This is a genomic window from Reyranella sp. (assembly GCF_052439685.1).
Taxonomy (GTDB): Bacteria; Pseudomonadota; Alphaproteobacteria; order Reyranellales; family Reyranellaceae; genus Reyranella.
On the sequence record NZ_JBQVQG010000025.1, the window covers coordinates 1 to 54741 of the forward strand.

A 54741-nucleotide genomic window follows, 5' to 3' on the forward strand; every position below is an offset into this window, starting at 1 on the left:
CCGACGAGGTGATCGCCGGCTTCTGCCGCACCGGCAACATGTGGGGCTGCGAGACCTACGGCATCCAGCCCGACATGATCTCCTGCGCCAAGGCGCTGTCGGCGGCCTACCAGCCGATTTCGGCGCTGATGATTTCCGACAAGGTCTACGATGCGGTCGAGAGCCTCAGCGCCACCAACGGCACGTTCGGCCACGGCTTCACCTACGGCGCCCATCCGGTGGCCTGTGCCGTGGCGCTGGAGACGCTGAAGATCTACGAGGAGCGTGACATCGTGGGCCAGGTACGCAAGGTCGGGCCGGTGATGCAGGCCGGCCTGGAGAAGTTCCGCGACCATCCGCTGGTCGGCGACGTGCGCGGCGTCGGCCTGTTTACCGGCGTCGAGCTGATGAAGGACGCCAAGGCGCGCACGCCGTGGGCGCCCGAGCAGAAGGTCGGCACGATGGTGATGGACCATGCGCTGCGCCACGGGCTGATCGTTCGCGCGATCGGCGACCGCATCGCCTTCACCCCGCCGCTCATCATCACCGAGGAGCAGATCGGCGAGATGTGCAAGCGCTTCAAGCTCGCGCTCGACGACGCGAAGAAGGACCTCAATCTGTAGGTCGCGAAACGGCTGTAACGTTTGGAGCGGTCCACCCGTACACAGGGGGAGGGACGGTAACGGCGACCTCTCGATATCTTCAATTGGATATCGGGATGGTCGGGCCCAGGTCAGGGTGGTCCCTTGCCGTACGGTCAGAGGAGGCCCTCTATGTCGAAGTCTGTCCTGTCGAACCGAAGGAACGTCCTTAAACTGGGAGCTGGCGTCGGACTCGGCGCCGCGGCGCTGTTCGCCGCCATGCCCTGGCGCGTGCGGCCGGCCGCTGCCGAGGCGGCGTTCAAGGTCGCGCGCACGGATGCTGAATGGAAGCAGCTCCTAACGCCGGCGCAATACTCCGTTTTGCGAAAAGACGGCACCGAGCGAGCCTATTCGAGCCCGCTCAACGACGAGCACCGCAAAGGCACCTTTGCCTGCGCCGGCTGCCAGCTCGCCTTGTTTTCGTCGGCGACGAAGTTCGACAGCCATACCGGCTGGCCGAGCTTCTGGGCGCCGCTCGACAAGGCGGTCGGCACCGAGACCGACACCACGCTGTTCATGAAGCGCGTCTCGGTGCACTGCGCCCAGTGTGGCGGCCATCTCGGCCATGTCTTCGACGACGGGCCCAGGCCGACCGGCCTGCGCTACTGCATGAACGGCGTGGCCATGACCTTCGCGGTTGCCGCCGCCTAGCTTCGAAGCCGAAAGTTCAGGAGGGATCGATGACCCAGATTCGCGTTGATCGAGGCCGGCGCGGTGCGCTTCTTCTTTCGGGAGCCGCGCTGGCGGGCGCGGCCCTATACGGCATTCTCCCGGCCGGGGCGCAGGAGGCGATGGTCGTGGTGCCCGCGCCGGCGCTCGACGAGCGCAAGTCCGACGCTACGACCGAAACGGCTGTATTGGCCGGCGGCTGCTTCTGGGGCGTGCAGGCCGTGTACCAGCACGTGAAGGGCGTCAGCCGCGCCGTTTCCGGCTATGCCGGCGGCCCCAAGGACAAGGCCGTCTACGACATGGTGACGTCGGGTCGCACCGGTCATGCCGAGGCGGTCGAGGTGACGTTCGATCCGCGGATCGTCAGCTACGGCCAGATCCTGCAGATCTTCTTCTCGGTGGCCCATAATCCAACGCAGCTTAATCGCCAGGGGCCGGATGTCGGCACGCAGTATCGTTCGGCGCTGTTCTTCACCGATCCGGCGCAGCGCCGCATTGCCGAGGCCTATATCGCCCAGCTCGACCAGGCCCGCATCTTCCCCAAGAAGATCGTGACGCAGCTCAACGATGCCACGCCGTTCTACGCCGCCGAGGCCTATCACCAGGACTACGCCACGCTCAATCCGACCAGCCCGTACATCTATCACCACGATCTTCCCAAGATCGAAGGGCTGAAGCGCCTGTTCCCGGCGGCGTGGCGCGCCGATCCGGTGCTGTTGCGCGTGGCAGGCGGCAAAGTCAGCCGGTGAGTCCGGCGTGCTCATCGCGGGGCGGTGAAACCCGCCGCGCGGTGAGCCATAGTGCGTCGAAATCCTCGAAGGGAGACGACGCATGGTGAAGCCGGTCCGCCGGATCGTGACGGGACACGACAAGGAAGGGCGCTCCGTATTTCTTGAGGACGGACCTGCGCCCAACCGCTTCTCCCCCTCACATTCGCCCAATGTCGGCCTGACCAACCTCTGGCTGCTCGACGCGGTGCCGACGACCAACGAGGCGGGGCAGCCCGATCCGACGGCGCGGTCGTTCAAGCTCGAGCCGCCGGCTGCCGGCAATGTCCTGCGCATCGTCGAGTTCCCGCCGGACAACGAGCGCAATTACGGCAACCAGGCAGAGGTGTTCCACCAGTACGGCGCGACGCAAGCGCACGACAACGCCGCACGCCATCCCGGCTTCCACAAGACCCACAGCGTCGACTACGCCATTGTCATCGAGGGCGAGATTTGGGCGCTGATGGATGTCGGCGAGACGCTGATGCAGGTCGGCGACGTGCTGATCCAGCGTGGCACCAACCATGCCTGGGCCAACCGCACCGACCGCATCGCCCGCGTCCTGTTCGTCCTGAACGGCGCCGTGCCGGTCTGAGGATCGCGCCGCCCGTGATCGCCTAGGACATGGCCTCTTTCGAACACGCTCTCAGCGCAGCCGTGGCGATGGCCGTCGTCTGGACCTGGGTCGGCGTGCCGTTGGCAGCACGGCTGTTTGCCGGACCCGGCATGCTGCTGCTGGCGCCGGGACTGGGCTTTGCCGTTCATACGGTCGTAGCGCTGCCGGTTTTCAGGCTGGTCGGCATGGGTCGGGGTGCCATCGTCACCGTGACGGTGGCATGCCTGGTCGCGGCGCTTGTGGCGATGCGCCGGCACAAGCAGACACTGCGGATGCCGGTTTCGCTCGCCGTCGCCGTCGGTCTCGCCGCGCTGCTCGCCTGGGTGCCGGCGGCGTCGGTGCTGCCCAAGGCGACGAGCGAGGGCGTGACTTTGGCGGCCTCGATCTTCGATCATTCCAAGATCGCAATGATCGACGAGATGGCGCGCAGCGGCGTGCCGGCGCTCAACCCGTTCATCTCCGAGTCGGGCGCGCCCGATCGTCTCGCCTACTACTATCTCTGGCATTTCGGCGCCTCGGTGTTCGCGGTGCTGACCGGCGCCAGCGGCTGGGAAGCCGATGCCGCGCTCACCTGGTTCACCGCCTTCGCCTCGCTGCTGCTGATGATCGGCCTGGCGCTGCGCCTCGGCGCCGGGAAGGCCACGCCGTTCCTCGTCCTCGGGCTGGCGGCCAGTGCTTCGGTGCGGGCGGTGGTCGAGGCGCTGCCGTTGAAGGCGGCCTCCGGCCTCGGCGGCTGGCTGTTCCAGACGGCCTGGGCGCCGCAGCATCTCGCCTCAGCCGTGTGCGTCGTGCTGGCCTGCCTCGCCTTGGTACGATTGGCCGAGGGCGGCGGCTGGTTTGCCGCGCTGGTCTTCGGGCTGCTCGCGGCGGCGGGCTACCAGACCTCGATCTGGGTCGGTGGTGTCACCTTCGCGGTGGCGGTGCTGGCGATCGCGCTGTTTCTGATGGTTCGCCTCGAACCGCACCGCCGCGCCGGCTTCGCGGTGAAGGTCGGCACGGCGGGCGCCCTGGCGCTGGCGCTCAGCCTGCCGTTCCTGCTCGACCAGGCGTCAGTCGCGGCAGCGCGCGGCGGCGGCTTTCCGGTCGCCGTCTCACCCGTCGACGTGCTGGACCCCACCGTGCCCGCGACGCTACGCGCGTGGCTCGACGTTCCGGCCTACTGGCTGGTCTATCTGCCGGTCGAGTTCGCCTCCTTTTACGTCGCCGGGCTGATCGGCCTGTTCGTGCTGCTGAAGGAGCGCCACGCTGGCGTGACGCCACTGGCGCTGCTGGTGGCGGCGAGCCTCATCGTCGGCGGACTGCTGCGCAGCACCGTCGCCTGGAATAACGACCTCGGCTGGCGCGCGGTGCTGCCGGCGCTGCTGGTGCTGGTCGCCTTCGCCGCGACGGCGATCTCGCGCTGGCCCGCCGTCTCGGCGCGCATTGCTTCAGTGGTGGCCGCCGTCGGCGTGGTCCTGGCGATGCCCTACACTTTGGAACTGATGCGCGAAGACCTGTTTGCCTCGCCGTCGCCATCGGAGCGCGACCTCGCTCGCGTACCCGCGCTGTGGCGGACGGTGCAGCGCCTTGCTTCGATTGACGAGCGCGTGGCCAACAGCCCTTCGTTCCTCGGCGACGCGACGCCGTGGCCGGTCAACATCTCCTGGGCGCTGCTCGGCAATCGGCGCTCCTGCTATGCCGGCGACGATCTCGCCATCGCTTTCGCCGCGGCGCCAGCCGCGTCGCGCGCCGCGACCAAGGATCTGTTCGACCGTGTCTTTGCCGGCACGGCGCGGCCCGAGGATGTGCGGGCGCTGACGGACCGCTATGGCTGCGACGTGATCGTGCTGACGCCGCAGGATGGCGCCTGGACCAGGGATCCGTTCGCGTCGGGCGACGTGTACAAGCCCGTCGAAGCAGGCAACGATTGGCGCATCTACCGCCGGGTTCAGATGCCCGCGAACCAGTTGAAGCCGCGATCCTCCCAGTAGCCGCCGGGATAGGTGTTGGTCACCTCAATGGCGGTGATCCACTTGGGGTTCTTGAAGCCGAGCTTGGTCGCGGTCCGCAGGCGCAGCGGGAACCCATAGGGATCGGTGATCGGCTGGCGGGCATACTTCGTCGCCAGGATGGTTTGCGCGTGCAGCGCCGTCGCCATGTCGATGCTGCCGCTATAGTCGTCGGCGCACTTGAAGGCGACGTACTTCGCCTTGAGGTCGGCGCCGACCATCTCGAGGAAGGTGCGCAGGTTCACGCCGGACCACTGCCCGATATAGTCCCAGCCCTCGACGCAGATGTGGCGGATGATCCATTCCTGCTCAGGCAGCTGCATGAAGCGTTGTACGTTCCAGGGCGTCTTGTCGGTGATGCGTCCGGCCAGCTCGAGCTTCCAGGTCGTGCCATCGACCGGCGCCACGTCGTTGGCGTCATAATAGGCGTTGAAGCGCGGCGGCTTCACCACCTCGGCCTCGCTGTAGGTCGGCGCGAGGTGATTCGGCCGGAACATGAACTCCTGGAAGCGGTCGTTGAAAGAGGACACGCGGCGCAGCACCGACTGCACCGCGCTGTCGTTGGTGACGTCACAGCCGGTCAGCATGACGAGCGCGCCGAGGCTCAGCGACCCGCGCAGGATGTTGCGCCGGCCGATATCGGCCAGCAGTTCGCGGTTGTTTTCGAGCACGCTCTGGTCGATGCCGGCCTTGGGACGAAAGGAAGAGGGCGAGGGGATGCGAACGGGCATGGGTGGCTCCGGAGTCAGTGGGTTGTTGTCGAGTTGGCGATGACCGGCGCTTCCGCCTCGGGCTCGGCCGGGGGATCCACTTTCGGGCCGCCGGTGATCATGGCGCCGATGGTCCTGGGCACGATCAGCGCCAGCGCGACATGGATGACGAGAAATCCGACGATCGCCGCCATGCCGAGGAAATGGACCAGCCGTCCGCCCTGGAAGCCGCCGAACAGGCTCACCAGCTCCGAAAGCTGCACCGGCTTCCAGATCGCCCAGCCCGACAGGACTTGCACCACGATCACCAGGATGATGCCGGTGTAGAGCAGCTTCTGCACGGCGTTGTAGCGCGTGATGTCGGCGTGGGAGAGGCGCAGCGCCAGGGCGTCGCGAACGTCGCCGACGAATTCGGCGACGCGGATCGGCAGGAACTTGGTTCGGAAGCGGCCGGTCGCGAAGCCGTAGGCAAGATAGGCGAGCCCATTCAGCATCAGCACCCACATGGCGAAGAAGTGCCATTGCAGCGCGCCCTGCGCCTCTCCGCCGATCGTGATCCAATCGGGAAAATGCAGCCAGCCGAACAGGACTTCGTCGTTGTAGATCTTCCAGCCGCTACCGATCATCAACACCATTGCGAGCGCATTGATCCAGTGCATGACACGCAATGGCCAGGGATGAAGCGGTTTCGATCTCTTGCGCATGAGGGCGTCTCTTCGGATGGTGGTTCTCGAGTGAGTTGTTCGCGCAGAACGGGCGAATCCTTACAGCCGCTCACGGGTTTGTGACCCGGCCTTTTGGCCAAATTATTCGAGTGCCCTGTAACGAAGTGCGTGCCGTCGCGAATACCTCTTCAAGCGTAGCGTTTTTGAGGAGAGATCGATGCGGTGGGCAGTCGCTGCAGTGCTTCTGCTATCCCAGGGCCTGTGGCTGCCGGCGATGGCGCAGGCGGATTTTGCCTTGCTGTCCCAGGACGAGAAGATGGCGCGGCGTTTTCCGCAGCCCGTGCGGGTGGGCGACCTGATCGGCTTGCCGGTGCTCGACGACCAGGATTCGACGATCGGTTGCGTCAGCGATGTCGTTCGCACGCCCGACGGAAGAGTGAAGCTCATCGTGCCGTACCGCCGCTGGTTCGCCGGTGAAAGCCAGCCCGTCGCTGTGCCGATCGAGACGGTGGTGATCCTCGGCCGCCACCTCAATGCGCTCGAATTTCCGCCAGCGTCGTTCGACAAGGCGCCGACGTTCGTCAGCACGCAGGCGACGCCGATCGGCCGTGACGAGATCATCAAGATCGCGATCGGCCGGCGATGACCCGGACTTCGGCGACTTCGACGCGACCAGCCAGTTTCCTGGCTGGGTATTGCATCACCGGGAGGGAGATTTCCCTTGGATCATGAATCGCGCTCTCCGCTGAAGACGCGGACGATCGTTGCGCAGGGCTTCGGGGCTGTCGAGCCGGTGACGCGGGGGCTGGTTTCGCCGATCTACATGTCGACGACCTATCTGCGCGACGCTGATAACGGCTACAGCAATGGCCGCATCTATGGCGGCTCGGACAATCCTTCGGTCCAGCAGGCGGGCGCGCTGTTGGCGGCGCTCGAAGGCGCGGAGGACGCGCTGATGTTCGGCTCGGGCATGGCCGCGGCCAACGCCGTGTTGCAGGCGCTCGACCGGCCGATGCATATCCTCGCGTCGCAGGGCATCTATTACGGGCTGCGCGTCTGGCTGGAGGACGTGGCGAAGCGTACCGGCCATGCCGTTACCTTCGTCGATACGTCGAACCTCGATCTGGTGCGCGGCGCGATGCGCCCGGGCGAGACCGGGCTGGTCTGGATCGAGACGCCCAGCAATCCGCTGTGGAGCATCACCGACATCGCCGCCGTCGCCGACATAGCGCACGCGGCCGGCGCGCTCCTGTGCGTCGACTCGACGGTCTCGACGCCGATCTTCACGCGGCCGCTGGCCCTGGGCGCCGATCTCGTGGTCCATTCCGCCACCAAGTACCTCAACGGTCATTCCGACGTGGTCGCCGGCGGGTTGGCGACGGCGGAGCGCAACGAGATGTGGGAGCGCATCGGCCGTGCGCGCGCGCAGATCGGCGCCATCCTGGGGCCGTTCGACGCCTGGCTGCTGATGCGCGGCATGCGGACCCTGCATGTACGCGTGGCGGCGCAGGCGCGTACGGCTGCCAAGCTCGCCAGTCGGCTGGTCGGTCATCCCGCGCTCAGCGCCGTCCTCTATCCCGGCCTGCGCAGCCATCCCGGCCACGACATTGCGCTGCGTCAGATGGTCGGCGGCTTCGGCGGCATGCTGTCGATCCGCGTCAAGGGAGGCGAATCGGCGGCGGTCGCCGTTGCGGCCCAGGTCGAACTGTGGAAGCGCGCCACGTCTTTGGGCGGCGTCGAGAGCCTGATCGAGCATCGCGCCTCGATCGAGGGCGCCGGCACACCCTGTCCGTCGGACCTGCTGCGCCTCTCGGTTGGACTGGAGGATGTCGACGACCTCTTCATGGACCTGGTTCAGGCGCTGGGTGTCACGACCGGGTCATTCGGCCGACTCTGAGAGGGAGAAGAATCAGGTGGGCAAGGTTACGATCGGCATCATGTGCAAGACCCCCACGCCGGGGAAATCCAAGACGCGTCTGTCGCCACCCCTGCAGCCCGATGAGTGCGCAGGCATTTCGGCCTGCTTCATTCGTGACTTGTCGCGCACCATCGCCTGGCTCGCCCAAGCCGATGAGGGCGTGGCCGGTTGTGCGGTCTACACGCCCGTTGGCTCAGAGACGGCGCTGTTGTCGTTGCTGCCGGAGGATTTCGTCCTGTTGCCGCAGGTCGAGGGCAATTTCGGCGAGCGCCTGTTCCACGGCATCGATGCGTTGTTGCAAACCCATGACGGCGTGCTGCTGGTAAACTCCGACAGCCCGACCCTTCCGCCGGAGATTCTCCGCGCCGCCGTCGAGGCGGTGCGAAAGGGCGACAGCGTGGTACTCAGTCCCGCGGAAGATGGCGGCTACACGCTGATCGGCCTGTCGCGGCCGCACCGTCGCCTGTTCGAGGAGATCGAATGGAGCACCGAGACGGTCTATCGCCGGACCTGCGAGCGTGCGGCAGAGATCGGCCTGCCGGTCGTCGACGTGCCGCCGTGGTACGATGTCGACGACGCGGCCTCGCTGCGGGTGCTCGAGGACGAACTTCTGGGTGTCGCGCCCATGTCGCTGCCGATGAAGGGCGCCGATGCCCCCGCGACGCGGCGGTTTCTGCTGGAGCGCAATCGCGCTTCCGTCCTCGCAGCCGACTGACCGGAGATACAGGATGCAATTGGCCTCCGGCACGCGACGGGTCGTCGTCGTCATTCCCTGTCTCAACGAGGGCAAGCCGATCGCCGCCGTCGTGCAGGAGGTCCGCGCCGTCGGCGCCGACGAGATCATCGTCGTCGACAATGGCTCGACCGACGACACGGCGGCGCAAGCCGCGGCGGCCGGCGCGCGCGTCGTCAGCGAACCGCGCCGGGGCTACGGCCAGGCCTGCGCCGCCGGTGTCGCCGCCGTTAGATCCGATACCGAGATCGTCTGCTTCATGGATGGCGATGGCAGCGACGTACCGTCATTCCTGCCCGCCGTCGTGACGCCCCTCGCGATGGGCGAGGCCGATTTCGTGATGGGCTCACGGCTGCGTGGCGTACGCGAACCGGGCAGCATGACACCGCAGCAGATCGTGGCGGGCAAAGTGGCCGAGATGCTGTTGCGCCTCACCTACGGCGTGCGCTTCACCGACATGTCGCCGTTCCGCGCGATGCGGCTCGCCGACCTGCGCGCGCTTGGCATGAGCGAGCGCACCTTCGGCTGGAATCTCGAAATGCAGATGCGGGTCGCCGCCCTGGGCCTGCGCGTCGTCGAGGTCCCGGTCGACCATCGCTGCCGTCGCGGCGGTGTTTCCAAGGTGTCGGGCGATCTCGTGGCCGGTCTCAAGGCCGCCTGGGTGATCACGCGCACTTTCCTGCGGCTCGCCGCCACGCTGCGGGGCACCCGACGGCCGATAGAAGCGGGGGAACCGGTGCGATGAGGACGCTTCTGACCGGCGGCGCCGGCTTTATCGGCCAGCATGTGCTCCGCGAGCTGTTGGCTCGCGGCCACCAAGTGTGTGTTCTCGACTCGCTCCGCGAGGATGTCCATGGCGACCGCCCCTGGACACCCCCCGAAGGCGTCGCTTTCGTGCACGGCGACGTGCGCGATGCCGCCATGGTCGATCGCGCGCTGCAGGGCGTAGATGCCGTCCTGCACCTCGCGGCCAAGGTGGGGCTCGGCGTCGATGTCGGCGATCTCCCCGATTATGCGTCGAGCAACGATGTCGGCACGGCGGTGCTGCTGGCCGGCATGGCGCGCGCCAAGGTCGCTCGCCTCACGCTGGCCAGTTCCATGGTGGTCTACGGTGAGGGCGTCGGTGTCTGCGGCGAGCATGGCGCCGTGGCGCCGGCGCCGCGCCGCGCGGAGGCGCTGGCGGCCGGCCAGTTCGAGCCGCCGTGTCCGATGTGCGGCACACCGCTCGCCACCGGTTTGGTCAGCGAGAGCGCCGCGCTCGATCCGCGCAATGCCTATGCCAGCAGCAAGGTGGCGCAGGAATTCTACGCCGCCAACTGGGCACGCACGACCGGCGGCACGGTCGCGGCGATGCGCTATCACAACGTCTATGGACCGGGTATGCCGCGCAACACGCCCTATGCCGGGGTCGCGGCCATCTTCACGTCGGCGCTGCGCCAGGGAAAGCCGCCACAGGTCTTCGAGGATGGTGGCCAGCGGCGCGATTTCGTTCACGTCCGCGACGTTGCCGCGGCCACGATCGCAGCCTGCGAGAAACACGACACGGGCGTCCGCGCCTTCAATGTAGGCTCCGGCACACCGCGCACCGTTGGCGAGATGGCCGCCGCGCTGGCGACCGCGATGAAGGGCCCGGCGCCGCAGCTCACCGGCCATTTTCGCCTGGGCGACGTCCGACACATCACCGCCGATTCGTCGCGCCTGTGCGCCGAACTCGACTGGCAGCCCCGGGTCGAGTTTGCGGCCGGCATGCAGGAGCTGGCGGCAAACGCATAGCGTCGGCCACCTCCTGTCAACGCGGTGACCAGACTCAGGCGGCCTTGCGTCGCGCCGACCGCTTCTTCTTGTCGGCACGCGCGGCGGCGGCGTATCGCTCGGCGCGCTCGCGCGCGGGCCCGTTGCCCTGGAGGCTTTTCTTCAGGGCGGCCATCAGGTCGACGACGCCGGAATCCGCTTCCTCACGCACTGGCTTGGTCCTCACGGGTTTGCCCTTTTTCTTTTCCTCGATGAGCGCGCGCAGCGCGTCCTCGTATCGATCCGTGAAGTCGGCAGGGTCGAACTCGCCGGACTGCTGCGCCACGATCTTCTCGGCGATCTCCAGCATCTGCGCGTTGGGTTTGGGCAGGTCAGGATGGCCGATCTCGTCGAGGGTGCGCACCTCCTCCGCCGTGCGCAGGGTCGTCAGCACCAGTCCGTCCTCCTCGATCTCGATGGCGCAGACCCGCTCGCGCGTGCTCATGACCAGGCGGCCGATCGCCACCATGCCCTTGCGCTTCATGGCCTCTCGGATCACCGCGAAGGCTTCGATCCCGGTCTTGCCGGAGGGCACGAGATGATAGGGCGTATCCCAGTAGAGGCGGTCGATCGTCTCGCGCGCCACGAACTTCTCGATGTCGACGATGCGCGTCGATTCGAGCTTCACGCTCTCGAAGTCTTCCTTGTCGAGCAGCACATATTCGTCCTTGGCGATCGCGAATCCCTTCACGAGATCCGCGCGCGACAGTTCCTCACCCGTGCCGCCGTCCACCGTCTTCATGCGGATGCGATTGTTGGTCTTCGGATTGATCAGGTTGAAGCGTACCGTCTCCGCCTCGGTCGTCGCCGACCACAGGGAGACAGGACAAGTCACCAGGGAAAGGCGGAGATGCCCTTCCCAGCTCGGTCTTGCAGCCATTTTGGTTCCCCTCACGTAGGCCGATTCAACTGTGGGCGGCGTTTATTGTTGCGGCACGCCGTAGCCGATCGGAGGATTTCGATCTGTGGTGGTCGTTCTGATTTTGATCTCACCACGGGTTGGGTGAGGTGTTATTCGGCAAGGAATTCTGCCGCGCCCACCTCGATCGCTGCGGTCGTTTCCTGCCCCGGTCGAACTTTGGAAATCCCGATCATTGTTTGAGGGCATGTTCAGGCGCAATTCTGAAGCGTCGAAAGACCGCGGGATTTGAGGAGCAGCTTGCGCCGCGACACCAAGTGCTAAAGCGTCACGACACGACCGTGGGCTCCGCTACATGGATGAGGCAGCGATGACCCAGGCCCCTATTTCGAACCGCCACCAGCCTTGTCGACGCGGCATGTGCCGCTGAACAGTCGGCTCGCCTGAGCCACCGACACCCACGCCAAATTCCCGTGAGAATAGCCGGCCTACAGGCCGGCGGAGCGGAGCCATGTCCGACCCCTTCATCGTCGAAATCTGGGGCGAGCCTGCTGGCATCGTCCTGCGCGAAGGTAACGCCTTTCGCTTCCATGCAACGGCGCGTCCGTTCTTCGAACTCGACGGCATCCAGTTCAGCACGCCCGGCCAGGCCCGGCTTGCCGCCGCCCGACTGTCGCGGCGGTCGGGTCGCGGCCCCATCCACCCTTGATCGACAAGGTATAATCATCATGACAACTCGACAGAGTTTACTGGTGGCCTTCGCCATCGCGGCAGGCCTCATGTCCATCATCGTCGCCGTGCGTGCGCAGACGCCTGCGGACGTTGTGCTGACCGATGTTTCCTACGATCCGACGCGTGAGCTCCCCAAGGGGTCCGACGCAGCCTTCGGCAAGGCGGCGGCGCGATGAACGTCCCGGCGATCCAGGCCAGGGCCAGGTCATCGAACAGGGGAGGCAGTCTCATGAGACTATTGCCGCTTCTGACGGCGCTCCCGGGCACGCACCTGCCTCTGCTGGCGGAATGGGCAAGGCAATTCTCCAGCGTTCCAGATCCACTGGATCGCCTCGATGCGTTGCGACGCGCCCAGCGTCGTGCCGAAGTCGACATTCGCGCTGTCTTGAGCCGGCTTGCCGCGGAGTTCGAAGTACCCAGCAGTGACGTTGCCTGTGCGATGGGCAGCGTCCGCGACACGCTCGATGAGCTCACAAGCGAGGTCGAGCGCGACCTGACCTGCGAGCTTGAGCAGGCTGACCAGTACTAGGTGCCACGTGAAGACTTCCAAGAAGGACGATGTCGGCAGGGGCCGGCCGGTGTCCGCCGAAACTGTCGCCACGCTGAGCTGGCGCCTGGACGCGGCCGAACCGCCCTCTATCCTGCAGACCGTTATCGGCGAGATCTTTGCCGGCCGCATCGCCGTCGTCTCTTCCTTCGGCGCGGACTCGGCAGTCCTGCTGCACATGGTGGCGGAAGTCGATCCCTCCACCCCGGTGATATTCGTCGACACAGGCCGGCACTTCGCGGAGACGATCGCGCATCGCGACAATCTCGTGCGCCAGCTCGGGCTGCGCGACCTGCGCAGTGTGGGACCGTCGCCAGAGGAAGCCGCGCGTCACGATGCCGATTTGAGCCGGGCAACCTGGGATCCGGACGGCTGCTGTGCCTTCCGCAAGGTCGCGCCACTCGAGCGGGCCCTTGGGGGATTCGACGCCTGGATCACCGGTCGCAAGCGATTTCAGGCCGCGACGCGCCAAGCGATGCCCGTGTTCGAGAGGGATGGGAAACACGTCAAGATCAACCCGCTGGCCAAGTGGAGCCAGACGGAGATCGAGGCCCATGCGAGCCGCCATCTGCTGCCGCCGCATCCTTTGGCCGGCCGCGGTTACCCGTCGATCGGGTGTATGCCCTGCACGTCGCCGGTCCACCTTGGCGAGGACCCGCGGGCCGGGCGGTGGCGCGGTCTGGCGAAGACCGAGTGCGGCATCCATCGCCCCGCGGGAGGCCTCGCGGTTCTGCCATCGACGTGAAGGTCGCCCCGATACGCACTCGGGGCGGAACTATGATCCTCGAAAAGCATTGCATTGTTTGTGCAATGCAACCCGAGGAGTCCGAGATGCGATCGATGTTCACCGTTCCCGCTTTGCTTTTCGTCTCGGCTGTCCTGGCCGGCCCGGCAATGGCCAAGGACCGCCCCGTGACGGATCAGGAGCGGACGAAACTCGAGGAGGCGGTGAAGGCGGCGGGCTGCACGGGCGGCAAGATGGAGTTCGACGACGACAAGGCGACGGCGCACCCCGCCGGCAAGTTCGAGGTCGACGATGCCATGTGCGGCAACCAGAAGCACGACCTCGCCTTCGATCCGGACTTCAAGATGCTCTCGAAGAAGCCCGACTGACCGTGACTGCCTCAGCCAGGCAGGCCCTGCGGCCGCCAGGCTGAGGCGGCCTCACGGGCGATACGGGTGAAGTTGCGCACCAGAACGGAAGCATTCCCGGTGCGCCACACTGCCACCACGGGCAAAGCCGCGGGCTTGTCAGAGATCGCCAGGCAGTGGAGGCCGGGCATGTTGAAGCTCGTCACCGTCGACGGCGACAGGGCCACTCCCAGGCCCGCGCCCACGAAGCTCGCGACGGTGTGAATCTGGTCGGCATACTGCGCGATACGGGGCTCGAATCCCGCGCGCCGGCACATCTCCATGACGCGAGCATGGATGAGCGGGGAGCCAGCACGGGAGTACATGACGAAAGGCTCAGCGACGAGTTGCCGGATGCTGATCGTCGAGTGATCGGCGAGCGAATGGTTCGCAGGAACCAGCGCAAGGAACGGCTCGCGGATCAAAGTGACCATTTGCAGGGCGCGACTGCTGATCGGCGGCCGTAGCAGACCAATGTCGATGATGCCGTTCTCGAGGCATTTCACTTGGTCTGGATTGCGCATCTCCCGCAATTCGAGTTCGACGTCGGGATAAGTTGCGCGAAACCGGACCACGATGCCGGGGAGAATGGTGAAAGGCGTGGAGCGCACGAATCCGATGACGAGACGTCCGGTTTCGCCGATCCCCAGGCGCCGTACGTCTGCTTCGGCCTGTTCGACGCCGTCCAGGAGCCGCCTGGCCCGCTCGTAGAGCAGCAGTCCCGCCTGTGTCACCTCGAATCTCTTCTGGCTGCGATGGAGCAGAACGACGCCCAGTTCGCGTTCGAGCTTCTGGATCTGGCGGGTGAGGGGAGGCTGGGCAATGCCCAGCGAAGCGGCAGCGCGCCCGAAATGTCCTTCGCGCACGACGGCACTGAAGTAGCGGAGCGTTCTCAAGTCCATGATTGATACCATAGAGGTATCAATGGGAAGCGCCAACGATATTGGACGCATCGACCGATTGAGAGCAACGTCGGGTTGCAGATCGGAAGATTTCGCCGAATGTGGTCTGCCGCCTGTTCGGGCGCGGCGGTGGTCGACTGGGCGATGTCTTCAGCGTGGTCCGGCACGCGTCGCAAGCGTATCAAGAAAGCGGACAAGACTTGGCCAGCGGCACGCCAGCCAGGTTCACAGTGCCGTGAACATTGTGGAAGAGAGATAGATGGCCAAATCACATCCCGTCGACGCGCATGTCGGCGTTCGCATGCGCCAGCGGCGCACCCTGCTCGGCATGAGTCAGACCAAGCTCGGAGACGCCGTCGGTCTCACCTTCCAGCAGGTCCAGAAGTACGAACGCGGCTCCAATCGCGTGGGCTCGAGCCGCCTCTTCGAGTTCGCCAAGGCACTGGATGTGCCGGTTTCGTACTTCTTCGACGAGATGCCGGGGAACGTGTTGTCCGGCCGCCCGATGGCGACCAAGATCAAGAAGGGCGGCGGTTTCGGCGAGGCCGGGACCCCCTTCGCAATCGAGAAGGATCCTCTCATCAAGCGCGAGACCCTCGAGTTGGTGCGCGCCTACTACAAGATTCGCGACGAGCCGTTGCGCCGCCGCATCTACGAACTGGTCAAGACCATGGGCGAGGCCAGCCATGTCGCCGGCCGCGCGGCAAAGAAGAAGTAGTCACCGCCGAAGAGTCCTCTCCTCCAGGTGGAGGAAAGGAACTGCGTATGATCTCAGGCCGCCAGGAGGTGCTCCGCGATCTGCACGGCGTTGAGAGCGGCGCCCTTCAGCAGCTGGTCGCCGGCGACGAACAGCGAGATCGAATGACCGGTCGGATCGCCCAGATCCTGACGGATGCGGCCGACCAGGATGTCGTCCTGCTGGCTGGCATCGCGCGGCATCGGGAAGAGGTTGCGTTCGCGGTCATCGACGATGCGCACTCCGGGCGCGTTGGCGAGCAGCGCACGAACGCGGGCCTCGTCGATCGGACGCTCGCACTCGAAGGTGACGGCGGCGGCGTGAGCCCGCAGCACTGGTACCCGCACACAGGTCGCCGACAGCCGCAGCTCCTCGTCGCCATAGATCTTGCGGGTCTCGCGCATCACCTTGGTCTCTTCGTCGTTGTAGCCGGTCGCGGGATCGATCGCGGTATTGTGACTGAACAGATTGAAGGCGTAGGGATGCGGGAGCACTTTCGGCTCGAACGCGCGGCCGTCGAGATAGGCGCGGGTCGATAAGGCCAGTTCGTCCATGGCTGCCGCGCCGGCACCCGAGGCAGCCTGATACGTGGCGATGTTCATGCGCCGGATGCGATTGTGCTGATGGATCGGCCAGAGCGGCGTGATGGCGATGATCGCTGCGCAATTGGGATTGGCGACGATACCCTTGTGGTTGGCGATCGCGCCGGCATTGATCTCGGGAATCACCAGCGGCACTTCGGGGTCCATGCGGAAGGCGGAGGAATTGTCGACCACGACAGCGCCGGCCGCGACGGCGATGGGGGCATAGCGCTTCGAGATGCCGCCGCCGGCCGAGAACAGCGCGATGTCGACGCCCTCGAAACTTCGCTCGGTCAGCTCGTGGATCACCAGGGCCTTCCCGTCGAACGACAGCTCGCGGCCCACCGAACGGGCGGAGGCCAGCAGGCGCAGCTCCTTCACCGGAAAGCGGCGCTCGGCCAGGCAGCGCAGGAACTCGACGCCAACGGCGCCGGTCGCGCCGACGATGGCGACTGTCAGGGGGCTCGAACTCATGTCTGTCTCCTTCGTTGAAACCGGGAGACGGACGCCTGGAAAGACAAAGGCCCCGTCCGAACCGGCGGGGCCTTGAGAGGTTGTCCTATGTCACGTTCGACTCTACGCGCACGTCCTCGCCGGCCCACCGAAGGTGGTCGTTTTGGTAGTCGTGGTCGTTTTGGTCGTGAAACGCAGCATGGTGGCAGGGATATAGGGCGAAGGCCGGGCGGCTGTAAAGGCCGCCCGGTCAAGGGTCAGTTCAGGCGCAGGAACGGCTTGTCGCCGCAGACCGTTATGCGATGGCCGTACCGCCGGTGCGGGAAGTAGTCGAACATGGCGTGATGCTGGACGCAGCGATTGTCCCAGAAGGCCACCGAGTTGGGCTGCCACTTGAAGCGGCACTGGAATTCCGGCGTCTCGATGTGACGGTAGAGCATCTCGAGCAGCGCGTCGCTTTCGTGGCGCTTGAGCTGCGGGATGCGGAGCGTGAAGCCGCGATTGACATAGAGGCCCTGCTTGCCGGTCACCGGATGGGTGCGAACGATCGGATGCTCGGCATTGGGGAACTTGATGTCGTCGCGGTCCGTCGCCTTCGTGCGATAGTAATGCGCCTTGGAGCTGTCGTGCAGGGCGGTCAGCCCCCGCAGCATCTGCCTGATCGGTTCGGAGAGCGTGTCGTAGGCGCGGTACATGTTGGCGAACAGCGTGTCGCCGCCGCCGTCGGGCGGGACCTCGGTGAGATGGAGGATCGAGCCCATCGGCGGCTCGAGGTCGCACGATACGTCGCTGTGCCATTCCTCGCCCGCGACATGCTTCGAGTTCTCGTCGGCCTTGATCACCAGTATCTCGGGATGCTCGGGGAAGGTGATGGGTGCGTTCGGATGCACGTGCAGCGGTCCGAAGCGCCGGCCGAACTCCTTGTGCTGCTCGATCGACATCTTCTGGTCGCGGAAGAAGATCACCAGGTTCTCCATCAGGGCATCGTGCACTTCCTGGAATTGCTGGTTGCCGAGCGGCTTGCCGAGATCGACACCGAATATCTCCGCCCCGATGAACGGCGTCAGCTTGCGGACTTCGATCGACTGATAGGCCATTTGGGTTTCCTCCGGGATTTGGCTTCGTTGAGAAGCAGGATACGCCCGTCTAGAGCGGGATGAGATAGGAAGGAATCGAAAGGGGATTCCCAACGGTCGGTTGATCTGATTCAACGTACCGGCTGGGCAGGAGGCCAGCTTGGATGGCAGCACCCTATTCGATGGACCTTCGACAACGCGTCATAGAAGCAGTGGCAGGCGGCCTGTCATGCAACCAGGCGGCGGCACGGTTCGATGTTGCGGTCAGCACAGCGATCGGCTGGGTAAACCGCTACCGAGAGACCGGCAGCTTTGCCCCTGACCGCATGGGGGGTCATCGGCCGAAGAAGCTGGTCGGTGAGTATCGGGAGTGGCTGCTGCAGCGGTGCCGGGAGAAGGCGTTCACCCTGCGCGGCCTGGTCGACGAGCTGGCCGAGCGCGGCCTCAGCGTCGACTATCGCGTGGTCTGGCAGTTCGTTCACGACGAGAAGCTGAGTTATAAAAAAAGACGTTGGTCGCCAGCGAGCGGGATCGCCCGGACGTAGCACGGCAGCGCCATCAGTGGACGACCTACCAGGGCCGTATCGATCCGACCCGCCTGGTCTTTATCGACGAGACCTGGACCAAGACCAACATGGCTCCTTTGCGCGGCTGGGGCCCGCTTGGTCAGCGCCTGCCTGCCAAGGTGCCGCATGGCCGCTGGACGACCATGACCTTCCTCGCTGCCTTGCGACACGATCGGGTCGACGCGCCATGGCTGCTCGAGGGGCCGATCAACGGCGAGAGCTTCCGCCTCTACGTCGAGCAAGTCCTCGTCCCGACCCTGCGGCCTGGCGACATCGTCATCATGGACAATCTCGGCTCGCATAAGAGCAGCGCCGTCCGGCGCGCTCTCAGGGCCGTGGGAGCAAAGCTCTTCTTCCTGCCCAAGTACTCGCCAGACCTGAACCCCATCGAGATGCTCTTCTCGAAGCTCAAACACGGCCTGCGCAAGGCCGCACGACGCACCCACGACGCAATCTACAGCGCTATCGCCGCCCTATTGCCTACCGTCCAGCCCGCAGAGTGCGCCAACTATTTCGCAAAAGCAGGATACACTCGAACCTAGAGTCATCCCGCTTTAGGATGCGGACGCGATGAAGATCGATGTCGATCACTATCTGGTGCTGGGCGTGCCCTGGACCGCCGACGCGGCGACGGTCCGTGCCGCCTATGTGGCACTAGCCAAACGCTATCATCCCGACGTCGCGACGGGGAATCCAGAGCTGGCCGCCTTCAATTTCCGCCAGATCGCGGATGCTTATCAGACGCTTTCCGATCCAGACAGCCGCGCGGGCTACGATGTGAAGGTGCGGGCGGCGCTCGACGCCGCGCGGGTCGCCCGATCGCGTGTCCCGCGACGTGCCGCACCGATGCCCGTTTACCTGCCGCATGCGCACGCGGCGGCGCGGCGTCGATCGCTCACGGTCGTTGCGGTGGTGGTGCTGGCCTTCCTCGGCCTTGGAAGCTATCTCGCCACGCGCGCAGCGAAGGATGGCGGATCCGGCTCGATGCTGGCCGCGTCCTCACTGGAGCGCCAAGGGAGTGCGCCTGCCGAGCAGAGCCTGAAACCGCTGCCGCCGGTCGACCAGCCGAGCCAGTTCGGCCCTGCGTCCCTCCCGATGTCGGTGCCGATCGGCGGTGTGGTCGCAGGTCGCTCCTTCGCCCTGCGGTCCACGCCGGCCGCAGTCGCAGACGGTCAGTCTTTCTGCGTGGCCGACGATGGCGTCAGATTTGCCCTCATCAATCGCGATGGCGAATCCACCGTGATCTACGATGGCGTTCAGCCCGTGCGCGCGTCCGTGCAGTTCGCCGACCGCAATCTGGTGGTGCTGACGGGAATCGTGCCGGGCGACACGATCACGATCGTCGTCCAGCGCGGGCAGGAGCACGGCACGTATTTGTATTATGCCAATCCAGCCGGCGCGATCGTGCAGACCCTCGCCGCGCGCTGCGAAGGTCTGGCTTACTGAGCGACGAAGGTCGGGTCGCTCTACTTCTTCTTCAGACCTTCGAGGGTCGGCAGGCGGTAGCGGTCCTCGGGGTCGTTCCAGCCCTGGAAGCTGGGCTTGCGCTTCTCGGCGAACGCGGCGCGCGATTCCATCAGGTCGCTCTTGGCGCCGTGCTCGTGCAGGGCCTCGGCGAGGCGCTGCATCTCGGGACCGGGGGCGGGACGCATCTGTCGCATCATGTGCACCGTGTTCACCCGCGACGCGGGCGGCAGGGTGAGCAGGTGCTCGGCCATCGACATCGCCGTCGGCATGAGATCGGCGGCATCGACCAGGCGGTTCACGAAGCCAATCTCGTAGAAGCGTTGCGCAGTGAAGCGGAAGCCGAGCGCCATCTCCATCGCCACCGGATAGGGCAGGTTGGCGATGTGGCCGTGATTGTAGCCGCCGAGCAGCCAGCGCTTTGCCTCGGAGACCTCGAACACCGCCTCGCGGACGGCGACGCGCAGGTCGGTGCGTTCCACCAGCATGAAGCCGCCGCCCATGGCGAAGCCGTTGATCGCGGCGATCACCGGCTTCTCGAGCTTGCCGGACATGAACGGGTCCTCGATCTCGGGACGGCGGCCGCCCGGCGCCCCGTCCTTCAGCGATTCCTTCATGTCCTCGCCGGCGCAGAAGCCGCGGCCGGCGCCGGTGAAGATTGCGACTTCGAGGTCCTTGGCCGTGCGGAACTCGTTCCACGCGGCCGACAACTCGGTCCGCATCTCGTGATTGAGGGCGTTCAGCCGATCGGGCCGGTTCATCCGCACGACGAAGATCTGCCCGTGCTTCTCGGTTTCGACGACAGCCATGTGTTGCTCCTATCCGTTCAGAAAGGCGGCCAGGTCAGCGGCGTTCGAAGTCGATTCGCTCGTCGAACGGCAGGCCCAGCAGGTGGCGGCGCAGGCAGTCGAGCGCGAGTTCGGTCGTGCCCACGCGCACCCAGTCGCGGCCGCCGACCAGACGCGCCTGGCGCGTCACCGCGCCGCCGGCGTCGGCAAGGCCGATGCAGATCGTGCCGCCCATGTCGGGCCGGTCGGCCCCCTGGTCGAGTTCCAGCAGGACGACCAGCGCGTGGCTGGCGCCGCTTGAGGCGCGTAGCGCCTTGGCGACGACCGCGGCCTGATCGGGGGAGACCGCGGTGGCGCCCAGTTCGGCGAGATCGCGTGCGATGGTGGCGCGCCGGAACGCCCGTTCCGCGCCGGGGAGCGGGGCAATGCGGGCGGCGAGATGGCCTCCGGTCACCGTCTCGGCGATGGCGAGGGTCGATCCGCTCGCGAGTAGCCTGCCCAGGATCACGCCCTCGATCGTCTGGTCGTCCTCGGCGACGATGAAGTTACCCAGTCGGCGGCGCACTTCGGCCTCGGCCGGCGCGAGCAAGGCGGTCAATGCGGCCTCGTCGTCGGCCCGCAGGGCAAGCTTCGTCTCGAGTTGCGGATAGTGCGCCTGGAAGCCGAGCTTGATGCCGCCGTCGGCCTTGAACACGTCCATGTCGCCCAGCATCTGGTCGGCACGCGACTCGCCGATGCCGAATGTGTGGAAGCGCTTCAGCCGGGTGACGCCCGCGATTCCGCTCATCGCCAGGAGGCGCGGCAGCACCTCCTCGTCGAGCATGCGCCGCATCTCCCGCGGCACGCCGGGGGTGAAGAAGAAGCGTGCCTTGCCGATGGTGACGGCAAAGCCGCAGGCGGTGCCGATCGGATTGTCGATCAGCTCGGCATTGGCCGGCAGCATGGCCTGCTTCCTGTTGTTGGGCGGCATGACCCGGCCGCGCCGCGCATAGGATTCTTCCATGCGGGCCATCCAGGGGTCGCTCAGCACCAGTTCGACGCCACAGGCCTCGGCGGCGACCTCCTGTGAAAGATCGTCGACCGTGGGCCCCAGCCCGCCGTTCACGATCACCGCATCGGCGCGCTCGCCGGCCTGGTGGAAGGCCTTCAGCAGGCTCTCGCGGTCGTCGCCGACCGTGGTACCCCAGTGCACGCCCAGCCCGAGCTCGACGAGGCGGCGGGCGATGTGGCTGTAATTGGTGTTGATGGTCTTGCCGGTTAGGATCTCGTCACCGGTACAGAGGATTTCGACTCGCATTCGCGGGAGTATCGGCGAACGCCGCCTCTCACGCCAGCGACGTTCTGATCTCCAGCCCGTTCTTCAGTGTCAACGTCACGGGTGTGCGCTCCGCGATGTCGGCCATGCGCTTCTTCTGCTCGTCGTCGACGGCGCCCTCGATCTTGAGAACACGGTCGATGCGCTGCTTGTCGCCATCGCGGCTGAAATGGATGTCGGCATGAACCGCCGTCACCGGCCACTGCTTGCGCTCGGCATACATGCGGAGCGTGATGACGGTGCAGGCGCCCAGCGCCGAAGTGAGGAGATCGTAGGGGGCGGGGCCGGCATCGGTGCCGCCAAGTTCAGGCCCTTCGTCGGCCGTGAGCTTGTGATGTCCGCCATGGCCGGTCGCGATGGTGGTCGCGTAGTTCTTCGTGCCGATGCTTGCCTTTGCGTGCGCCATGTTACCGTCGTCGCCTCCCGATGCTGGAGGGCCCGTTGCCGGGCCCTCGCATCAGTCTAGCGACGCTTGCGGCTGGAAGCTGCCTTCTTGGCGGCCTTCTTCACAGCCTTCTTGGCGGCGGTCTTGGTCTTCGTCTTTGCCTTCGCCTTCGCGACGACCTTCTTCACCGCCTTCTTCTTCGCAACCTTCTTCTTCGCAGCCATGTATATCTCCCTGTCAGTCATGGAGCGACACACGACGCACCGCTCCTGAGTTGCATCTAGATCACGATTCTTATCCCTGTCACGCATTCTTCGCGTGATTTTATCGTGCCGATGTGAGTCATGTGGTCGCTGAGCGACGCTTCGGCGGGCAGTGCTGCAAGCAAACCCCCCGCGGTTTGCGGATCAAACAGCAGCGGAATCTTCGCATGATCGGACACGCGATCGAGACCTTCGATGAGATGTCTTGCACGCAGATTCGCGGGCTGCAGCGAGCTTGCAAAGCCTTGAGCGAATAGTTCGATCGAGCCCGCAAGCACCGGCAGCGAATCGAGATGCAGCTCGATGCTGACGTTGCCGCTGGCGCGAAGCATCTCGGCGAGATGACCGGCGAGGCCGAAGCCCGTCACGTCGGTGCAGGCATGCGCGCCTGCAGCCACCAACGCACGTGCAGCATCGTTCGATGGCATGCGCATCGAAGCGAGAGCGCTCTCGATCCAGCGTGCCTTCGCCATGCCACGCATTGCCGCCGCGAAGATGACGCCGGTGCCGAGGGGCTTCGTGAGCACCAGCTTGTCGCCCGGCTGCATCCCGCCCTTGCGCAACGCTTGCGAGGAAACGACGAGGCCGTTCACCGAGAAGCCCAGCGCCGCCTCGGGCCCTTCGCCGGAATGGCCGCCGATCAACGCGCAGCCCGCGCCGTCGAGGATGCGGCGCGCACCCGACAGCATCTGGAAGAGGTCTTCCTCCATCAGCCGTTCGGCGGCCGCCGGCACGACCGCCAGTGCGAGCGCGCTGTGCGGCTGCGCGCCCATCGCCCAGACGTCGCCCAGCGCATGCACGGCGGCGACTTCGCCGAAGGTGAAGGGATCGTCGATGAAGGTACGGAAGAAATCGATCGATTGCACCAGCGCCTGGCCCGGAGGCACCTCGATCAGTGCCGCGTCGTCGGGAGATTCGAGGCCGATGGGGATGTCGGCGGCGGGCGAGGGACCGAGCCGCGCCAGCACGCGATCGAGTACGCCGGCGCCCACCTTGGCGCCACAGCCGCCGCAGCGCATGCCGATGTCGGCCAGCAGGCGCTTGCCCTCGGCATCGGCCAGCGCCGGATCGGGCGGGGCGGCGCGTGCGGCGGGGTTCATCGGCGTCGCCGGCGGCTCGCGGTACATGCGCATCCACTTGCGGTCGATATGGTCCTTCCAGCGCCAAACCCACGGGCCCTCAAAGGCCCACGAGCCACGCGTCGCCACAGCGTTGCCGTCGCCGGTGCCGAGGATCGAGAGGTAGCGTCGCTGCGGCGTGAAGGGCTCTGGTGTCTGCCCAACCAAGGCGCGGCGCAGGTTGGCGGCAAGCGGTGGGCCGTGGCGCACCGCAAAGACACCAGCCTTGGGACGCGGATGGGCGGTCACGCTGGCACAGTCGCCGGCGGCGAACACCAGGGGATCGCCGCTGGAGACCAGCGTCGGCCCGACCTCGAAGAAGCCGCGCCCGTCGAGCGGCAGGCCGGTGCCTTCGAACCAGGCGGCAGCGCTGGCCTGGGTGACCACGAACACGTCGTCGATCGGTAGACGCTCGCCGGTCTCGAGATGCACCGCGTCGGCGTCGATGCGTATCGTCGCCGCGTTCTCGAGCAAGCGCACGCCCCGGCGCGCGAAGATCGCGCGCATGCGGCGTCGCGCCGCCACCGCCTGGCCCGACAGGATCTCGCCCTTGGTCGCGAGCGTCACCGACACCTCGGCGTTGCGCGCGACGGTGCGCAGGCGATGGTCGATGGCCAGCGCCAGCTCGACGCCGCCCGCGCCGCCGCCGATCACCGCGATGCGCAATGCGCCCTGCCAGTCCTTCACCCGTTCGAGGAAGCCCAGCCAGCGACGGCCGAGCTCGGCGATGGGCTTTACCGGCGTCGCATGCTCGGCCGCGCCGGCGATCGCGTCCATGCTGGGCGAGGAGCCGACATCGAGGGAGACGAGATCGTAGGAGACCGGCGGACGATCCTTCAGCAGCACCTGCCGGTTCGCGCGGTCGAGCCCGATCGCTTCGGCGTGGATCAGGCGCGCGCCGGTCCAGGCGCAGAGTCGCGCGAGGTCGATATGGCATTCGTCGAAGGAGTAGGTTCCGGCCACGAAGCCCGGGATCATGCCGGAATAGGGTGTCTCGATGTCTCGCCCGATCAGGGTGAGCCGCACGCCGGGCATTGGTTTCATGCCGAAGCTCTTCACCACATGGACATGCGAATGGCCGCCGCCCACGAGCACGAGATCCTTGAGGAGGGGCGCGGGTTGCATCGTCTTTCCTTTCGCGCATTCGCCGGAGGCACGATCCCGCCGTCACCCGCGCACTTCAATCTATTAGTGGTGTTTTCAAAAATTGTAATGTATATCAATTGATTAGGGGTGATTGTTCCCCTGATTTCGGAGCCACCCCCGCATGGCCGTCACTTCCGGCCTCACGGTTTCCCCTGATTTTCCCGAGGACGACTCGGCGCGCGCCGCACAACCGCGTTCGGCATGGTCGCTGTCCTGGCCGTTGGTGCTGGGGCTGCTCCTCTTCATCTGTCTTGCCAACGGCAGCGGCCTGCCGCTGCTCGCCGATCCCGACACGCATTGGCACATCGCGGTCGGCAACTGGATGTTGGCCAAGGGCGCGGTGCCCACGGTCGATCCGTTTTCCTTCTCCTTCGCGGGCCAGCCGTGGATTGCCAAGGAATGGCTGTCGCAGCTCCTGATGGCGGTCGCGTTCAAGCTCGGCGGCTGGGGCGGCGTCACCGTGCTGGCCGCGGGCGCGCTCGCCGTCTCCTTCGCCCTGATGTTGCGGCTCCTGCTGCGCGATCTGCGACCCTTGCCGGCTGCGGTGTTCGTGCTGGCCGCCATCGCGATGACCCTGCCGCACTTCCTCGCGCGGCCGGCCGTACTCGCCTTTCCATTCATGCTGGTCTGGATGGCGGGCCTCGTACGCGCCGTCGAGGAGAGGCGCTCGCCGCAGCCGCTGCTGCTGCTCGTCATGGTGCTGTGGGCCAACCTGCACGGCAGTTTCATCATGGGCCTGCTGCTGGGCTGCGCCTTCGCGGTCGAGGCAGCGGTCGGCGCGCGCGACACCGTGGAGCGCAAGGCCTTGTTGTCCGGTTGGGCCAAGTTCGGCGCAGCGTCGCTCCTCGCGGCCTGCATCACGCCCTACGGACCCGAATCGATCTGGGTGACGCTGCGCATCTTCGCCCTCGACGACACGCTGGCCTTCATCGCGGAATGGAAGTCGCCCGACTTCCAGAAGGCGCCCCTGCAGGAGCTGGTTCTGCTGATTGCGCTCTATGCCGCTCTGTCGCGCGGGCTGAAGCTGCCGCTGCTGCGTCTGCTGATCGTGCTCGGCCTGCTGCACCTCTATCTGCGCTACGCCTTCAATGCCGAGCTTCTGGCCATGCTTGCCCCGCTGGCGCTGGCGCCCCTGCTCACGCGTCAGTGGCCGGCGCTCCGACCGGCTCCTGCCGCCAGCCAAAGCGGCTCGCTCTATGGGCAGGCCGCGGCGCTGGCGCTGCCGGCCGGCCGCGCCGCCGTCGTCGTCGGTGTCGCCTGCTGCGCGCTGATCGCGCTCGGCCTGGTGCGCTACGCCGGCATCGTGCCGCCGCTCTCGACCATGCCCTCGACCGCGATGGCCTATGTGAAGCAGGCCGGGATCGGCGGTCGCGTGCTCAACCACTATGTCTTCGGTGGCTATCTCATCCATGCCGGCGTCCCGACCTTCATCGACGGCCGCGGCGAGCTCTACGGCCGCGATTTCATCAAGCGCTACGCCGACACGATCGGCCTGCGCGGCGGCGAACCGCTGGAACAGCTGCTCGAGCGCAACCGCATCGACTGGACCTTCATGCCCCCCGATCAGCCCGCAAATCGCCTGCTGGCCCGCCTGCCGGGCTGGCGCCAGGCTTATGCCGACGAGGCGGCGGTGATCTTCGTACGGCAGCGCTGAGCGATTCAGCGCCAGTCGATCGGATTGACGTCGAGATAGACCAGAAACCCGTAGACGAAGATCGTCGGCAAGGCCGTGACCCCCGACAGGATGCCAGCGGTCTTCTTCCTGCCACGACGCTCGAGCGCGAGGGCGCCGGCGGTGGTCCCGGCCAGGAGCGACATCGCGACGACACAGCTCAGGATCTCCAGGACCATCACACCGTCATGGATGAGCATCTCGACCACGAACCATCCTAGGCCAAGGACGCCGGCGATGTTCACCGCGGCGAGCCCGGCAACGAGGATGTCCGTCGCGTTCCGTCGTGGGTCCGGGCCGAATTTCAGCAGGAGGGCGAACGCCGCGATGCCGGCGGCGAGGACGGTGAGGAGAGATGACATTTTTCCACGCTACTCTCCGAGCATGATCCGGGTAAGTCGCGACACCGGGCGTGCTGCCGCTTGTGTGGAGATCGCGCGCACCCTATAGAATCAGCTAATGCGAACCATTCGCAATGTGGGCCTCGATGCTGCCGGCTGATTCGGTCCTGGCCATCTATATCGAGCACCGGACCGACCTGCTGAACTATGCCAGCGGGATCGTTCGCGATCGGGCGAGCGCCGAGGACGTCGTCCAGGAGGCGTGGCTGCGCTTCGCGGCGCGGGTGCGTGCGGGTGACGATATCGTCCAGCCAACCAACTATCTCTACGCGATCGTCCGCAACTTGGCGCTCGACTGGCTGAGCCGGGCCTCGCGCAACGCCCCGCAGGCGGTCTCGGAGAGCATTCTCGAAAACGTGCCCTCCGACGCTCCCTCCGCCGAGAGCGTCCTCTACTATCGCGACGAGCTACGCGTGCTGGAGACGCTGGTCCGCGAGCTTCCCGAGCGCACGCAGATCGCGTTCAGGATGTACCGGGTGGAGCGGCGGCCCCTGAAGGAAGTCGCCGAACGGCTCGGGGTTTCGATCCCGCGTGCCCACAAGATGGTGCAGGACGCGGTCCTTCACTGCACGCTCCGGATCAATGGACCGGAAGAGTGAATGGGCATTTCGAGGGTGGCGCATTAAAACGCCGGGATGCCGACCGTCTAGTGAGGGAGCCACGCGCCTGTCGCGTGCGGCTATCGAGGAGCCACGGGTCTTGAACTCAGCGCCAGGCAAGAGCCAGCCTCTAAGGGCCGAGGTCGTGGAGTGGCTGATGCGGCTCGACGCGGCACCGCAGGATGAGACCCTGCGCGCGCAGTTCGAAGCATGGCTTGCAGAGAGTGACAGGCACCGTGCGGCCTATGCCGTCGTGGAGCCGGTCTGGCGGCTGTCGTCGGACATCGCACCGCCGGTCGCGTCTGACATCGTCGTATCCATCGCGGACGCCCGCCGCCCGAGGCGCCCATGGCGTCGGACCGTCACCGTCGTGATGGGGGCTATCGCGGCAGGCGTTGCGCTCGTCTTCCTGCCGGCGCTCCAGATTCAGCTGCGTGCCGATCATCTCACGGGAGTCGCCGAGCAACGCGATATCACCCTCGACGATGGCAGCAAGGTTGCCCTCGATGCCGGCAGCGCCATTGCCGTGCGGTACGTCGCATCCCGGCGCGAGGTCGAGTTGCTCTCCGGTCAGGCCTTCTTCGAGGTCACCCCGAACCGGGAACGCCCCTTCGTCGTGGTGGCCGCCGGCGTCACGGTGACCGTCACCGGCACGGCGTTCAGCGTCGGCAGATCCGACAACGGCGTCACCATCGCCGTCCAGGCGGGCAGCGTCGACGTGGCGGACGGCGCAGGCGTGGCCAGTGGCCTGCACCGTGGCGATCGGCTCCAGATCAGCCAGGGCGGCAAGATCGCAAGAGGGCAGGTGGCGGCCGAAGATGTCGCCTCATGGCGTGATCGTCGTCTCGTCGTCTACGACATGCCCGTCCGGGAAGTCGTCGAGCAAATTGGGCGTTATCGCCGTGGCGCCATCGTATTCCGCGACGCCGCCATCGCCGATCGTCTCGTCACCGGCATGATCGACCTGCGCCGGCCCAATGAGGCTTTGCAGGCGCTGGTCGACCTGCAACAGGGGGCAATGATCGAAATCACGCCGTATCTGTCGGTCATCTCGTCGCGGTGATCTCCATCACCGCCGGCGTCCGCGAACTTTTTTAGGCGCGTTCGTTAATTCGCATGGCGCCCCGCCGTCGTTCCGTCGGGAGGCCGAATTCGACGGTCTCCAGAGTCATCCGTGATCCCGCCGGCACGGTCTTCGGGGGAGTGTGCCTTGCGTTCGTGTATCGGTGCGCCGCGCGTTGCGGTCTTGTCGTTCGCCACCATGCTTTCGTTTGCCGCGGCGGGGAGCGGCTCGGCAATTGCCCAGAACGAGCTAATGCCACCAAGCCCGTTGCTGGCCCAGAACGCCGCGATCAACTTCAACATTCCTGCCCAGCCGCTGGGAACGGCGCTGACCTCCTTTGGTCGGCAGTCCGGTATCCAGGTCCTGGTCGATTCCGCCTCGGTGTCGGGCAGGACGAGCACGGCTATCACCGGTGCGATGACGGCATCCGAAGCGCTTCGCCAGTTGCTCGCGGGCACTGGCATCCCTTACCGCTTCACGTCGCCGACGGCCGTCACGGTGGGAAGCGGCGGACCCGCGGGCGCCGGAGCGCTACAGCTCGATCCCGTGCAGGTGCAGGGCCTCTTCCCGGTACCATCGCAGGCGATGATCGATAACATTCCGCCCCCTTACGCCGGCGGGCAGGTGGCGACCGGTGGCCAGCTCGGACTGCTCGGCAATCGCGGCGTCATGGACACGCCGTTCAACCAGACCAACTACACGGCAAAGAAGGCGCAGGACCAGCAGGCGAAGACGGTCAGGGACGTATTGATCGACGATCCGTCCGTGCGGTTCTGGGTGCCGGATGGCGGGTCGGGCGCAGACACGATGTATATCCGGGGCTTCTCGGTCCAGAACACGAGTGCGACCTACGGCGGCCTCTATGGAATGCTTCCGAACGTGACCATCATGCAGGAGCTCGCGGAGCGAACCGAGGTGCTGAAGGGACCGAGCGCCATGCTGAACGGCATGCCTCCGCTGAACTCGATCGGCGGCACGGTCAACGTGGTTCCCAAGCGAGCGCCGGACGAAGGCCTGACTCAGCTTACGGCGAACTATGCGTCTGCCGGGCAGTTCGGAGGCCATGCCGACGTCGCGCGGCGGTTCGGGCCGGACAAGCAGTTCGGCGTGCGCTTCAACGGCGTCTTCCGGGCTGGCCAGACGGAGACCGAGTGGAATAGCGATCAGAGGGCGCTGGCCGTTCTGGGACTGGACTATCGCGGTGAGCGCGTGCGGCTCAGCGCAGATCTCGGCTTTCAGAATCAGTATATCGGCGGCATGATTCCCTATCTGGGCGTGGCCAACAATCTGCCATTGCCGTGGGCCCCCAACGCACGCAAGAACTTCGGACAGCCTTGGAACTACCAGACCAACAAGGACATCTTCGGCGTCGTCCGAGCCGAAGTTGATATCACGGAGCGCGTCACAGCCTATGCCGCGTTCGGGGCGCATGACTATCGTGGCGCGCAGATGAATGCCGGCACGGCGGTGACCATCACGGACGCGAATGGGACGGCGATCGCAACGCCTCTCAACTTCAGCACCTACGCCACATTCCTGACGGCGGAAGCCGGCCTGCGGGCGCTTGTTGATACGGGGCCCGTCGGGCATGAATTCTCGGTGATCGCCACGACCTACGATCGGACGCTCGGCACGGGCGCGGCGCGGTTGCCGAACGTCGTGACCAATGTCTACAACACGACGGTCACGGCGCGACCCAACATTCCAACCCCTGCCGCCAACAAGGCGGGCACCGCCACCTTCTCGACCCTGGGGCTGGCCGACACCATCTCCTCGGCGGAGAAGCGTGTTCAGTTGACGGTCGGCGCGCGGCTGCAGCAGGTCAAGACCGCCAACTTCAACAACATCAGCGGGATACAGACCGCGGCTTACGATCAGAGCGCTCTCAGCCCGTCCGTGGCGCTTGTGTTGAAGCCGCTGCAGAACGTGACCATCTACGGCAACTGGATCCAGGGTCTTCAGGAAGGCGCGACCGTGGGCGCGCAGTTCGCCAATGCCGGCTCATCCTTCCCGCCCTACAAGTCGACCCAATACGAAGCCGGCATCAAGGTCGACTGGGGAAAACTCACCACAACGGCCAGCCTCTTTCAGATTTCGCAGCCGACCCTCATCACCAATGTTGCGACCAACACGCAAGTCCTCGGCGGAGAGCAGCGTAACCGTGGGCTCGAGTTCAATTTCTTCGGCGAGCCGATGGAGGGCGTTCGGCTGCTCGGAGGCTTCATGCTGCTCGATGCGGTGATGACCAAGACCCAGGGAGGGCTGACCGATGGCTGGACGGCGCCCTTTGCGCCGGCCTTCAACCTCAATCTTTCAGGCGAGTGGGATCTTCCGTTCGCGCCGGGTCTGACCGTCAACGGTCGCGTCGTCTATACCGGCTCGCAGTATATCGACACGGCGTTTCCGCGTCGTAGCCTGCCGGACTGGACGCGCTTTGATATCGGCGCCCGTTATGCCTTCGAGAACCCTGGCGCCAAAGGCAATCTCCTGATCGCGCGCTTCAACGTCGACAACCTGCTCGATGCCAACTACTGGGCGGGAGGCGGCGGCACCACGACCCTGTCGCTGGGCACGCCGCGGACCTTCCGCGTTTCGTTGACGGCGAACTTCTGAGGCGGCCACCCGCCGACCGTGGGCGACATGGAGCCGACCTTCCGCGCATCCATGAGCTGGCTGCACACCTGGGCCGGTGTCGTGCTGGGATCGCTGCTGTTCGCGATCTTCTGGATGGGCACGCTTTCGGTGTTCGATCGCGAGATCGATCTATGGATGATGCCGATGACGCGGCTCCAAGCCGGTGGCCCACCCGCCTCCGCCGAGCTGATTCGCCCGGCGATCGCCGAGGCGGCGGCAGCGGGGTCTGCCTTCCTGTCCTCAATCTTCCCGACGGAGCGTCAGCCCGCGATACGCCTGCACTGGTCGGGCAGGGCCGGCTCGGTGCTCCGCTACGTCGACCCCGCCACGGGCACGGCGTTGCCTGATCCGGGCACGCTGGCCGGCACCGGTTTCCTATACCCCTTCCACTACATGCTGCACATCCAGGCGGGGCGGCTTGGCGCCTGGATCGTCGGGTTCGCGGGCATGGCGATGCTGGTGCTCTGCGTGTCGGGCGTCGTGATCCACCGCAAGATCTTCGCCGAATTCTTCACGTTCCGCTCCGAAAGGATGCCGCGCCGGCTGATCCTCGATCTCCACAATGTGACGGGCGTCGTCGGGCTTCCATTCCATTTCGTCATCACGCTGTCGGGTCTCGTGATCTTCTTTGCGACCTATTTCCCCGGCACCGTGCAGTTCGCCTACGATGGCGACAGCCGGGCTTTCGTCCGCAACTCGCTCGACAGCTTTTCCCGTCGCGCGCTCGACCGGCCGGGCGACGTCGCATCGCTCGATGCCATGGTCGACGAGGCGCGGCAGTCGTGGACGGGCGGAGGTTCGGTGATCGTCTTCGTCAGCCATCCCGGCGACGCCGCATCCTATGTCGAAGTGAGCCGTCCGCGTGAGGACCGCATCAATGTCCTGGGCGATGCGGCCTATTTCGACGCCGCGACGGGCCGCCTGCTACACCGGCGTCTAGACATCAAACCGGTCCTCACGGCAGAGCGGTTCATCCTCGGCCTGCACGTCATCCAGTTCCGCCACTGGACTCTGCGCTGGGTCTATTTTGGCCTCGGGCTCCTGGGCTGCGTGCTGATCGCCACCGGCTTCCTGTTCTGGCTCGAGTCGCGACGCAGGAAGCACGAACAGCTCGCCTTGCGGGGGGTGCCCCTCGTCGAAGGCCTCGCCGTGGGATCCGTGACGGGCATCGTCATCGCCACCTTTGCCTTCTTCGTCGTCAATCGCCTGATGCCGCTCGGGCTTACGTTTGCCGGCTACGATCGTGCCGCACTGGAAATCTGGACATTCTACATTTCATGGCTGGCGACCTTCGCCCACGCCTGGCTGCGACCGCGGGCGGCGTGGCGCGAGCAATGCGCGGCGATCGCCGTGCTTGCAGCCCTGGCGGTCCTGCTCAACTGGATCACCACGGGAGATCATGTGGCGCGCAGCCTCGGACATCGCCATCTCTGGCCGATTGCCGGCATGGACCTCGTCTTGATGGCTGCCGCGGCGCTCGCATCGCTCGCCGCGATCAGGTTGCGGCGCGCCGCGTGAGACGGCGCGGCCGCTATTCCTTGAGCACGATCCACGTGCAATGCCCGATCGCACACAGGCGGCCGGACTCGGTGTACAGCGCGGTGCCGGAATAGAGCTTGCGGCCCTCGGCGCCGATGCGCCAGCCGACGACGGCGCAGCGTTCGCCGATCCGTGGACGCTCGAGCACCTTCGCGGTCATGCAGCCGGTGAGGACGGGGCGGATGTCCTCGGGATCCTGGGCGGCCCAGGCGCCGGGACAGTCGAGCGTGCCCCACAGGAACTCCGGCCTGATGCGGCCGTCGCCGTCGGCGTGGTTGGCGTGCGGCACGTAGCAGGAGAGGGAGGTGCCGTTTCCCGAGTGACTGCCGAATACGCGCAGGCCATCGCCGACGGCGCGGCTGCGACCGCAGACGAGGCACCACTGGAAGTCGCTGCCCTCCCCGCAGCCGCCAACTGCGTCCTGTTGCATCACCGCGTTCCAGTCCGACGGCGGCTTCGGCGGATCGAGATGATCGACCTTTCCGGCGCGCGCCTCGCAGATCAGCGTGTCTCCGTCGCGCATCATCAGCACCGCGTCCTCGCGCACGAGATTCATGGGCGTTTCGATGGGGATCGGCGCGCGCAAGGTGATCTCGACCGCGCCGTCGCCGCCGAAGGTCCTGATGTAGCGTTCGGCCAGCGCGCCGGCGACATAGCCGCCATTGCCCGAGAGACGCGGGCCGTTGAAGCCGACCGGGATGATGAGAGAGTCGTCCACCTTGGCTCCTTGCAGCGTGGAATGGCTGCCGAAGCTGGCGTGCGCATGCGGAGAATGCAAGCCTGCCCAAGTCCCCAATCGCCTTGCATCGCGCCGCGCGCTCGTCGAGGGTGGAGGCGATGGGATCGGCATTGCCGTGGGCGCTCGTGGCGCTGTGTTTTGCGCTCGGCGTGGCCAGTCGCTCGATCAGCGACACCTTCCTCGTCTTCGTGCCGGCGCTCCAGCACGCCTTCGACGCCAATCGCGGCTCGGTCACGCTGATCTACAGTTTCGCGCTGCTGGTTGGCGGCACCGCCGCGCCGATCACCGGCTGGATCCTCGACCGTTTCGGCCTGCGCACCCTCACCGTCGTTGGTGTGATCGCGGCCGCGGCCAGCACCGCCGTCGCCTCTCAGGCCAGCCATCTCTGGCACCTGTATCTGTCGCTTGGCGTGATGATGGGGTTCGGCGCGGCATCCCTGTCTGGGATCCTGTCCTCTTCGCTCATCGGCCGCTGGTTCCCGGCCAACCGGCTCGGTGTCCCGCTCGCCGTCTCCTGGTCGGCGACAGGCGTCGGGGCGATGGCGACCTTTCCGGCGGCGCAATATCTCATCGACACCGACGGCTGGCGCCATGCCTATCTCGTCTTCTCCGGCGTAAGTGCGGTCTTCATCCCGCTTCTGCTGGTGCTGCCGTGGAAGAGGATCGAGCGCGGCGCGCCGGGCCTCGCCAAGTTGCGCGAGACGGCGGCGCCCGGCCTCACGGTGCGCGAGGCGTTGCGTGACTGGCCGTTCTGGGCGCTTACCTCGTCGTTTGCGCTGACCTCGATCGGCATCTTCGCGCTGATGCCGCAAACCATGGTCTATCTGCTGGAGCGCGGCATGGACGGTCCCTATGCGGCGCGGGCCATGGCGGTCGCGGGTTTTCTGACGCCGCTCGGCATGATCGGCTTTTCGTGGCTGGCCGATCGTGGCGGCCGCCGACTGGCGGCGATCCTGGCCTATGCTTGTTCGATCGCCGGCGTCGGGGCGCTCGCCATGGTGCAGGGGGCGGGTGACGATTTCTGGTTATGGACCTTCGTGCTGCTGTTCGGCGGCAGCATGGGCTCGCGTGGACCGATGATCTCTACGCTGGCGACGCTGCGCTATCGCGGCGCGCATTTCGGTCGCATCTACGGGCTGATCGCCATCGGCATGGGGCTTGGCGGCTTTCTCGGTGCCTGGATCGGCGGCGTGCTGCACGACCTGACCGGCGGTTATGCTGCCGTCATGGTGCTCTCGGTGGCGGCACTGGCGACCGCGGCGGCCACGCTTGGTTCCGAGGCCGGGGCGCGGGAGCGTCTCAGCCGATAGGCCACGCACAGCCATGACATGTCGGTGACAGGCACTCCCGGATATTGTGTTTCGCCGGGAGTCCGGCCACTATGGCCGGCATGTTGGACCGGATCGACTTTCCGAGTAGTCCCACTCCGCGGCGGCGGACCTAGCCGTGGCGCCCGGCCTTGAGTCCTGCCACGCGCTGGTACTCAACGCCGATTTTCGGCCTCTGTCGTATTTTCCCCTGTCCGTCTGGTCGTGGCAGGATGCGGTCAAGGCGGTGTTCCTGGACCGGGTGAGCGTCGTCTCGGAATACGATCGCACGATCCATAGCCCGACCTTCGAGATGCGGCTGCCCAGCGTCATCGCGCTGAAGGAATACGTCCCGGCCGCGCGCCGGCCGGCCTTCACGCGCTTCAACGTGTTCCTGCGCGACCGCTTTACCTGCCAGTATTGCAACGGCGACTTCGCCACCAATGAGCTCACCTTCGACCACGTGATCCCGAAGTCGCGCGGTGGCCGCACGAGCTGGCAGAACGTCGTGACGGCCTGCAGCCCCTGCAACCTGCAAAAGGGCAACATGCTGCTCAAGGAAAGCGGGCTGGTCCTGCGCTGTGCGCCAGCCGAGCCGTCGACGCAATTGCTGCAGGAGCATGGGCGGGGCTTTCCGCCAGGCTACCTGCACGAGAGCTGGCGCGACTTCCTGTATTGGGATTCCGAGCTCGATCAGAACTGAGTCTGACCACGCGTTGGGGCGACCGGGCGGCGGCTTCTCGCGGGCGGAATCGGTCACTCCGTCACAAACATCTTCAGCCTCACGGTTCATGTTCTGTCTGCGCCAACGTGCGTTCGAGATGGGGTACGGATTGTTGTCCTCTCATCGAAGGCAACCACGTCTGCGCAAGCACGTTCCCGGCGACCGATTACCTCCTCGCTGGACATGGAGACGCGCAATGAGAAACGAGCTCGGCATCGCCACCGCAGGCATCCTCCTGATGATGGTCGCGGCACCGGCCCAGTCGCAGACGACGGGCGGCCAGGGCAGTAACCACGGGACCCCGATGCAGCAGACCCCGGCGGGGAGCGCGGCTGGTGTCAGAGCGGCGCCTCTTCCCGACCGTGAATTCGTTGCCGCCGCTGCAGTCGCCAACCGATTCGAAATACAGAGTGCAGAGCTCGCTCTCGACCGCGCCGGCGATGCCAAACTGAAGGAGTTCGCGCGCATGATGCTGACGGATTATAAGGCAGCACTCGCGGAACTCGAGACCGCCGCGAAGGAGGCGGGTGTCGCGTTTCCCCCCGAGCCGGGGCTCGATCAGACCCATGCAACGAAGATCGCCGCGCTCGAGCGCCGCAAGGATCCGGTGGAATTCGACCAGGCGTATCGCACCGACCAGATCCACGCTCATCAGCAGGCAGTGACGTTGCTGGAGACCTATCAGCGCATCGGGGCCATGGAGCCGCTTCGGGTCTGGGCTGCCAAGACCCTTCCCGCTGTGAAGAAGCATCTGGTCGTGCTCAACACGATGAACTGACTCCCATGCGTGTTTTCATCATCGGCGCGAGCGGGTTCATCGGTGCGCCGATTGCGAGACGCCAACGGCGTTGGCAGCGGCCGCCGACGAAGGTCGATGAGGAGCGTGGCCGGGCTGGAGGCGCTCCTGCCCTATATCCGTGTCGATAGCCAGATCGCGAGGCGGGACCCGGTCTTGATCACCGCCGAGAGCGCCTCGTAGGCAGGGGCCTGTTCGGCGCCGGCGGCCAGCGCGGTGTCGCGATGCTCGATCTCCTCGGCCCGGAACGTCTCCACGGTCGTGCGCAGGTCCGCCTCGTCGTCGCCGAGCTTGGCGGCCTGATGGGCGTAGTGTTCCTCGATCGTCTCCTCGACGGCGACGGTGCAGGCCATCGCCGCCTTGTCGCCCATCAGCGCCGTGGCGGCGCCCAGAGCGAAGCCCGCGACGTTCCACAACGGCGAGAGGACGGTCGGCCGCACGCGGCGCTCGACCAGCAGGCGGTCGAACGCCTTGTTGTGCTCGCGCTCCTGGGCCGCCATGTGCTGGATGCGGCGGCCGGTCTCGCTGTTGCTGCGGCCGGTCCAGCGGAGCGCCGCGAGCTGGCCCTCGTAGATTCGCACTGCGCCGAACTCACCCGCCTGGTCGACGCGGATCGTGCGCTCGACCAGTTCGCGGGCGTCGGGGTCGCCGGGATTGCGGTTGTCGCCCGTCTTCATGTGAACCTCAGCGTGACTTGGCCATGCGCGACAGCGAGGAGGCGAGGCCGGTGGCGAGGATCGCCGACAGGATCGCGTTCCAGCCGGCCATCGAGATACCGAACAGCGACCAGACAATCGCGTCGCAGCGAACCATCTTGGCGCCGAACAGGTACTTCTTCAGCTCCTCCGGCGAGAGGCCGGTCGGGACCGTGCCGGTGCAGGATTGCGGCCCCTGCCACCAGCGATACTCGACGCCGGCGTGGAAGATCCCGATTGCCGAGCTCACCGCTATGGCGGCAATGGCGATCACCATGAAGCCCGTGGCCAGGTGCGGTCGGCCCGACGAGGCAAAGGCGGCGAGCCCCGCCACCATGGCCACGATATGCGGCCAGCGCTGCCAGTGGCACATCTCGCACGGCGGGAAGCCCATGGCATACTGGAAGAAGAGCGCGCCGCCGATCATGACGCCGCTGCCGAGAAGCGCCACGAGGCCGAGCTGGCTGGCGAGAGGAAGACGCTGGGGTGAGGCCATGGAGCGTACCTAGAAGAGAAAGCGAACGACGACGAACCCGCCGATCAGGGCGAGCAGGAAGAGCCAGGTGAGCAGGGTCAGGCGCTTCTCGATGAAGGCCCGGATCGGCTCGCCGAATTTCCACAGCAAGGCTGCCACGAGGAAGAAGCGCAGGCCACGCGTCAAGATGGACGCCCACACGAACGTGAAGAGGTCGAAATGCGCGGCGCCTGAAGCGATCGTCACCAGCTTGTAGGGGATCGGCGTGAGACCCTTGATCAGGATGATCCAGGTCCCGTACTGCTCGAACCCGGCGCGGAAGGCGGCGAGCCCGGCCTGCAGTCCGTAGGTCTTCACCACCCAGGCGCCCAGTGTCTCGAAGAAATAGTAGCCGATGGCGTAGCCCAGCAAACCGCCCAGCACCGAGCCGACGGTACAGACCAAGGCGATCCGGAAGGCCTTTTCACGATTCGCCAGCACCATCGGCACCAGCATGACATCGGGCGGGATCGGGAAGAACGAGCTCTCCATGAAGGAGATGACGCCCATCGCGGGAATGGCGTTCTTGTGTTGGGCGAGGCGAATCACCCAATCGTACAGGCGGCGGATCATGTGACCGCTCTTAGCGTGTCGCTACGGGCGAAGCGAGGGACCTTTCCCGTGGCCGTCGCCGGCCATGGTCGCGCCACGTCCACCGCCTCGAGCTGTTCCGCCTCGGCCTCGGTCTTCGATTCGATGACGCCGACGCGATGCGCCTCCGGAGCCATTTTGATCATCGTCATCGTGTTGACGTTGACGGAACCTCCGTGAGCAGCGGACAGTCCGGCGCATGACCAGACTGCGCCTGCACCGGGAGAACCATCTCGTCCAACGAATCGGCTGGCTGCGCGCCGCCGTGCTGGGCGCCAATGACGGGATCGTCTCCACGGCGAGCCTGATCGTGGGTGTGGCGGCGGCCGCCACCGCACCGGGCGACGTGCTGATCGCCGGCGTGGCGGGCCTGGTGGCCGGCGCCATGTCGATGGCCGCCGGCGAGTATGTGTCTCCCAGGCCGACACGGAGCGCGCGGACCTGGCGCGCGAAAAGGTGGAACTCGCGGCCAATCCCGGCTTCGAACACGACGAGCTGGCCCAGATCTACATCGAGCGTGGAGTGGAGCCAGGCCTGGCGCGAGAGGTGGCCGAGCAGCTCATGGCCAAGGGCGCCCTGGCGGCGCATGCGCAGGACGAACTCGGGATATCCCCCGCCACCACGGCCCGCCCGCTGCAGGCCGCCCTGACGTCGGCGACGACGTTTTCCGTTGGTGCGGCCATGCCGCTCCTAATGGTGGTGGTGGCGCCGGCGGCGTGGCTGGTGGTCGTGGTGAGCGCGGCCTCGCTGGTGTTCCTTGCGCTTCTGGGCGCCATCGGCGCTCGCGCGGGGGGCGCCGACATCTGGCGCGCCACGGTCCGCGTCACCTTCTGGGGCGTGCTCGCCATGGCGTTGACCGCCGGCATCGGGCACCTGTTCGGTACGGTCGTCTAGCGCTCGTCGTTGCGTGGCAGGGCCTCGATTTTTCGAGGCTGATGTCCTCTAGTGGACCGCGCGTCGCCGTGTTTCCAGCGCGTCCTTGAGGTCCTCGACTTCCGCTACCAGCCACTCATGCTGCCGCGCCTGCGCGACCGAGACGATGGAGAGGTGAAGAACCGTCGCCTGAAGATAGTCGATCACGGCAGACTGGTAGGCCGCCGAGTGGGATGGCGTCTTCTCGACCCGGGCCCGGGCGTCGACCGCCTGTTGGGCGGCGATTTCGAGTTCATGGCTCAGCTGGGCGTCGTTCACGGAATGTTGCTCCTCTTCAGGTGCTGGCGCCACGCGGCCCCTTTTGCGGCCGCCCTTTGACGTCCTCGTTCTGGCTACCCGGGATGGCCGCGCCGCCATCGTCCCGCGTTGTGTGGGGATTCTGCTCGCCTCGCTCCTGCTGCTGGCCGGGCGGACCGCCCGCGCCCGGATTCAGCCGCTCGTACTCGCGTTCCGGCGAAAGGTTTGACGAGGATGGGATAGGCGCAGGGCGCAACGGCGGGCGCTGTTTGGATTCGTCGACCATGGAAACTTAACTTCCGCGGGCCTCGATTCGTTGCCGTAGTGCATGCCGGTGCGGGCATTTTCACTAACCACCCGAGTGGGCCGGTGCCGCTGCGGCAGCTTCACATTTGGTGCAGCAAACTCCATTATCCGCGGCTCTCGACGCCCCATTTGTCAGCTCACCGCAGGCCCCATGCCGGACTCCGATGATCGTGCGACGACATCCGACGATTCCTCCCTCCTGTTTCTTGCAGGTGGAGGCGAGTTAGGAGCGCTCATCCGGGCGTACGATTGGGCGAACAATCCTCTCGGGTCGCCGGCGAACTGGCCGCAGAGCCTGAAGACGTCCGTTCGCATCATGCTGACCTCGCGGCAGCCCATCTGGATCGGCTGGGGGCCCGATCTCATCTACCTCTACAACGACGCCTACAAGTCGATCATCGGCGGTAAGCACCCCGACGCCGTGGGCAAGCCGACGAAGGAGGTCTGGAGCGAGATCTGGAGCGACATCGGCCCGCTGCTCGACACCGCCATGGGCGGTATCGAGGGCACCTACGTCGAGGAGCAACTCCTGCTGATGGAGCGCAACGGCTATCCGGAAGAGACCTACTACACCTTCTCCTACAGTCCGATCCCCGACGATGACGGGACACCCGGGGGCATCATCTGCGCCAACACCGCCGACACCGCACGGGTGATTGGCGACCGTCAGGTTGCGACCCTGCGGGAACTGGCCGCCCGCACCGTCGACGCACGTACCTGGGAGGACGCCAGCCGCCAGAGCGTCGCGGCGCTCTCGATCAATCCGCGCGATGTCACCTTCGCGCTTCTCTATGTCGTGCAGCCCGGCAGCGGGGAGGCGGTTCTCGCGGCGTCTCAGGGCCTGCCGCCCGGCCATCCCGCGGCCATCGAGACACTTCATCCGGGAAGTGGTTCGTGTCCGTGGCCGGTTGATGGCCTGACGAAAGACGAGCCGCCGCGTCTGGTCGACCTCCCGAAGGCGTTTGGCACCACGGCGCCGGGTGGGGCTTGGGACCGGGCGACCCAGTGGGCTGCGGTCGCCGCCATACCGGCATCCCGCGAGACGGGCCGTGCCGGCTTTCTCGTGGTTGGCCTCAGCCCGTACCGGCTGTTCGACGACGTCTACGCAGAGTTCGTCCACCTGATCGCGGGTCAGATCGCGACGGGCATCGCGAGCGCCGACGCCTACCAGGAGGAGCGCCGTCGGGTCGAGGCGCTGGCCGAACTCGACCGTGCCAAGACCACCTTCTTCTCCAATGTGAGCCACGAATTCCGGACCCCGCTGACGTTGATGCTGGGGCCGCTGGAAGAGGTTCTGGCTGGCGGGCTGTCCGTCGAAGAGGCACTTCGGCATGTCGCGCTGGCGCATCGCAACGGCAACCGGTTGCTGCGCCTCGTCAACTCGCTGCTCGACTTCTCGCGCATCGAAGCGGGTCGTATGCAGGCCGCCTACAGGCCGACCGATCTCGCCCGCTTCACCACCGGCATCGCGTCGAGCTTCCGCCCGACGATCGAGAAGGCCGACCTCAAGCTGGTCATCGAGTGCGAGACACTGCCGCAGCCCGTCTATGTCGATCGCGAGATGTGGGAAAAGGTCCTGCTGAACCTTCTTTCCAACGCCTTCAAGTTCACCTTCGCGGGCGAGATCAGGGTGTCGGTCGCCGCGAGTGCCGACGGCAGGGGCGCCACCATCGAGGTGCGTGACTCCGGCATCGGCATCGCCGAAAGCGAGCTGCCGCGCCTGTTCGAGCGCTTCCACCGCGTGCAGGGCGCGAAGAGCCGCAGCTTCGAGGGCAGCGGCATTGGCCTGGCGCTGGTGCAGGAGCTGGTCCGGCTGCATGGTGGCGAAATCCGCGTCGACAGCGTCGTCGGCCAGGGCACACGCTTCGCGATCACCCTGCCGTTCGGCCATGCGCATCTGTCTGCCGCGCAGGTCGTCGACGAGGTCGACCTGTCGACCGACGTGGTGCGTGCGCAGGAATATGTCGAGGAGGCGATGGGCTGGCTGCCGGACGCGCGGCAGACGGACGCTACGGGCGATCATTCCTCTTCGATGTCGGGCATCGTTCCGGTCGGCGCTGGAAAACGCATCGTGCTCGCCGATGACAATGCCGACATGCGCTCTTATGTCGGCCGCCTGCTTGTCGCCCAGGGCTATCAGGTCGAGCCGGTGGCCGACGGCGCGGCCGCGGTGGCGGCGGTGCGGCGGGAAGCGCCCGACCTGGTCCTGACCGACGTGATGATGCCCGGTCTCGATGGCTTCGGCGTATTGCGTGCGCTGCGGATGCACCCCGAGACGGCGAGTATCCCGATCGTGCTGCTCTCGGCGCGGGCCGGGGAGGAGGCGAAGGTCGAAGGCCTCGAAGCCGGCGCCGACGATTATCTGGTAAAGCCGTTCGCCGCGCGCGAGCTGCTGGCCAGGGTCAACGCCAACATCCAGATGGCGGAGCTGCGACGCGAAGCGAGCCGCGCGATCTTCGAGAGCGAGCAGCGCTTCCTGATGACGAAGGATCGCCTCGCGCTGGCCCTGTCCACGGGCCGCGTGGCCGTCTTCGAGTGGACGATCGACAGCGACACGCTGGCGATCTCGGGGCCGCTCGCGGAGGTGTTCGGCATCGCCCAGACGGATGCCGAACAAGGCCTGCCCCTCGGCGATTTCGTGGCCGGCATTGCGCCGGAGGATCGCGACCGAGTGACGAAGGCCATTGCCCGCTCGATCGCGACGGGCGAGCCTTACCAGGAGGAATACCGCGTCATCGGGTCGGGGACGGCGCATGTCGTCGTGGCCCGCGGCCGCATCGAGACCGGCAGCGACGGCGCCAGGCGCATGGTCGGCGTCGTCATCGACATCACCGAGGCCAAGGCGGCGGAGAACGAGATCCGCGAGAGTCGTGCCGCCCTGGAAGTGATCAGCCGGGCCTCGGCCGCCGTCTCGGGCGACCTCGATCACGAGCGGCTGGTGCAGACGATCACCGATGCCTGCGTGGCCGTGACCGGCGCCGAGTTCGGCGCGTTCTTCTACAACGTCGTCGACGATGCGGGTGAGGGATACACGCTGTACTCGCTGTCCGGCGTGCCGCGCGAGGCCTTCGCAAAGTTCCCGATGCCGCGCAACACGGCCGTCTTCGAGCCGACCTTCAGCGGCACCGCGGTGGTGCTCTCGGACGACATCACCCAGGACCCGCGCTATGGCCGCTCGGCGCCCCATCAAGGGATGCCGCTGGGACATCTCCCGGTGCGCAGCTACCTCGCGGTGCCGGTCCGGTTGCGCACCGGGGAGGTGCTGGGCGGGCTGCTTCTCGGCCATTCCAATGCCGGTGTATTCGGGGAACTGGCGAAGGACCGCGTAGTCGGCCTCGCCAGCCAGGCGGCCGTCGCCATGGACAATGCGCGGCTGTTCCAGGAGAACGCGCGCGAGCTGGAGCAGCGGCGCAAGACCGAGGCCCTGCTCAAGACACTGAACGAGACGCTGGAACAGCGTGTCGCCAGCGAGGTCGAGGAACGCAGCAAGGCCGAGGCGGCGCTACGCCAGGCGCAGAAAATGGAAGCCGTCGGCCAGCTTACCGGTGGCGTCGCGCACGACTTCAACAATCTGCTGACCGTCATCATTGGCGGTCTCGAAACCGTGCGGCGCGCCAAGCCTGGCGACACGGCGCGGGTGCAGCGTGCGGTCGATATTGCGCTGCAGGGCGCGCAGCGCGCGGCCAGCCTGACGGCGCGGCTGCTGGCCTTCTCACGCCGGCAGCCCCTGGCGCCGAAGCCGGTCGATCTCAACGTGCTGGTGCGGGACATGACCGAGCTGCTGCACCGTACGCTGGGCGAGCAGATCGAGCTCGAGGGCGTGCTGGCGCCGCGCCTGTGGCCGATCGAGGTCGATCAGAACCAGCTCGAAAGCGCGCTGCTCAATCTCGCGGTGAACGCGCGCGACGCCATGCCCGGAGGCGGCAAGCTCACGATCGAGACCACGAACACCGCGCTCGACGAATCCTATGCCGCTGTCGATTCGGAGGTGAAGCCGGGCCAGTACGTCGCGATCTGCGTCAGCGATTCAGGCCACGGCATGTCGCCGGAAACGGCGATGCGCGTCTTCGAGCCGTTCTTCACCACCAAGGAAGTCGGCCGCGGCACTGGCTTGGGCCTCAGCATGGTGTACGGCTTCGTGAAGCAGTCGGGCGGACACGTCACGATCTACAGCGAGGAAGGCCAGGGCACGACGGTCAAGATGTACTTCCCGAGGTTCCTCGGGACGACGGCGCAAGCCGACGCGGGCAATACGCTGGCCGTGCCGACGAGCAGCGACGGTGAGGTCGTTCTGGTCGTCGAGGACAATGAGGATGTGCGCACCTACAGCTCGATGGTGCTGAAGGAACTCGGCTATCGCGTCCTCGAAGCGTCGGAATCGGACTCGGCGCTGGCGATTTTGCGCGGGCCCACCCGGATCGACCTGCTGTTCACCGACGTGGTGCTGCCCGGCAGAAGCGGCCGGGTGCTGGCCGACATCGCCTCAGAACTGCGGCCGGGCCTCAAGATCCTGTTCACGACCGGCTATTCGCGCAACGCCATCGTCCACCAGGGCCGCCTCGATGCCGGGGTTCAGCTCATCACCAAGCCCTTCACCTTCGAGCAGCTCGCCGCCCGCATCCGCGACGTTCTCGACATGAAGTGAGGCGTTCCGCGTCAATCGACCGTCAGACAACGTTTCTCGGAGACGCCGGCGAGCAACATTGTTACGTCAGCGCGGGATTCCGAGGCTGCGACTCCCGCTTCGTTTGTTTCGTTTATCCACCGGGATCCCGCCCTCGACGGCGGTTAGTGCTTGGAGCGGCCCGTCTTCGGCGTGGGTTTGGGGGCCGGCGCTTTCTCCAGCCGCTCGATGCGTTGTTCGAAGCTGGTCTGCATCCTCGTGAGCTGCTGCTCGAGTTGACGCTCCTGGACCTTGAGCTGCTCGATCTGGCTCGAGAGAGCGGAGATCGAGCGCTGCAGGTCGTTGAAGCGCGCATCGACGCCGGCCTGCGCCGAGGCGGTACCGGGGGCGACGAGCAGCGCCAAGAGGGCGAGCCGGAGCAGGGAGACACTCATCCGCGGGGCTGCCGGCCGTTCTACTCGGCGGCCTGCTTGAGCTGCGTCGGGACCGTCTCGCCAGCGAACAGGGCGGCGCGCGCGGCGTCGTACTCGGCCTTGAGGCGGGCCACGATCTCGGCGGCGGGCGGGGCGTCATGGATCTGGCCGACGCCCTGGCCGGCGCCCCAGATGTCGCGCCACGCCTTGGCCTTGGTGTTGCCGCCCGACCCGAAGTTCATCTTGCTCTTGTCGGCTTCCGGCAGCGCGTCGGGATCGAGGCCGGCGGCCGCGATCGAGCGCTTCATGTAGTTGCCGTGCACGCCGGTGAAGAGGTTGGTGTAGACGATCTCCTCGCCGGTCGACTCGATGATGCACTGCTTGTTGGCGTCGGTGGCGTTGCCTTCCTTGCTGGCCGTGAAGCGCGTGCCGAGATAGGCGAGGTCGGCGCCCAGAGCCTGGGCGGCCAGCACCGAGGCGCCGTTGGAGATCGAGCCCGAGAGCAGGATCGTGCCGTCGTAGAACTGGCGCACTTCCGGCACGAGCGCGAAGGGCGAGAGGCGGCCGGCATGGCCGCCGGCGCCGGCGCAGACCAGGATGAGCCCGTCGACGCCCGCCTTCAGCGCGCGCTTGGCATGGGTCACGTTGGTCACGTCGTGGAACACCAGGCAGCCGTAGCGATGCGCCGAGACCACGACCTCGTCGGGCGCGCGCAGTGACGTGATCTGGATCGGCACCTTGTACTTCTCGCACATGTCGATGTCGTGCTGCAGGCGGTCGTTCGACGAGTGCACGATCTGGTTGACCGCGAAGGGCGCCACCTTCTTCTCGGGGTGCTTGGCCTTATAGTCGGCCAGTTCGCCGGTGATGCGCTTCAGCCACTCCTCGAGCATCTCCTTCGGTCGCGCGTTCAGGGCCGGGAAGGAGCCGACGACGCCCGCCTTGCACTGCTCGATGACGAGGTCGGGGTTGGACACGATGAACAGCGGCGCGCCGACCACCGGGATCGAGAGGTTGTCGCGCAGCAGGGCGGGAAGGGCCATCGTTTCGCTCCTTGGACTTGTCTGTTCGTTGTCTTGCCTTGAGGCCTAGCACGGCCCCGGTCGTTTTCGCTACTTCGCCAGCTCGTAGGCGCCGCCCTTTTCCAGCGCTCGCTTGTAGGCCGGACGGGCATGGATGCGGTCGAGGAAGGCCTTGAGCTTGGGCATCTTGTTGATCACCGGAGAGCGTGTCGCGGCGGCCTCCAGCGGGAAGCTCATCTGGATGTCGGCTGCGCTGAAGTCCGGACCGGCGAACCATTCGCGGCGCATCAGCTCGCCTTCGAGGAACATGAAGTGGTTGCCGATCTGCGGCATCAGCAGCGTCTTGTCCGCGCCGTTCGAGATCGCCCGCGCCACCGGCCGCATGAAGAAGGGCACGCGCGAGGGGATGCGATTGAACACCAGCTTCATGAACAGGAGCGGCATCAGCGAGCCCTCCGCGTAGTGCATGAAATAGGTGTAGTTCAGCCGCTCCGGCGTCCCGGGGGCCGGGGTGAAGCGGCCCCCGCCATAGGTCTCCGACAGGTATTCGAGGATGGCGCCCGACTCGGCCAACACCTTGTCGCCGTCGGTGATCACCGGCGACTTTCCCAGCGGATGCACGTTGCGCAGCTCGTCGGGCGCCTGCATCGAAGGTTTGCGCTGGTAGCGCTTCACCTCGTAGGGCAGGTCGAGCTCCTCGAGCATCCAGAGGATGCGCTGGGAGCGGGAATTGTTCAGGTGATGGACGGTGATCATCCTCCCAGCGTACCGGGCCGCCAGTTGCCGTGGAAGCCCGCCGGAACCCGGCTGCTGAGATGGGCCAGCGCGACGGGGCCGCAGGCGATATCGGTCGCCTCGAACACCGCGAGGTCGCTACGGCCCTCGGCCGAGCGATAGATCACCGACAGCACCCAGCCGTCGCCTTCCGGGGCCTTGTCGTGGCGGGGCACGAACACCGGCTCGCCGAACCGGTCGTCCTCGCCCGCCGTCCAGGTGGCGTTGGTGCCTGTCTTCAGATCGTAGTGGGTGATGCCTTCGCCGCGCCGGACGCCGGCATGGGCGATGTTGCCCGAGACGATCCAGCCATGGCGGTAGTCGCTCATGCAGAAACGCTCGTCGAAGCGCGGGAACTCGCCGGCGCGATCGTCGAGCTGTTCCTCGCGGAAGGTGTTGCCCGGGCCGCCGAGGTCGAAGGTCCAGCGGAACAGGCGCGCGGCCGGCGGCTCCTGGGTCGAGGGCGAGCCGTCGGGCAGCGGGAAGAGCGGCGCCACGTCGTATTTCATGACGTCGATCACGACCTTGCCGTCCGCGGTCTCGAAATGGTTCATCGGGTGGAAGACGTAGGAGGGCGGCGCCGTCACCCATTTCACGTCGGCCACCGTGCCCTTGCGCGGAATGAAGGCGATGTGCGTGCCCTTGTCGGGCTCCCAGGCGAACGGCGGCAGGCCGCCCATCGCGCGCTCCATCGACGAGGTGAGCGGAAAGACCGGCACGACGATCCAGTTCTTCGTCACCGCGAAGTCGTGGATCATCGACGGGAAGGGCCCCTCGAGGATCTCGGCGCGTGTGACGGTGCCGTCCTCGGTCACGGTCTGGAGGCTGATTTCCTTGGTGAAGCGCCCTGTCGCCGAATAGCCGAAGAAGATCATCTCCCCGGTTTCCGGATCGAACTTGGGATGCGCCGTGAAGGGACCGCAGAGCTTGTCGCCGAACGTCTCGTAGCCGCCGTTCTTGGGGCCGACCGGCATCAGGCTCTTCGGGTCGAGCGAGAAGGGCGCATGCGCCTCCTCGAGCGCCAGCAGCTTGCCGCCGTGCCAGACGATGTTGGTGTTGGCGATGGTCGAGTTCAGCGCGAAGACGCGCGGATCGGTGTAGCGCGGATTGCCGAATGTGCCGGACAGACCCTCGCCCTCCTCGTTCTCGATCTTCCACTTGGGCGTGCGCACCCAGCGGTTCTTGTAGGAGACGTTGCCGTTCTCGATGTGGAAGGCGTGGATCATGCCGTCACCGCCGAACCAGTGATAGGGCCCGCGTGGCGCGAACTGCGGGTTCGGTCCGTTGCGGTAGAGCGTGCCCAGCAGTTCCTTCGGCATCTCGCCGCTGATCTGGAGATGCCCGGCATCGGCCTCGGTGTTGACGGGCGCGTAGTAGCCACGAAGGAACGGATTGTCGGTCGGAAATGCCTTGGCCACGGGAAGTCTCCTTCTGGGTAACACCGTGTATCTATGGGAGGTTATCGATACACGGTGTTCCCCGCAAGTGGGCTTTCCAATGATTGTTTGAAGCGGCGGAACGAGGCTGCTAGCAAACTCTATGGTCACGAAGAAGGCGTTGTCCGGCGCCACCACCGTTCGATTTTATCGTCCCTGGAGCAAACCTGCGGCTTAGGGATGGCGTGACTTGTCGCTGAAACCCTAGCCGCCCCTCCAAGGCGGCTTTTGTTTTGGCTTTTTTAACAGAAGCGTCTCGGTGAACGGCTCCCTCGAAGGAGCAATCATGATTGAGATCAGCCATCGGAAAGCGGCATTGGGTCCGGCATCGGACTTTTCGGGCATCGCGGCGCGCTACGACTCGACCCGCGACCTGCCGCAGGAATACCTGCTCGCCGGTTACGTCCGGCTGGTCGAGCATGGGGTGTTGCCTGCGAGGGGCGTGGTCTTGGATGCCGGCTGCGGGACCGGGCAGTTGTCGCTTCCGCTCGCCGCGCAAGGATACGAGGTTCATGGAATCGACATTGCCGCCGAGATGATAGCGATCGCGCAGGCCAAGGTTCAATCGGGATGGCGTGCCGACTATTCCGTGGGTGACGTTCGCGACATTGCCCTCGACACTCACAGCATCGACGCCATTGTCGTGTCGAAGCTGTTCCAGCACGTCGAAGATTGGAAGGGAGCGTGTCGCGAGCTCATCCGAGTGGCGCGGCCGGGCGCCTGTATCATCCAGATCAACGAGCGCGGGGCGTTCGGCAACGCTGTGCGGCGTTACTTCGCCCGACGCGCCGACGAACTGGGATACGCGGGTCGTTACCTGGGGCTCAACCCGCATGGAGAGGCAGAACTCCGCACGCATATGAAAGGCGAGGGTTGTGAGGCGATCCCGTTCGACGCATCGAATCTCCATTGGACGACGGGCATCAGTTACGGCGAAGCGCTCGGCCGCCTTCGGGACAGGCTCTATGCCGAGTTCTGGTACCTGCCGGAGGCCGTGCACCGCCAACTCATCGCGGAGACGAGCGCCTGGGTCGAGGCACAGCGCGAAGGACGCGCCACAATCGACCGACTCACGCCGTATCTCGTCGTCGAGGTGTTTCGGACGCCGCGTTAGAATTAGGCCCTCGGGAGAGTGCTTGGCCGACCTGACAAGGATCAGCTATTCACACAGCATGAACGCCACCAATCCCGTCCTGCCGCCCGGCTATTCCGCCGTTCCGCCGGGGCATGTCGCCGCCGTCGTGACGAGCCTCGAAATGTTGAGCCGTCCGCCGGCGCGGTCGGCGCAGCCCTTTCCGGCAGGCGTCACGCTTGAGCCGCTGGAGCGGTCGATCGGTGCCTATCGCAACCTCTATCGGGCGGTGGGGACGGAGTGGCTGTGGTTCTCGCGGCTGGTGATGGCGGACGAGGCGCTGCAGGCGATCCTCGACAATCCGCAGGTGGAGTTCTTCGCGTTGCGGCAGGACGGGCGCGATGCGGGAATCCTCGAACTGGACTTCAGTCAGGCGGGGGAATGCGAGCTGTCGTTCTTCGGGGTGGCGCCGGGCCTGGTGGGAACGGGCGTCGGCCGCGCGCTGATGAACGAGGCGATCGCGCGGGCGTGGGCGCGGCCGATCAAGAGGTTCTGGGTGCATACCTGCACGCTCGACCATCCCGCGGCGCTGGATTTCTACCGGCGCTCCGGCTTCGTGCCTTTCGCCTTCCAGGTCGAGGTCTTCCCCGACCCGCGCCTCACCGGCGCCCTGCCACGCGACTGCTCACGGCACGTGCCGTTGCTCGACTGACGTCGCGGCGCCCGCGGACTCGCGGTCCTCGATGCGGCGGCAGTGGAACCAGCCGGCGATGCCGAGGGCCAACAGGAGAAGACCGAGGTAGAACTCGGTGTGGGTCGGGCCGATCAGGTCGAACAGCGGCGTGGCCGCCACATTGAACAGCAGCATCGAGCCCGCCATGACGGCGAGCCGGAGCCGGAAGACGCGGGCGATCTCGGCACCGCGGAACACGGTCTGCATGCGGGTGATCATCGGAATGAAGAAGAAAGGTCCGCCGAAGCCCGCGACCAGGCCCGCCAGCATCATCGCCGGCAGCTTGTAAGGGTTCTCGATGCCCCAGGCGGCCAGCGCGATCAGGGCGAAGCCGCTGCCCATGGCGACGTAGCCCAGGAACATGGTCGAGAGCGGACGGCGGAAGCGGACGCTGCCCGCCACCAGATTGCCGACCACGTCGCCCACACCGCAGGCGCCGACGATCATGCCGAGCGAGGCCAGTCCGTGCAGACCGAACAGGTGCGGGTCGTGCTCGACCACCATCAGCGCGATGCAGAGCTGCAGCGCCACGCTCCAGGGGCCGTTGGCGAAGGCATTGACCATCAGCAGCGCGCCCATCGTACGCTGGCGCAGCATCAGCCGCGCGCCGTCGAGCAGGGCGTCCCAGGCACCGCGCCAGCCGCCGCGGCCGGGGCGCGGCTTGTAGGCCGCGTCATACAGCCGGTCGCGCACCGCCCAGACCGCCAGCGCCGACAGCAGGAAGCCGACGGCCGTGATCGACAGGAAGTGGATCACCGGCAGCAGCGTGTTGAGGATCGCCGCCATCATCGGCCCGATCAGGCGGGCCAGCCGCCAGGTCGCATCGAACAGGCCGTTGATCGCCTGCATCGCGTCGCGGTCGGTGACCAGCACCGGCACCGCCGACTGTAGCGCCGGCGTGAACACCATGCGCATCGCCGCCAGACCCATGACGGACAGGATGAGGAGGGGGATCGAGATGCCCCAGATGTAGAAGCCGATCACCGGCAGCAGGGCGAGCACCGCACTCGCATATTTGGCGCCGATCATGGCGCGATCGGGCCGCCAGCGGTCGAAAGCAGAGGCGCCGAGCAGGCCGACCACCAGCATGGCGCCGTACTGCGTGGCGTTCACATAGCCCGCGGCATTGCCGATCTGCTCGGCCGCGATCCACACGACGGCCACGCGAAACAGGTCCTCGCCGATGGTCGAGGCAGCGAGACCCGACCAGATCGTGGCGACCGCGGGGTCCTTCAGCGGACGGAAGACGGGGATCATTCTGCTATTCGGCTCCCGTTACCGGGAGAGACGTCACTTCACCCACACGCCGCCGTCCTTGTTTTTGTACCCGAGCGACAGATACGCCGCGTCGACCAGGGCCTGGCCGCGCTCATTCATCAGCAGGCCGGGGCCCATACGGTTCATCGTGTAGCCGAACGACAGGCCCGCGACCGGGTCGGCGAAGCCCAGCGAGCCGCCGGCGCCGACATGGCCGAAGGCGGCGCTGCTCATGATGACGCTGTCGCAATCCTCGCCCCACAGCTTCGCCGCGAGGCTGCGCCTGCGATTGTCCATCGACTTCATGAAGCCCAGCGCGAAGCGTGTCGGGATGCGCAGGGTGGCATCGTCGTGCGTCGCCATCGAGACCTCGCCCATGCGGGCGAGCGTCGTGGCGTCGACCAGGTCGCCGCCACCGTTCGCCAGCGGTGCATACATGCCGGCCAGGCCGCGCGCGTTGGTGATGCCGTTGGCCGCACCGATCTCGGCCGCGTGGCCCGCGCGCGTGTTGGCGCCGCCCGAGCGCCAGGCGCCGTTGTTGAAATAGAAGAGGGCGGCCACCGATTCCTTGTTGGTGGCGAGGTCGCGCATGAAGGGCGTCACCGCGTCAGCGGCCTTGTAGACATGGGCCACGATGGGGGCGACCCGCGGCTCGATCTCTTCGGGCAGGCCGATCCAGAAATCGAGGCCCAGCGGCCCCGCAATCTCCTCGCGAAAGAAGGTGCCCAGCGACTTGCCCGAGGCACGCCGCACCATCTCGCCCACGGTCCAGCCGAAGGTGAAGCCATGATAGCCGTTGCGCGTCCCGGGCTCCCAGAACGGAACCTCGGCCGCCAGCCGCTCCGTCATATAGGCCCAGTCGTAAGGCCCGTCGTCCTTCATCCTGGTGCGCACGGCGGGCACGGCCGAGGAATGGTCGAGCATCATGCGCGTCGTCACGTGTTCCTTGCCGTGTTGCGCGAACTCCGGCCACAGCTCGGCGACCGGCGCGTCGAGGTCGAGCGCGCCGCGGCTCGCCAGCACATGCGCGCAGAGCGCCGTCGCGCCCTTGGTGCACGAGAAGACGATGCTCACCGTATCGCGGGTCCACGGCGCCTGGCTCTTCGCATCGGCGACGCCGCCCCACAGGTCGACGACCGTCTCGCCGCCCACCGTCAGGCAGACCGACGCACCGATCTCGCCCTTGTCCTTGAGGTTCCGTTCGAAGGCTTCGGCGACCCGCTGGAAGCCCGGCCGGCAGGTGCCCTGGGTCATCGGCGCACTCATTGCTTCGGCACCGGCAGCTTGAAGGAGTCGAGGACGAAACGCGCGCAATGGGACAGGCCTGTCTGGTCGATCCCGTGGCCGACGCCCTTGGCGATGTGAACCCCGACCTCCACGCCATTCTCCTGCAGCGTGTGCGCGGCGCGCTGCGTCAGCACCGCCGGCAGCATCTCGTCGCTGTCGCCATGGATCAGCAGGACCGGCGGCTTCGATTTGATCTCCGTCGCCAGTGCCTCGGGCGCGGCCAGCATGCCGGAGAAGCCGACGATGCCGGCGAGCGGCGTGGCGCGGCGCAGGCCGACATGCAGCGCCATCATGGTGCCCTGGCTGAAGCCGATCAGGACGGTCTTCGATTCGTCGAGCCCGTACTTCGCCATCGTGTCGTCGAGGAACTGCTCGACGAAGGGGGCGGCCGAGCGCACGCCGGCCGCCGCGACCTCGGGATCGAGGCGCGAGATGCCGAACCACTGGAAGCCCATCGGATTGCCCTCGCACGGATAGGGCGCGTTGGGCGCGTGGAACACCGCATCGGGCATCAGCGGTGCCAGCACCGGCGCGAGGCCGATCAGGTCGTTGCCGTCGGCGCCATAGCCGTGCAGCAGGATCACGAGATGGCCGGGCTTGCCGCCGCCATGGGGACCGTGGCTCGGGCCGTCGAGCTTCTTTGTCATGTCGCCTTTTTCTCCGTCTTGGCTGAAGAGCGGGGGGCGCCCCAGTCCGGCATGTTGCGGCGATAATGCCAGAGCACGAGGGCCGCGGCGCTGCGCCAGGGCCGCCAGGCCTCGGCGATTTTGAGAAGCCGCTTTGCGTCGGGGCGGGTGCGCAATTTCTTGAGGTGCTGGGCAGCCACCACCAGGCCGAGATCGAGCCCCGGCATGATGTCGGGGCGGCCGTGCGCGAACATCAGGTAGATTTCCGCCGTCCACGGGCCGATGCCCTTGGCCTGGGTGAGCATCGCGATGGCCGCCGCGTCGTCGAGTTCGTGCAGGGAATCGAACGAGATCCGGCCCTCGACGATGTCGGTGGCCAGGCTGCGGCCGTATTTCATCTTGGCGCCCGAGAGGCCGACGGCGCGCAGTTGCTCGTCGCTCATCGCCAGGAAATCCGCCGGCTCCATCGACGGCACGGCCGCTTCGAGGCGCAGCCAGATGCTGCGGGCGGCATGGACCGAGACCTGCTGGCCGACGATCGAGCGCATCAGCCCGCCAAAGCCCGTCGGCATGTCGCGCAGCTCGGGGTGGCCCGCCTCGTCGAGAGCCCGCGCAATATCAGGATCGGCGGCCGCCAGCTCGGCCAGCGCCGTCTTGAGGGTCTTCTTGTCGAGGACGATTTGGGGCGTGGTCTTGGGTGCCGTTTTGGCCATGTTGCTCCCGCCATAGCACGCAGCGAGGCGGAACTGTAAGTTCGGCATGTGGAGACCGAAGTGATTCCTCGACTGCCTGCCTTGCATGCCGCCACGCTCTCGCGTGTCATGGCTTCGGTGGCGGCCGACCTGCGTTTCGAGGCACTGCTGGGCACCGGCTCGATGGTCACGGGCGGCTTCGATGACGAGTCCGACCTCGATCTGGTGTTGCTGGTGCGACCGGACGCTTTCGCCGGGGCGATGGCCGGCCGCCGCACCTTTGCGGCAGGGCTTGGCGACCTGCTGGCGTGTTTCAGCGGCGAGCATGTCGGTGAACCGCGGCTGCTGATCTGCCTCTACGGACCGCCTTTGCTGCATGTCGATTTCAAGTTCGTTGCGGCCGACGACCTGGCGGGATTCGTCGAGCGGCCGCTGCTCCTGTGGGCGCGCGAGCCGCAGGCGATGCAGCGGCGGCTCGATGCACTGGAGATCAAGCCGGTGCATCGTGATGGCCAATGGTTCGAGGATCGCGCCTGGGTCTGGATGCACTACAGCGCGACCAAGATCCGGCGCGGAGAGTATTTCGAAGCGCTGGCCGCGCTCGATTTCTTCCGTGAGGCCGTGCTGGGACCGATGCTGCGACGCCAGGCGGGCGAGCGACCGCGCGGCCTGCGCCGTATCGAGACGAGCGCCGGTGCGGTCGAGCGTCTCCTGCCCACGGTGGCGACGTGCGATCGTTCCTCTCTCGCTGCGGCATGGCATGCCTCGATCGCTCTCTATGTCGACCTACGGGCCGCCGACCCACCGCCGCATCCGACCGCGCACATGCCCGGCGCGTTGCTCGACTTCCTCGATGGCCCGGCATGACGACCGTCACGCGTTTTGCCCCCAGTCCGACGGGCGAACTCCATCTCGGCAGTGCCTATTCGGCTCGCATCGCCTGGCGGCGCGCGCGCGACGTGGGCGGCACGTTCCTGGTGCGGATCGAGGATATCGACATCCGGCGCTGCCGCCGCGAATACGAGACGGCGATGCTGGCGGACCTGCAGTGGCTGGGCCTCGCCTGGGACGGCGAGGTACGGCGCCAGTCGGGTCATTTCGCGGACTATGGTCGCGTGATGGACCAGCTCGACGCGCGCGGGCTGGTCTATCCGTGCTTTTGTACCCGCGCCGATATCGCGGCCTCCACGAGCGCGCCGCACCCGACGACGATGGGGCCCGACGGACCGCTCTATCCCGGCATCTGCCGCCATTTGTCGAACGAGGAGCGTCACCGCCGCATCGCCGCGGGCGTGGAACACTGCATGCGCTTCGATTGCGCCCGCGCGGCGGAGCAGGCGGGGCCTTATTCCTTCTTCGACGAGACGCTGGGGCGCATCGAAGGCCAGCCGCTACTGATGGGCGACTTCGTGATCGCGCGCAAGGACACGCCGACCAGCTACCATCTCTCGGTCACGGTCGACGATCATCTGCAGGGCGTCACCCTGGTGACGCGCGGGATAGATCTGCTGCCGTC

Annotated in this window: 57 protein-coding genes and 1 pseudogene (1 of these 58 only partly in view); 32 read left to right on the forward strand and 26 right to left on the reverse strand. The window is 66.4% G+C overall.

Features of this window, described 5'->3' with window-relative positions:
• The 5 genes from ACT6UX_RS23865 to ACT6UX_RS23885 all read left to right on the forward strand — a co-directional run.
• On the forward strand, positions 1-602 hold a 602-nt coding region (locus tag ACT6UX_RS23865), incomplete at its 5' end, for an aminotransferase class III-fold pyridoxal phosphate-dependent enzyme (protein WP_444777651.1).
• A 165-nt stretch (positions 603-767) separates the two neighbouring features.
• Complete coding sequence (gene msrB, locus ACT6UX_RS23870) at positions 768-1271, forward strand: peptide-methionine (R)-S-oxide reductase MsrB (RefSeq protein WP_444777724.1); 504 nt, start codon at positions 768-770, stop codon at positions 1269-1271.
• Positions 1272-1300: 29 nt separating this feature from the next.
• Positions 1301-2038: a peptide-methionine (S)-S-oxide reductase MsrA gene (msrA, locus tag ACT6UX_RS23875; protein WP_444777652.1), complete on the forward strand. Its 738-nt coding sequence runs from the start codon at positions 1301-1303 to the stop codon at positions 2036-2038.
• Positions 2039-2120: 82 nt separating this feature from the next.
• Positions 2121-2651: a cupin domain-containing protein gene (locus tag ACT6UX_RS23880; protein WP_444777653.1), complete on the forward strand. Its 531-nt coding sequence runs from the start codon at positions 2121-2123 to the stop codon at positions 2649-2651.
• A 29-nt stretch (positions 2652-2680) separates the two neighbouring features.
• Positions 2681-4642, forward strand: coding sequence for a hypothetical protein (locus ACT6UX_RS23885; RefSeq protein ID WP_444777654.1), 1962 nt, complete (start codon positions 2681-2683; stop codon positions 4640-4642).
• On the opposite strand, the gene ACT6UX_RS23890 is transcribed toward ACT6UX_RS23885, so the two are convergent.
• Together ACT6UX_RS23890 and ACT6UX_RS23895 are read right to left on the reverse strand one after the other, a co-directional pair.
• Positions 4600-5391 (reverse strand): molybdopterin-dependent oxidoreductase, encoded by a 792-nt coding sequence (locus ACT6UX_RS23890; protein ID WP_444777655.1) that lies wholly within the window; start codon positions 5389-5391, stop codon positions 4600-4602. The two genes, ACT6UX_RS23885 and ACT6UX_RS23890, sit on opposite strands and share 43 nt — an antisense overlap.
• A 14-nt stretch (positions 5392-5405) precedes the next feature.
• Positions 5406-6074, reverse strand: a complete 669-nt coding sequence (locus tag ACT6UX_RS23895; protein WP_444777656.1) for a cytochrome b/b6 domain-containing protein — start codon at positions 6072-6074, stop codon at positions 5406-5408.
• A gap of 178 nt (positions 6075-6252) precedes the next feature.
• Here ACT6UX_RS23895 and ACT6UX_RS23900 point away from each other — a divergent pair, with 178 nt between their 5' ends.
• The 5 genes from ACT6UX_RS23900 (at position 6253) to ACT6UX_RS23920 (ending at position 10459) form a co-directional block, all read left to right on the forward strand.
• Positions 6253-6681, forward strand: coding sequence for a PRC-barrel domain-containing protein (locus ACT6UX_RS23900; RefSeq protein ID WP_444777657.1), 429 nt, complete (start codon positions 6253-6255; stop codon positions 6679-6681).
• Between the two features lie 75 nt (positions 6682-6756).
• Positions 6757-7932 (forward strand): trans-sulfuration enzyme family protein, encoded by a 1176-nt coding sequence (locus tag ACT6UX_RS23905; RefSeq protein ID WP_444777658.1) that lies wholly within the window; start codon positions 6757-6759, stop codon positions 7930-7932.
• Positions 7933-7948: 16 nt separating this feature from the next.
• Positions 7949-8668 carry a TIGR04282 family arsenosugar biosynthesis glycosyltransferase gene (locus ACT6UX_RS23910; RefSeq protein WP_444777659.1) on the forward strand — a complete coding sequence of 240 codons (720 nt, stop codon included), beginning with the start codon at positions 7949-7951 and terminating at the stop codon, positions 8666-8668.
• Positions 8669-8681: 13 nt separating this feature from the next.
• Positions 8682-9431, forward strand: a complete 750-nt coding sequence (locus ACT6UX_RS23915) for a glycosyltransferase family 2 protein (RefSeq protein ID WP_444777660.1) — start codon at positions 8682-8684, stop codon at positions 9429-9431.
• Positions 9428-10459 carry an NAD-dependent epimerase/dehydratase family protein gene (locus ACT6UX_RS23920; RefSeq protein WP_444777661.1) on the forward strand — a complete coding sequence of 344 codons (1032 nt, stop codon included), beginning with the start codon at positions 9428-9430 and terminating at the stop codon, positions 10457-10459. The genes ACT6UX_RS23915 and ACT6UX_RS23920 overlap by 4 nt, the downstream gene beginning before the upstream one ends.
• Before the next feature lie 34 nt (positions 10460-10493).
• Here ACT6UX_RS23920 and ku read toward each other — a convergent pair whose 3' ends face one another.
• Positions 10494-11357 (reverse strand): non-homologous end joining protein Ku, encoded by an 864-nt coding sequence (ku, locus tag ACT6UX_RS23925; protein ID WP_444777662.1) that lies wholly within the window; start codon positions 11355-11357, stop codon positions 10494-10496.
• Positions 11358-11847: 490 nt separating this feature from the next.
• Between ku and ACT6UX_RS23930 the strand changes: the two genes are divergently transcribed.
• From ACT6UX_RS23930 to ACT6UX_RS23950, 5 genes are all read left to right on the forward strand, one after another.
• Positions 11848-12045 carry a hypothetical protein gene (locus ACT6UX_RS23930; RefSeq protein WP_444777663.1) on the forward strand — a complete coding sequence of 66 codons (198 nt, stop codon included), beginning with the start codon at positions 11848-11850 and terminating at the stop codon, positions 12043-12045.
• Positions 12046-12064: 19 nt separating this feature from the next.
• On the forward strand, positions 12065-12244 hold the full coding sequence (locus ACT6UX_RS23935; protein WP_444777664.1) for a hypothetical protein: 180 nt from the start codon (positions 12065-12067) through the stop codon (positions 12242-12244).
• 53 nt (positions 12245-12297) lie between these two features.
• A complete protein-coding gene (locus tag ACT6UX_RS23940) occupies positions 12298-12597 on the forward strand; it encodes a hypothetical protein (RefSeq protein ID WP_444777665.1) in 300 nt (99 codons plus the stop codon).
• Positions 12598-12604: 7 nt separating this feature from the next.
• A complete protein-coding gene (locus tag ACT6UX_RS23945) occupies positions 12605-13360 on the forward strand; it encodes a phosphoadenylyl-sulfate reductase (RefSeq protein ID WP_444777666.1) in 756 nt (251 codons plus the stop codon).
• 86 nt (positions 13361-13446) lie between these two features.
• Positions 13447-13728, forward strand: coding sequence for a PepSY domain-containing protein (locus ACT6UX_RS23950; protein WP_444777667.1), 282 nt, complete (start codon positions 13447-13449; stop codon positions 13726-13728).
• Between the two features lie 11 nt (positions 13729-13739).
• Here the strand turns inward: ACT6UX_RS23950 and ACT6UX_RS23955 are convergent, their stop codons facing one another.
• A complete protein-coding gene (locus ACT6UX_RS23955) occupies positions 13740-14684 on the reverse strand; it encodes a LysR family transcriptional regulator (RefSeq protein WP_444777668.1) in 945 nt (314 codons plus the stop codon).
• Positions 14685-14907: 223 nt separating this feature from the next.
• Here ACT6UX_RS23955 and ACT6UX_RS23960 point away from each other — a divergent pair, with 223 nt between their 5' ends.
• On the forward strand, positions 14908-15366 hold the full coding sequence (locus ACT6UX_RS23960; protein ID WP_444777669.1) for a helix-turn-helix domain-containing protein: 459 nt from the start codon (positions 14908-14910) through the stop codon (positions 15364-15366).
• Positions 15367-15419: 53 nt separating this feature from the next.
• Here ACT6UX_RS23960 and ACT6UX_RS23965 read toward each other — a convergent pair whose 3' ends face one another.
• Together ACT6UX_RS23965 and ACT6UX_RS23970 are read right to left on the reverse strand one after the other, a co-directional pair.
• Positions 15420-16439, reverse strand: coding sequence for an aspartate-semialdehyde dehydrogenase (locus ACT6UX_RS23965; RefSeq protein ID WP_444777670.1), 1020 nt, complete (start codon positions 16437-16439; stop codon positions 15420-15422).
• A 236-nt stretch (positions 16440-16675) separates the two neighbouring features.
• Positions 16676-17515: a TauD/TfdA dioxygenase family protein gene (locus ACT6UX_RS23970; RefSeq protein WP_444777671.1), complete on the reverse strand. Its 840-nt coding sequence runs from the start codon at positions 17513-17515 to the stop codon at positions 16676-16678.
• A gap of 143 nt (positions 17516-17658) precedes the next feature.
• On the opposite strand from ACT6UX_RS23970, the gene ACT6UX_RS23975 reads away from it, so the two are divergent.
• Positions 17659-18602 (forward strand): IS630 family transposase gene (locus tag ACT6UX_RS23975; protein WP_444777672.1). Its coding sequence is split into 2 segments (ribosomal slippage): positions 17659-17994 and positions 17997-18602, totalling 942 coding nucleotides; the frame shifts between segments, so codons are not numbered across the junction.
• Between the two features lie 28 nt (positions 18603-18630).
• A complete protein-coding gene (locus ACT6UX_RS23980; protein ID WP_444777673.1) occupies positions 18631-19506 on the forward strand; it encodes a J domain-containing protein in 876 nt (291 codons plus the stop codon).
• A 20-nt stretch (positions 19507-19526) separates the two neighbouring features.
• Here the strand turns inward: ACT6UX_RS23980 and ACT6UX_RS23985 are convergent, their stop codons facing one another.
• The 5 genes from ACT6UX_RS23985 to selD are packed head-to-tail and all read right to left on the reverse strand — an operon-like array spanning position 19527 to position 24518.
• On the reverse strand, positions 19527-20333 hold the full coding sequence (locus ACT6UX_RS23985) for an enoyl-CoA hydratase/isomerase family protein (RefSeq protein WP_444777674.1): 807 nt from the start codon (positions 20331-20333) through the stop codon (positions 19527-19529).
• A 34-nt stretch (positions 20334-20367) separates the two neighbouring features.
• Complete coding sequence (locus tag ACT6UX_RS23990; protein ID WP_444777675.1) at positions 20368-21609, reverse strand: CinA family nicotinamide mononucleotide deamidase-related protein; 1242 nt, start codon at positions 21607-21609, stop codon at positions 20368-20370.
• 28 nt (positions 21610-21637) lie between these two features.
• Positions 21638-22033, reverse strand: coding sequence for an OsmC family protein (locus ACT6UX_RS23995; protein ID WP_444777676.1), 396 nt, complete (start codon positions 22031-22033; stop codon positions 21638-21640).
• 56 nt (positions 22034-22089) lie between these two features.
• Positions 22090-22236 (reverse strand): hypothetical protein, encoded by a 147-nt coding sequence (locus ACT6UX_RS24000; protein ID WP_444777677.1) that lies wholly within the window; start codon positions 22234-22236, stop codon positions 22090-22092.
• 56 nt (positions 22237-22292) lie between these two features.
• Positions 22293-24518, reverse strand: a complete 2226-nt coding sequence (selD, locus tag ACT6UX_RS24005; RefSeq protein WP_444777678.1) for a selenide, water dikinase SelD — start codon at positions 24516-24518, stop codon at positions 22293-22295.
• 142 nt (positions 24519-24660) lie between these two features.
• Between selD and ACT6UX_RS24010 the strand changes: the two genes are divergently transcribed.
• Positions 24661-26193: a hypothetical protein gene (locus tag ACT6UX_RS24010; protein ID WP_444777679.1), complete on the forward strand. Its 1533-nt coding sequence runs from the start codon at positions 24661-24663 to the stop codon at positions 26191-26193.
• A gap of 5 nt (positions 26194-26198) precedes the next feature.
• Here the strand turns inward: ACT6UX_RS24010 and ACT6UX_RS24015 are convergent, their stop codons facing one another.
• Entirely contained in the window at positions 26199-26573 is a 375-nt protein-coding gene (locus ACT6UX_RS24015; protein WP_444777680.1) for a hypothetical protein, read from the reverse strand.
• A 125-nt stretch (positions 26574-26698) separates the two neighbouring features.
• Here ACT6UX_RS24015 and ACT6UX_RS24020 point away from each other — a divergent pair, with 125 nt between their 5' ends.
• From ACT6UX_RS24020 to ACT6UX_RS24035, 4 genes are all read left to right on the forward strand, one after another.
• A complete protein-coding gene (locus ACT6UX_RS24020; RefSeq protein ID WP_444777681.1) occupies positions 26699-27211 on the forward strand; it encodes a sigma-70 family RNA polymerase sigma factor in 513 nt (170 codons plus the stop codon).
• The gene (locus ACT6UX_RS24025; RefSeq protein WP_444777682.1) at positions 27195-28274 is read left to right on the forward strand and encodes a FecR family protein; all 1080 of its coding nucleotides are present in this window, start codon (positions 27195-27197) and stop codon (positions 28272-28274) included. Before ACT6UX_RS24020 ends, ACT6UX_RS24025 begins: the two co-directional genes overlap by 17 nt.
• A gap of 147 nt (positions 28275-28421) precedes the next feature.
• Positions 28422-30887, forward strand: a complete 2466-nt coding sequence (locus tag ACT6UX_RS24030) for a TonB-dependent siderophore receptor (RefSeq protein WP_444777683.1) — start codon at positions 28422-28424, stop codon at positions 30885-30887.
• Positions 30888-30914: 27 nt separating this feature from the next.
• Positions 30915-32426 carry a PepSY-associated TM helix domain-containing protein gene (locus ACT6UX_RS24035; protein ID WP_444777684.1) on the forward strand — a complete coding sequence of 504 codons (1512 nt, stop codon included), beginning with the start codon at positions 30915-30917 and terminating at the stop codon, positions 32424-32426.
• Positions 32427-32439: 13 nt separating this feature from the next.
• On the opposite strand, the gene ACT6UX_RS24040 is transcribed toward ACT6UX_RS24035, so the two are convergent.
• Positions 32440-33165, reverse strand: coding sequence for a hypothetical protein (locus tag ACT6UX_RS24040; protein WP_444777685.1), 726 nt, complete (start codon positions 33163-33165; stop codon positions 32440-32442).
• A 119-nt stretch (positions 33166-33284) separates the two neighbouring features.
• Here ACT6UX_RS24040 and ACT6UX_RS24045 point away from each other — a divergent pair, with 119 nt between their 5' ends.
• The 3 genes from ACT6UX_RS24045 to ACT6UX_RS24055 all read left to right on the forward strand — a co-directional run bounded on the left by ACT6UX_RS24045 (position 33285) and on the right by ACT6UX_RS24055 (position 35995).
• A complete protein-coding gene (locus ACT6UX_RS24045) occupies positions 33285-34496 on the forward strand; it encodes an MFS transporter (RefSeq protein WP_444777686.1) in 1212 nt (403 codons plus the stop codon).
• 136 nt (positions 34497-34632) lie between these two features.
• Complete coding sequence (locus ACT6UX_RS24050; RefSeq protein ID WP_444777687.1) at positions 34633-35196, forward strand: HNH endonuclease; 564 nt, start codon at positions 34633-34635, stop codon at positions 35194-35196.
• Positions 35197-35413: 217 nt separating this feature from the next.
• Positions 35414-35995, forward strand: coding sequence for a DUF4142 domain-containing protein (locus ACT6UX_RS24055; protein ID WP_444777688.1), 582 nt, complete (start codon positions 35414-35416; stop codon positions 35993-35995).
• A gap of 131 nt (positions 35996-36126) precedes the next feature.
• Here ACT6UX_RS24055 and ACT6UX_RS24060 read toward each other — a convergent pair whose 3' ends face one another.
• Genes ACT6UX_RS24060 through ACT6UX_RS24075 form a run of 4 tightly spaced genes read right to left on the reverse strand, consistent with a single transcriptional unit; the run spans position 36127 to position 37965 of the window.
• Positions 36127-36690 (reverse strand): demethoxyubiquinone hydroxylase family protein, encoded by a 564-nt coding sequence (locus tag ACT6UX_RS24060; protein ID WP_444777689.1) that lies wholly within the window; start codon positions 36688-36690, stop codon positions 36127-36129.
• A 7-nt stretch (positions 36691-36697) separates the two neighbouring features.
• The gene (locus tag ACT6UX_RS24065; RefSeq protein WP_444777690.1) at positions 36698-37204 is read right to left on the reverse strand and encodes a disulfide bond formation protein B; all 507 of its coding nucleotides are present in this window, start codon (positions 37202-37204) and stop codon (positions 36698-36700) included.
• A 9-nt stretch (positions 37205-37213) separates the two neighbouring features.
• Positions 37214-37795, reverse strand: a complete 582-nt coding sequence (locus ACT6UX_RS24070) for a YqaA family protein (RefSeq protein ID WP_444777691.1) — start codon at positions 37793-37795, stop codon at positions 37214-37216.
• The gene (locus ACT6UX_RS24075) at positions 37792-37965 is read right to left on the reverse strand and encodes a hypothetical protein (RefSeq protein WP_444777692.1); all 174 of its coding nucleotides are present in this window, start codon (positions 37963-37965) and stop codon (positions 37792-37794) included. The genes ACT6UX_RS24070 and ACT6UX_RS24075 overlap by 4 nt, the downstream gene beginning before the upstream one ends.
• 47 nt (positions 37966-38012) lie before the next feature.
• On the opposite strand from ACT6UX_RS24075, the pseudogene ACT6UX_RS24080 reads away from it, so the two are divergent.
• Positions 38013-38707, forward strand: a pseudogene (locus tag ACT6UX_RS24080) (VIT1/CCC1 transporter family protein).
• 48 nt (positions 38708-38755) lie between these two features.
• Here the strand turns inward: ACT6UX_RS24080 and ACT6UX_RS24085 are convergent.
• Positions 38756-39004: a hypothetical protein gene (locus tag ACT6UX_RS24085; protein WP_444777693.1), complete on the reverse strand. Its 249-nt coding sequence runs from the start codon at positions 39002-39004 to the stop codon at positions 38756-38758.
• Between the two features lie 601 nt (positions 39005-39605).
• Between ACT6UX_RS24085 and ACT6UX_RS24090 the strand changes: the two genes are divergently transcribed.
• Positions 39606-43934: an ATP-binding protein gene (locus ACT6UX_RS24090; RefSeq protein ID WP_444777694.1), complete on the forward strand. Its 4329-nt coding sequence runs from the start codon at positions 39606-39608 to the stop codon at positions 43932-43934.
• 143 nt (positions 43935-44077) lie between these two features.
• Here the strand turns inward: ACT6UX_RS24090 and ACT6UX_RS24095 are convergent, their stop codons facing one another.
• The 4 genes from ACT6UX_RS24095 to ACT6UX_RS24110 all read right to left on the reverse strand — a co-directional run bounded on the left by ACT6UX_RS24095 (position 44078) and on the right by ACT6UX_RS24110 (position 47540).
• Positions 44078-44347 carry a hypothetical protein gene (locus tag ACT6UX_RS24095; protein WP_444777695.1) on the reverse strand — a complete coding sequence of 90 codons (270 nt, stop codon included), beginning with the start codon at positions 44345-44347 and terminating at the stop codon, positions 44078-44080.
• Between the two features lie 20 nt (positions 44348-44367).
• On the reverse strand, positions 44368-45369 hold the full coding sequence (locus tag ACT6UX_RS24100; RefSeq protein WP_444777696.1) for an NAD(P)H-dependent flavin oxidoreductase: 1002 nt from the start codon (positions 45367-45369) through the stop codon (positions 44368-44370).
• A 69-nt stretch (positions 45370-45438) separates the two neighbouring features.
• Entirely contained in the window at positions 45439-46104 is a 666-nt protein-coding gene (locus ACT6UX_RS24105) for a glutathione S-transferase family protein (RefSeq protein WP_444777697.1), read from the reverse strand.
• Positions 46101-47540: a carotenoid oxygenase family protein gene (locus ACT6UX_RS24110; RefSeq protein WP_444777698.1), complete on the reverse strand. Its 1440-nt coding sequence runs from the start codon at positions 47538-47540 to the stop codon at positions 46101-46103. Before ACT6UX_RS24110 ends, ACT6UX_RS24105 begins: the two co-directional genes overlap by 4 nt.
• Positions 47541-47844: 304 nt before the next feature.
• On the opposite strand from ACT6UX_RS24110, the gene ACT6UX_RS24115 reads away from it, so the two are divergent.
• Positions 47845-48672 (forward strand): class I SAM-dependent methyltransferase, encoded by an 828-nt coding sequence (locus ACT6UX_RS24115; RefSeq protein ID WP_444777699.1) that lies wholly within the window; start codon positions 47845-47847, stop codon positions 48670-48672.
• Between the two features lie 58 nt (positions 48673-48730).
• Positions 48731-49342, forward strand: a complete 612-nt coding sequence (locus ACT6UX_RS24120; protein ID WP_444777725.1) for a GNAT family N-acetyltransferase — start codon at positions 48731-48733, stop codon at positions 49340-49342.
• Here the strand turns inward: ACT6UX_RS24120 and ACT6UX_RS24125 are convergent.
• Genes ACT6UX_RS24125 through ACT6UX_RS24140 form a run of 4 tightly spaced genes read right to left on the reverse strand, consistent with a single transcriptional unit; the run spans position 49316 to position 53246 of the window.
• Entirely contained in the window at positions 49316-50620 is a 1305-nt protein-coding gene (locus ACT6UX_RS24125) for an MFS transporter (RefSeq protein ID WP_444777700.1), read from the reverse strand. The genes ACT6UX_RS24120 and ACT6UX_RS24125 overlap by 27 nt on opposite strands.
• A 33-nt stretch (positions 50621-50653) precedes the next feature.
• Positions 50654-51874 carry a serine hydrolase domain-containing protein gene (locus tag ACT6UX_RS24130; RefSeq protein ID WP_444777701.1) on the reverse strand — a complete coding sequence of 407 codons (1221 nt, stop codon included), beginning with the start codon at positions 51872-51874 and terminating at the stop codon, positions 50654-50656.
• Between the two features lie 8 nt (positions 51875-51882).
• Entirely contained in the window at positions 51883-52554 is a 672-nt protein-coding gene (locus ACT6UX_RS24135) for an alpha/beta hydrolase (RefSeq protein ID WP_444777702.1), read from the reverse strand.
• Positions 52551-53246, reverse strand: coding sequence for a DNA-3-methyladenine glycosylase family protein (locus tag ACT6UX_RS24140; RefSeq protein WP_444777703.1), 696 nt, complete (start codon positions 53244-53246; stop codon positions 52551-52553). The genes ACT6UX_RS24135 and ACT6UX_RS24140 overlap by 4 nt, the downstream gene beginning before the upstream one ends.
• 60 nt (positions 53247-53306) lie before the next feature.
• Here ACT6UX_RS24140 and ACT6UX_RS24145 point away from each other — a divergent pair, with 60 nt between their 5' ends.
• Positions 53307-54092: a hypothetical protein gene (locus ACT6UX_RS24145; protein ID WP_444777704.1), complete on the forward strand. Its 786-nt coding sequence runs from the start codon at positions 53307-53309 to the stop codon at positions 54090-54092.
• On the forward strand, positions 54089-54741 hold the 5' portion of the coding sequence (gene gluQRS / locus ACT6UX_RS24150; RefSeq protein WP_444777705.1) for a tRNA glutamyl-Q(34) synthetase GluQRS. The gene runs 211 nt beyond the window's last position; 653 of the gene's 864 nt are visible here — the first part of the coding sequence; the start codon lies at positions 54089-54091; the stop codon falls past the right edge of the window. Before ACT6UX_RS24145 ends, gluQRS begins: the two co-directional genes overlap by 4 nt.

Bases quoted from the DNA above. Each gene is read 5' to 3' on its own strand.
- msrA (WP_444777652.1), top strand. From the start codon at position 1,301: ATGACCCAGATTCGCGTTGATCGAGGCCGGCGCGGTGCGCTTCTTCTT.
- ACT6UX_RS23880 (WP_444777653.1), top strand. From the start codon at position 2,121: ATGGTGAAGCCGGTCCGCCGGATCGTGACGGGACACGACAAGGAAGGG.
- ACT6UX_RS23885 (WP_444777654.1), top strand. From the start codon at position 2,681: ATGGCCTCTTTCGAACACGCTCTCAGCGCAGCCGTGGCGATGGCCGTC.
- ACT6UX_RS23890 (WP_444777655.1), bottom strand. From the start codon at position 5,391: ATGCCCGTTCGCATCCCCTCGCCCTCTTCCTTTCGTCCCAAGGCCGGC.
- ACT6UX_RS23895 (WP_444777656.1), bottom strand. From the start codon at position 6,074: ATGCGCAAGAGATCGAAACCGCTTCATCCCTGGCCATTGCGTGTCATG.
- ACT6UX_RS23900 (WP_444777657.1), top strand. From the start codon at position 6,253: ATGCGGTGGGCAGTCGCTGCAGTGCTTCTGCTATCCCAGGGCCTGTGG.
- ACT6UX_RS23915 (WP_444777660.1), top strand. From the start codon at position 8,682: ATGCAATTGGCCTCCGGCACGCGACGGGTCGTCGTCGTCATTCCCTGT.
- ACT6UX_RS23920 (WP_444777661.1), top strand. From the start codon at position 9,428: ATGAGGACGCTTCTGACCGGCGGCGCCGGCTTTATCGGCCAGCATGTG.
- ku (WP_444777662.1), bottom strand. From the start codon at position 11,357: ATGGCTGCAAGACCGAGCTGGGAAGGGCATCTCCGCCTTTCCCTGGTG.
- ACT6UX_RS23930 (WP_444777663.1), top strand. From the start codon at position 11,848: ATGTCCGACCCCTTCATCGTCGAAATCTGGGGCGAGCCTGCTGGCATC.
- ACT6UX_RS23935 (WP_444777664.1), top strand. From the start codon at position 12,065: ATGACAACTCGACAGAGTTTACTGGTGGCCTTCGCCATCGCGGCAGGC.
- ACT6UX_RS23940 (WP_444777665.1), top strand. From the start codon at position 12,298: ATGAGACTATTGCCGCTTCTGACGGCGCTCCCGGGCACGCACCTGCCT.
- ACT6UX_RS23950 (WP_444777667.1), top strand. From the start codon at position 13,447: ATGCGATCGATGTTCACCGTTCCCGCTTTGCTTTTCGTCTCGGCTGTC.
- ACT6UX_RS23960 (WP_444777669.1), top strand. From the start codon at position 14,908: ATGGCCAAATCACATCCCGTCGACGCGCATGTCGGCGTTCGCATGCGC.
- ACT6UX_RS23965 (WP_444777670.1), bottom strand. From the start codon at position 16,439: ATGAGTTCGAGCCCCCTGACAGTCGCCATCGTCGGCGCGACCGGCGCC.
- ACT6UX_RS23970 (WP_444777671.1), bottom strand. From the start codon at position 17,515: ATGGCCTATCAGTCGATCGAAGTCCGCAAGCTGACGCCGTTCATCGGG.
- ACT6UX_RS23980 (WP_444777673.1), top strand. From the start codon at position 18,631: ATGAAGATCGATGTCGATCACTATCTGGTGCTGGGCGTGCCCTGGACC.
- ACT6UX_RS23985 (WP_444777674.1), bottom strand. From the start codon at position 20,333: ATGGCTGTCGTCGAAACCGAGAAGCACGGGCAGATCTTCGTCGTGCGG.
- ACT6UX_RS23990 (WP_444777675.1), bottom strand. From the start codon at position 21,609: ATGCGAGTCGAAATCCTCTGTACCGGTGACGAGATCCTAACCGGCAAG.
- ACT6UX_RS23995 (WP_444777676.1), bottom strand. From the start codon at position 22,033: ATGGCGCACGCAAAGGCAAGCATCGGCACGAAGAACTACGCGACCACC.
- ACT6UX_RS24000 (WP_444777677.1), bottom strand. From the start codon at position 22,236: ATGGCTGCGAAGAAGAAGGTTGCGAAGAAGAAGGCGGTGAAGAAGGTC.
- selD (WP_444777678.1), bottom strand. From the start codon at position 24,518: ATGCAACCCGCGCCCCTCCTCAAGGATCTCGTGCTCGTGGGCGGCGGC.
- ACT6UX_RS24010 (WP_444777679.1), top strand. From the start codon at position 24,661: ATGGCCGTCACTTCCGGCCTCACGGTTTCCCCTGATTTTCCCGAGGAC.
- ACT6UX_RS24015 (WP_444777680.1), bottom strand. From the start codon at position 26,573: ATGTCATCTCTCCTCACCGTCCTCGCCGCCGGCATCGCGGCGTTCGCC.
- ACT6UX_RS24020 (WP_444777681.1), top strand. From the start codon at position 26,699: ATGCTGCCGGCTGATTCGGTCCTGGCCATCTATATCGAGCACCGGACC.
- ACT6UX_RS24025 (WP_444777682.1), top strand. From the start codon at position 27,195: ATGGACCGGAAGAGTGAATGGGCATTTCGAGGGTGGCGCATTAAAACG.
- ACT6UX_RS24035 (WP_444777684.1), top strand. From the start codon at position 30,915: ATGGAGCCGACCTTCCGCGCATCCATGAGCTGGCTGCACACCTGGGCC.
- ACT6UX_RS24045 (WP_444777686.1), top strand. From the start codon at position 33,285: ATGGGATCGGCATTGCCGTGGGCGCTCGTGGCGCTGTGTTTTGCGCTC.
- ACT6UX_RS24055 (WP_444777688.1), top strand. From the start codon at position 35,414: ATGAGAAACGAGCTCGGCATCGCCACCGCAGGCATCCTCCTGATGATG.
- ACT6UX_RS24060 (WP_444777689.1), bottom strand. From the start codon at position 36,690: ATGAAGACGGGCGACAACCGCAATCCCGGCGACCCCGACGCCCGCGAA.
- ACT6UX_RS24065 (WP_444777690.1), bottom strand. From the start codon at position 37,204: ATGGCCTCACCCCAGCGTCTTCCTCTCGCCAGCCAGCTCGGCCTCGTG.
- ACT6UX_RS24070 (WP_444777691.1), bottom strand. From the start codon at position 37,795: ATGATCCGCCGCCTGTACGATTGGGTGATTCGCCTCGCCCAACACAAG.
- ACT6UX_RS24075 (WP_444777692.1), bottom strand. From the start codon at position 37,965: ATGACGATGATCAAAATGGCTCCGGAGGCGCATCGCGTCGGCGTCATC.
- ACT6UX_RS24090 (WP_444777694.1), top strand. From the start codon at position 39,606: ATGCTGACCTCGCGGCAGCCCATCTGGATCGGCTGGGGGCCCGATCTC.
- ACT6UX_RS24095 (WP_444777695.1), bottom strand. From the start codon at position 44,347: ATGAGTGTCTCCCTGCTCCGGCTCGCCCTCTTGGCGCTGCTCGTCGCC.
- ACT6UX_RS24100 (WP_444777696.1), bottom strand. From the start codon at position 45,369: ATGGCCCTTCCCGCCCTGCTGCGCGACAACCTCTCGATCCCGGTGGTC.
- ACT6UX_RS24105 (WP_444777697.1), bottom strand. From the start codon at position 46,104: ATGATCACCGTCCATCACCTGAACAATTCCCGCTCCCAGCGCATCCTC.
- ACT6UX_RS24115 (WP_444777699.1), top strand. From the start codon at position 47,845: ATGATTGAGATCAGCCATCGGAAAGCGGCATTGGGTCCGGCATCGGAC.
- ACT6UX_RS24120 (WP_444777725.1), top strand. From the start codon at position 48,731: ATGAACGCCACCAATCCCGTCCTGCCGCCCGGCTATTCCGCCGTTCCG.
- ACT6UX_RS24125 (WP_444777700.1), bottom strand. From the start codon at position 50,620: ATGATCCCCGTCTTCCGTCCGCTGAAGGACCCCGCGGTCGCCACGATC.
- ACT6UX_RS24130 (WP_444777701.1), bottom strand. From the start codon at position 51,874: ATGACCCAGGGCACCTGCCGGCCGGGCTTCCAGCGGGTCGCCGAAGCC.
- ACT6UX_RS24135 (WP_444777702.1), bottom strand. From the start codon at position 52,554: ATGACAAAGAAGCTCGACGGCCCGAGCCACGGTCCCCATGGCGGCGGC.
- ACT6UX_RS24140 (WP_444777703.1), bottom strand. From the start codon at position 53,246: ATGGCCAAAACGGCACCCAAGACCACGCCCCAAATCGTCCTCGACAAG.